At 71.5% G+C, this 57,434-nt stretch carries 48 protein-coding genes (1 of these 48 running past the window's edge); 23 read left to right on the top strand and 25 right to left on the bottom strand.

All coding sequences use genetic code 11. The features are described from left to right. Window positions 1–318, top strand: partial view of a hypothetical protein gene (locus Y09_RS17375; RefSeq protein WP_148639698.1) — the end only. The gene continues 669 nt to the left of window position 1, outside the view; the window shows 318 of its 987 coding nt (coding positions 670–987); its start codon lies off the left edge, out of view; the stop codon is at window positions 316–318. 1,140 nt (window positions 319–1,458) lie between these two features. On the opposite strand, the gene Y09_RS17600 is transcribed toward Y09_RS17375, so the two are convergent. From Y09_RS17600 to Y09_RS15800, 5 genes are all read right to left on the bottom strand, one after another. Then, window positions 1,459–1,740, bottom strand: a complete 282-nt coding sequence (locus tag Y09_RS17600) for a hypothetical protein (RefSeq protein WP_053918829.1) — start codon at window positions 1,738–1,740, stop codon at window positions 1,459–1,461. A gap of 84 nt (window positions 1,741–1,824) precedes the next feature. Next, complete coding sequence (locus Y09_RS15815; protein WP_082358925.1) at window positions 1,825–3,579, bottom strand: TniQ family protein; 1,755 nt, start codon at window positions 3,577–3,579, stop codon at window positions 1,825–1,827. Next, window positions 3,548–4,624 (bottom strand): TniB family NTP-binding protein, encoded by a 1,077-nt coding sequence (locus Y09_RS15810; RefSeq protein ID WP_053918827.1) that lies wholly within the window; start codon window positions 4,622–4,624, stop codon window positions 3,548–3,550. Before Y09_RS15810 ends, Y09_RS15815 begins: the two co-directional genes overlap by 32 nt. Then, complete coding sequence (locus Y09_RS15805; RefSeq protein WP_234695769.1) at window positions 4,621–6,531, bottom strand: transposase; 1,911 nt, start codon at window positions 6,529–6,531, stop codon at window positions 4,621–4,623. The genes Y09_RS15810 and Y09_RS15805 overlap by 4 nt, the downstream gene beginning before the upstream one ends. 65 nt (window positions 6,532–6,596) lie before the next feature. Further along, window positions 6,597–7,334 (bottom strand): TnsA-like heteromeric transposase endonuclease subunit, encoded by a 738-nt coding sequence (locus tag Y09_RS15800; RefSeq protein ID WP_053918826.1) that lies wholly within the window; start codon window positions 7,332–7,334, stop codon window positions 6,597–6,599. Window positions 7,335–7,635: 301 nt separating this feature from the next. Between Y09_RS15800 and dnaK the strand changes: the two genes are divergently transcribed. The 4 genes from dnaK (at window position 7,636) to Y09_RS15780 (ending at window position 11,898) form a co-directional block, all read left to right on the top strand. Continuing rightward, window positions 7,636–9,495, top strand: coding sequence for a molecular chaperone DnaK (gene dnaK / locus Y09_RS15795; RefSeq protein WP_053918825.1), 1,860 nt, complete (start codon window positions 7,636–7,638; stop codon window positions 9,493–9,495). Continuing rightward, entirely contained in the window at window positions 9,495–10,172 is a 678-nt protein-coding gene (locus Y09_RS15790; protein WP_053918824.1) for a nucleotide exchange factor GrpE, read from the top strand. The genes dnaK and Y09_RS15790 overlap by 1 nt, the downstream gene beginning before the upstream one ends. A gap of 162 nt (window positions 10,173–10,334) precedes the next feature. After that, the gene (locus Y09_RS15785) at window positions 10,335–11,342 is read left to right on the top strand and encodes a DnaJ C-terminal domain-containing protein (RefSeq protein WP_053918823.1); all 1,008 of its coding nucleotides are present in this window, start codon (window positions 10,335–10,337) and stop codon (window positions 11,340–11,342) included. 115 nt (window positions 11,343–11,457) lie between these two features. Next, entirely contained in the window at window positions 11,458–11,898 is a 441-nt protein-coding gene (locus tag Y09_RS15780) for a heat shock protein transcriptional repressor HspR (RefSeq protein WP_053918822.1), read from the top strand. A 96-nt stretch (window positions 11,899–11,994) separates the two neighbouring features. Here the strand turns inward: Y09_RS15780 and Y09_RS15775 are convergent, their stop codons facing one another. The 11 genes from Y09_RS15775 to Y09_RS15725 form a co-directional block, all read right to left on the bottom strand. After that, entirely contained in the window at window positions 11,995–13,179 is a 1,185-nt protein-coding gene (locus Y09_RS15775) for a glycosyltransferase (protein WP_053918821.1), read from the bottom strand. A gap of 13 nt (window positions 13,180–13,192) precedes the next feature. Further along, window positions 13,193–13,969: a TVP38/TMEM64 family protein gene (locus Y09_RS15770; RefSeq protein ID WP_053918820.1), complete on the bottom strand. Its 777-nt coding sequence runs from the start codon at window positions 13,967–13,969 to the stop codon at window positions 13,193–13,195. Next, complete coding sequence (locus tag Y09_RS15765) at window positions 13,966–15,204, bottom strand: glycosyltransferase (RefSeq protein ID WP_053918819.1); 1,239 nt, start codon at window positions 15,202–15,204, stop codon at window positions 13,966–13,968. The genes Y09_RS15770 and Y09_RS15765 overlap by 4 nt, the downstream gene beginning before the upstream one ends. Before the next feature lie 207 nt (window positions 15,205–15,411). Next, a complete protein-coding gene (locus Y09_RS15760; RefSeq protein WP_053918818.1) occupies window positions 15,412–15,918 on the bottom strand; it encodes a YbhB/YbcL family Raf kinase inhibitor-like protein in 507 nt (168 codons plus the stop codon). A gap of 61 nt (window positions 15,919–15,979) precedes the next feature. Further along, window positions 15,980–17,254 (bottom strand): carboxylate--amine ligase, encoded by a 1,275-nt coding sequence (locus tag Y09_RS15755; RefSeq protein ID WP_053918817.1) that lies wholly within the window; start codon window positions 17,252–17,254, stop codon window positions 15,980–15,982. 75 nt (window positions 17,255–17,329) lie between these two features. Next, window positions 17,330–18,589: a carboxylate--amine ligase gene (locus Y09_RS15750; protein ID WP_053918816.1), complete on the bottom strand. Its 1,260-nt coding sequence runs from the start codon at window positions 18,587–18,589 to the stop codon at window positions 17,330–17,332. Window positions 18,590–18,721: 132 nt separating this feature from the next. Then, on the bottom strand, window positions 18,722–20,422 hold the full coding sequence (locus tag Y09_RS15745) for an alpha-amylase family glycosyl hydrolase (protein ID WP_053918815.1): 1,701 nt from the start codon (window positions 20,420–20,422) through the stop codon (window positions 18,722–18,724). Between the two features lie 73 nt (window positions 20,423–20,495). Then, window positions 20,496–22,523 carry a glycoside hydrolase family 13 protein gene (locus Y09_RS15740; RefSeq protein WP_053918814.1) on the bottom strand — a complete coding sequence of 676 codons (2,028 nt, stop codon included), beginning with the start codon at window positions 22,521–22,523 and terminating at the stop codon, window positions 20,496–20,498. A gap of 13 nt (window positions 22,524–22,536) precedes the next feature. Further along, window positions 22,537–23,439 (bottom strand): sugar ABC transporter permease, encoded by a 903-nt coding sequence (locus Y09_RS15735; RefSeq protein ID WP_053918813.1) that lies wholly within the window; start codon window positions 23,437–23,439, stop codon window positions 22,537–22,539. 14 nt (window positions 23,440–23,453) lie between these two features. Further along, window positions 23,454–25,034, bottom strand: coding sequence for an ABC transporter permease subunit (locus Y09_RS15730; protein ID WP_053918812.1), 1,581 nt, complete (start codon window positions 25,032–25,034; stop codon window positions 23,454–23,456). Between the two features lie 135 nt (window positions 25,035–25,169). Then, window positions 25,170–26,450 carry an extracellular solute-binding protein gene (locus Y09_RS15725; RefSeq protein WP_053918811.1) on the bottom strand — a complete coding sequence of 427 codons (1,281 nt, stop codon included), beginning with the start codon at window positions 26,448–26,450 and terminating at the stop codon, window positions 25,170–25,172. Window positions 26,451–26,610: 160 nt separating this feature from the next. On the opposite strand from Y09_RS15725, the gene Y09_RS15720 reads away from it, so the two are divergent. After that, the gene (locus Y09_RS15720) at window positions 26,611–27,612 is read left to right on the top strand and encodes a LacI family DNA-binding transcriptional regulator (RefSeq protein ID WP_053918810.1); all 1,002 of its coding nucleotides are present in this window, start codon (window positions 26,611–26,613) and stop codon (window positions 27,610–27,612) included. A gap of 708 nt (window positions 27,613–28,320) precedes the next feature. Then, on the top strand, window positions 28,321–29,415 hold the full coding sequence (gene trpS, locus Y09_RS15715) for a tryptophan--tRNA ligase (protein ID WP_053918809.1): 1,095 nt from the start codon (window positions 28,321–28,323) through the stop codon (window positions 29,413–29,415). 99 nt (window positions 29,416–29,514) lie between these two features. Here trpS and Y09_RS15710 read toward each other — a convergent pair whose 3' ends face one another. Further along, the gene (locus Y09_RS15710) at window positions 29,515–31,095 is read right to left on the bottom strand and encodes a DUF5129 domain-containing protein (protein WP_053918808.1); all 1,581 of its coding nucleotides are present in this window, start codon (window positions 31,093–31,095) and stop codon (window positions 29,515–29,517) included. Between the two features lie 242 nt (window positions 31,096–31,337). Between Y09_RS15710 and cysK the strand changes: the two genes are divergently transcribed. Both cysK and epsC read left to right on the top strand, forming a co-directional pair. Further along, the gene (gene cysK / locus Y09_RS15705; protein WP_053918807.1) at window positions 31,338–32,267 is read left to right on the top strand and encodes a cysteine synthase A; all 930 of its coding nucleotides are present in this window, start codon (window positions 31,338–31,340) and stop codon (window positions 32,265–32,267) included. Window positions 32,268–32,278: 11 nt separating this feature from the next. Continuing rightward, window positions 32,279–32,860, top strand: coding sequence for a serine O-acetyltransferase EpsC (epsC, locus tag Y09_RS15700; RefSeq protein ID WP_148639696.1), 582 nt, complete (start codon window positions 32,279–32,281; stop codon window positions 32,858–32,860). Window positions 32,861–32,927: 67 nt separating this feature from the next. Here epsC and Y09_RS15695 read toward each other — a convergent pair whose 3' ends face one another. Next, window positions 32,928–33,707, bottom strand: coding sequence for a Sir2 family NAD-dependent protein deacetylase (locus Y09_RS15695; RefSeq protein WP_053918806.1), 780 nt, complete (start codon window positions 33,705–33,707; stop codon window positions 32,928–32,930). Further along, a complete protein-coding gene (locus Y09_RS15690) occupies window positions 33,704–34,543 on the bottom strand; it encodes an aldo/keto reductase (protein WP_053918805.1) in 840 nt (279 codons plus the stop codon). The genes Y09_RS15695 and Y09_RS15690 overlap by 4 nt, the downstream gene beginning before the upstream one ends. Window positions 34,544–34,654: 111 nt before the next feature. On the opposite strand from Y09_RS15690, the gene Y09_RS15685 reads away from it, so the two are divergent. Then, a complete protein-coding gene (locus Y09_RS15685) occupies window positions 34,655–35,917 on the top strand; it encodes an arginine deiminase (RefSeq protein ID WP_053918804.1) in 1,263 nt (420 codons plus the stop codon). A gap of 43 nt (window positions 35,918–35,960) precedes the next feature. Here Y09_RS15685 and Y09_RS15680 read toward each other — a convergent pair whose 3' ends face one another. Beyond that, window positions 35,961–36,533, bottom strand: a complete 573-nt coding sequence (locus Y09_RS15680) for a GNAT family N-acetyltransferase (RefSeq protein ID WP_224765233.1) — start codon at window positions 36,531–36,533, stop codon at window positions 35,961–35,963. A 218-nt stretch (window positions 36,534–36,751) separates the two neighbouring features. Here Y09_RS15680 and gcvT point away from each other — a divergent pair, with 218 nt between their 5' ends. The 8 genes from gcvT to Y09_RS15640 all read left to right on the top strand — a co-directional run bounded on the left by gcvT (window position 36,752) and on the right by Y09_RS15640 (window position 46,602). Next, a complete protein-coding gene (gene gcvT / locus Y09_RS15675) occupies window positions 36,752–37,885 on the top strand; it encodes a glycine cleavage system aminomethyltransferase GcvT (RefSeq protein ID WP_053918802.1) in 1,134 nt (377 codons plus the stop codon). A gap of 43 nt (window positions 37,886–37,928) precedes the next feature. Further along, window positions 37,929–38,300, top strand: coding sequence for a glycine cleavage system protein GcvH (gene gcvH, locus Y09_RS15670; RefSeq protein ID WP_053918801.1), 372 nt, complete (start codon window positions 37,929–37,931; stop codon window positions 38,298–38,300). A gap of 86 nt (window positions 38,301–38,386) precedes the next feature. After that, the gene (gene gcvP, locus Y09_RS15665; protein ID WP_053918800.1) at window positions 38,387–41,320 is read left to right on the top strand and encodes an aminomethyl-transferring glycine dehydrogenase; all 2,934 of its coding nucleotides are present in this window, start codon (window positions 38,387–38,389) and stop codon (window positions 41,318–41,320) included. A 120-nt stretch (window positions 41,321–41,440) separates the two neighbouring features. Continuing rightward, window positions 41,441–42,652: a cobalamin-independent methionine synthase II family protein gene (locus Y09_RS15660; RefSeq protein WP_053918799.1), complete on the top strand. Its 1,212-nt coding sequence runs from the start codon at window positions 41,441–41,443 to the stop codon at window positions 42,650–42,652. Between the two features lie 155 nt (window positions 42,653–42,807). Then, window positions 42,808–43,950 carry a glycosyltransferase family 1 protein gene (locus Y09_RS15655; RefSeq protein ID WP_053918798.1) on the top strand — a complete coding sequence of 381 codons (1,143 nt, stop codon included), beginning with the start codon at window positions 42,808–42,810 and terminating at the stop codon, window positions 43,948–43,950. Between the two features lie 114 nt (window positions 43,951–44,064). Continuing rightward, the gene (locus tag Y09_RS15650; protein ID WP_053918797.1) at window positions 44,065–44,808 is read left to right on the top strand and encodes a gamma-glutamyl-gamma-aminobutyrate hydrolase family protein; all 744 of its coding nucleotides are present in this window, start codon (window positions 44,065–44,067) and stop codon (window positions 44,806–44,808) included. An 88-nt stretch (window positions 44,809–44,896) separates the two neighbouring features. Further along, entirely contained in the window at window positions 44,897–45,136 is a 240-nt protein-coding gene (locus Y09_RS15645) for a hypothetical protein (RefSeq protein ID WP_053918796.1), read from the top strand. Between the two features lie 155 nt (window positions 45,137–45,291). Next, window positions 45,292–46,602: an MFS transporter gene (locus Y09_RS15640; RefSeq protein ID WP_053918795.1), complete on the top strand. Its 1,311-nt coding sequence runs from the start codon at window positions 45,292–45,294 to the stop codon at window positions 46,600–46,602. Between the two features lie 89 nt (window positions 46,603–46,691). Here Y09_RS15640 and Y09_RS15635 read toward each other — a convergent pair whose 3' ends face one another. Further along, window positions 46,692–47,327 (bottom strand): L-threonylcarbamoyladenylate synthase, encoded by a 636-nt coding sequence (locus Y09_RS15635; RefSeq protein WP_010551004.1) that lies wholly within the window; start codon window positions 47,325–47,327, stop codon window positions 46,692–46,694. Window positions 47,328–47,406: 79 nt separating this feature from the next. After that, window positions 47,407–47,772 (bottom strand): DUF952 domain-containing protein, encoded by a 366-nt coding sequence (locus Y09_RS15630; protein WP_010551005.1) that lies wholly within the window; start codon window positions 47,770–47,772, stop codon window positions 47,407–47,409. A 24-nt stretch (window positions 47,773–47,796) separates the two neighbouring features. Here Y09_RS15630 and Y09_RS15625 point away from each other — a divergent pair, with 24 nt between their 5' ends. The 4 genes from Y09_RS15625 to Y09_RS15610 are packed head-to-tail and all read left to right on the top strand — an operon-like array spanning window position 47,797 to window position 50,625. Beyond that, window positions 47,797–48,126, top strand: a complete 330-nt coding sequence (locus tag Y09_RS15625; protein ID WP_053918891.1) for a GNAT family N-acetyltransferase — start codon at window positions 47,797–47,799, stop codon at window positions 48,124–48,126. Window positions 48,127–48,137: 11 nt separating this feature from the next. Then, window positions 48,138–48,647 (top strand): low molecular weight protein-tyrosine-phosphatase, encoded by a 510-nt coding sequence (locus tag Y09_RS15620; RefSeq protein ID WP_053918794.1) that lies wholly within the window; start codon window positions 48,138–48,140, stop codon window positions 48,645–48,647. Beyond that, window positions 48,644–50,188, top strand: a complete 1,545-nt coding sequence (locus tag Y09_RS15615) for an amidase (protein ID WP_053918793.1) — start codon at window positions 48,644–48,646, stop codon at window positions 50,186–50,188. The genes Y09_RS15620 and Y09_RS15615 overlap by 4 nt, the downstream gene beginning before the upstream one ends. Then, complete coding sequence (locus Y09_RS15610; protein WP_053918890.1) at window positions 50,185–50,625, top strand: RNA-binding S4 domain-containing protein; 441 nt, start codon at window positions 50,185–50,187, stop codon at window positions 50,623–50,625. The genes Y09_RS15615 and Y09_RS15610 overlap by 4 nt, the downstream gene beginning before the upstream one ends. Window positions 50,626–50,715: 90 nt before the next feature. Here the strand turns inward: Y09_RS15610 and Y09_RS15605 are convergent, their stop codons facing one another. Further along, window positions 50,716–52,113 (bottom strand): PrsW family intramembrane metalloprotease, encoded by a 1,398-nt coding sequence (locus tag Y09_RS15605; RefSeq protein ID WP_053918792.1) that lies wholly within the window; start codon window positions 52,111–52,113, stop codon window positions 50,716–50,718. 286 nt (window positions 52,114–52,399) lie between these two features. On the opposite strand from Y09_RS15605, the gene clpB reads away from it, so the two are divergent. Further along, complete coding sequence (gene clpB, locus Y09_RS15600; protein ID WP_053918791.1) at window positions 52,400–55,042, top strand: ATP-dependent chaperone ClpB; 2,643 nt, start codon at window positions 52,400–52,402, stop codon at window positions 55,040–55,042. 92 nt (window positions 55,043–55,134) lie between these two features. On the opposite strand, the gene Y09_RS15595 is transcribed toward clpB, so the two are convergent. Next, on the bottom strand, window positions 55,135–56,010 hold the full coding sequence (locus tag Y09_RS15595) for a hypothetical protein (protein WP_053918790.1): 876 nt from the start codon (window positions 56,008–56,010) through the stop codon (window positions 55,135–55,137). A 101-nt stretch (window positions 56,011–56,111) separates the two neighbouring features. Next, window positions 56,112–57,326 carry a hypothetical protein gene (locus Y09_RS15590; protein ID WP_053918789.1) on the bottom strand — a complete coding sequence of 405 codons (1,215 nt, stop codon included), beginning with the start codon at window positions 57,324–57,326 and terminating at the stop codon, window positions 56,112–56,114. Window positions 57,327–57,434: the final 108 nt, after the last annotated feature.

The following is a 57,434-nucleotide window of genomic DNA, read 5'->3' as shown; positions in this document are numbered from 1 at the left end:
GAGATTGGAGCCATGCAGGCGTACCTAGGAAGGGGAAGCCTTTCTCGACGGGTCGAAGTCCGTGCGTCTACTGGGCTACATGACCGCGTTCTCGTGGCGGACGACGGCGACGTTCTCACAGTCGGCACGTCATTGAACGGCGTCGGTAAAACAACGACGGTCGTGTCCCCTATGCCGTCTCCGGCAAGGGAGTCTCTGAGGGACGAGTACGAGCATCTTTGGGTGGAGGCGACCCTCGTGGGGCCACAGCCTGAGGACGAGGATGCGGATGCCGACGATGGGGAGTCAGCCGACGACGCGTCAGGGAAATCGGAATAGGGCAACTCGCGGATCGCTGGTGAGCGAACACATCGCACCTGAGCTCACGATTCTGATGTAGAGAATTCGCGCGCCCACACTGCGGCGTCCGGAATGATTGTGAGGTCAAGCGGAATCGGGGGTGGCCCGCCGGGGACAGGGGTGGCGACGATGGCGGTCCACTCGCCGGCTTCACGATCTACGCCGGGAATTGAACCGATGCATGCGAACTCGTCGCGCATACTGAGGTGGGAGTCGATGCATAATTCCGTTCCTAACGGAACGCTTGCGACCACCCCGGCGATTGCACGCAACTTGTTTGTCCACGCTTCCGGGCTCGCATAAGGCTGACTGAGGTGAGAGATTTCAGGCGCCTCGTCACCGGTTGCGGGATCCCCAGGCGCCCCGATGGCGCCCCAGACAAGGGCCGCGGCAAGCACATCACCGTCGTGCGAGATTACGGCTCTCGAATGCGTGTGGTCCCACGTACTCGCACTGGAGGGGTCGTGATCGTCCGCGAGTTGGTCGAGGAGGACGGGGCGTGATGCCGCCGGGGACCAAGATTCGTGTTGGGTGATGTAGTGATCAACTTCCAGCGTGTGGAGAGTGGCGGGCGGTAGTTGCGATGCGGGAACGACTTGTGCGTCGCCGACAGTCGATGCAAGCACTGACTCGGCCCAAGTACGGAGTTCAGCATCGACTGAGTATCGCCACGGGGGCATGAGCTGTACAAGGACGCTGTCGAATCGAGCGAGAAGTGCCCGGAGCGCCAGATTCTTCGGCTCCAGCTTTGATCGAAGTGGAAGCGTCGAGGACGCAATCTGCACCCGAAGTAGTTCTCTTTCTGCCTCCGTTCCGTGAAGCTCAGGTGCTACCTCGAACACAAGTGTTCGCGAATCAGGGTGGGAGGCGTTGTCGATGCCGCGGCAATGCCCCAGCACCTCCGTTCCGTCGTCGACCCCGCCGGCAGCCGCGCTGCTGTTGGCCTGGCGCACTGCGACGAATGACCTGCGGTTGCCGCCCTCGCGCCAACGATCAGGCAGGAGATCTGGGAACGCGCCACGGCTACCCGCGGTATCCGACTCGGTTGCAGGACGAATAGCTATCGAAGGCATGGTCCGCACAATATTCGTTGGACGGAGCTGATGCACCATCTTCTGACTAAATCCTGGTGGGCATCCTGGGACTGTCGAGTTCGAAGAGGTGCCCCGCGGGGAAGCAATCGCGATAGCGGTCCCGGAAGGGCAGCGCGGGCAGGGTCGAGCGGTCGGGGACGGGGGCCGCGCTATTGAGGTCGTTGTAGAGGGTGGCGGTGGGGCCGGCCCAGTGGTCGGCGGTGCTCGCATCGAGAGCACCTGGCTGGCCGGTGCACCGGGTGAGAGCGGTCTGCGCGGCGGCAGCACGGGTGCCGTCACGAGGCTGCTGGTCGAGAAGGGCCAGCACGCTGTTGGCGAAGATGTAGGGGAACGGGTCGACGCTGATTATCGCCCCGGCCGAAGGGGTGGGCTGAAAGGTGAAGTCTCCGCTTCAAGGTGGCTGCCAGCTCAGTGGCCTGCCGAGGCGTAAGAGGCTGGAGCGGTCGAGGATCTGAAACGCCGCAGCGAAGAGCTCCGCCTGCTCGTCGTCGAGCTCATGGCGTTGCTGTCTCCAGTGGGCGTGCTGGTCAGCGGGGATGGCAAGCACGTGCGGGGCGAAGAGGGCGTCACCGCCGGTGAACAGCTCCCAGAAGCGCCGCTGGACTGCAAGCTCGGGCCTTCGCTGGTCGGAGTCGGCCATTGCGAGGGCCCGGTCGAGCAGAAGCAGGTCGTCGGCGAGGATGCGGCGGTGGCGGTAGTTCGGCCACGGCGGGTGCGCCTTGAGATGCTCGAGGAGCTCGTCGAGGTGGGTCAGCAGGGCCGGCCAGGTGCCGTGGGCGCGTCTGGTGCGGATGCGTCGGGCAAGAGCCATGTGGAAGGCGCGGGGGAGGCCGAGGTCGAGGGTGAGGTGGGACCACGGGCGGGTGGTTCCGAGGTGGGCGAGTAGCAGGGAAATCTCGGCGCGGGTGATCGGATCGGAGTCGTCGAGGCCGGGCAGCGTGCCGAGCCAAATCGCCTGGGGGATGCGCGCGAGGGTCAGCGGGTGTCCGGGCGAAGCGTGTTCGGGCAGCAGCAGGTGAGCCACCGCGGCGCGGGGTGTCTTCGGTGGCAGCGGGTATCGGGGGTGGGTGGCGCCGGTGCGAAAGACGAGTTGGCTGGTCGCGGTCAGGTGCTCGCGGTGGCGGCCGAGTTGTAGCGCCCCGAGCAGTGGATTCTTCGCCGAGCTCGTCGCCGCCTTCAGTGTGACGGGGGCTTGGCGGTCGGTGGGCAGCACCAGTTCCTGGAGACGTTTCCCGGCCCGAATCGGGTCGGTGACCTCGAGGACGATGAGGGTGTCGGCCAGTCCGGCGGCGATCTCGGCGGTGGGTACGGACAGGTCGTGGAAGCTGCTGCCGTGATCGTGGAGTGCGGCGGCGAGGAGTTCGACCATGGCGTCGAACCCGATCCGGCGAGTGATCGTGATCCCGCAGAGCTCGATGGGTTCGTCGGGGTCGCGGGCGAGCTCGAGCAGCAGCCGTTGCGCTCGAGCCTGCACCCGGTTGGCCGCCGTGGGCGGAATGGTGCGTAAATCGTGGCCGCACCAGGGCCGCACGCGCCGCCCGGTCCCGGGTGGGGAGGGGGTGCGGGCGGTGCAGCGCCAGAGCTCGAGCGGTTCGCTCAGCCAGGCGGGGCTGGCGTAGGGCACAGCCTGGCAGGCGGGGCAGCGGTCGAGCAGCAGCAGGTCATGGTTGGGGCAGACGGCCAGCAGCGGGTTCGTCCAATCCTTGTCCCAGGTGGGTGTCTCGACGGCGAGACAGGTCGGACAGAAGCGACTGGATTTTCCGGTGGTCGAGGTGTCGGGGTGCTGGTAGACGCGGGCGTAGGAGTCCAGGGCGTGTCCGAGCGGGGTGGGGTCTCGCAGCAGTCGGCGTTCGTCGGCGGACAGGCCGAGCCGGGTGGTGAAGGCGTTCCTGGGGGAGGTGATCCGGGTGGTGGCGGCGCGGGTGGAGGAGATCTGTCGGGTGGCGCCGCCGGCGCGCAGGACGTTGCGGGGGCTGATCTGGTAGCGCACAGCGGCACGGCGCAGCCACGAGACCGCGGATTCTCCCGGGAGCGGGGTGATGTGGATGGGCGGAGTGTCGAGGTCGTAGCCGCCGGGGATTAACCGCGGGTGCGGCCGCGAGTCTGGGGGTGGGTCAGGCGGTGCCGGCGCTGAGTTCGGCTGCATTGTCGATCGTGACCTGGGTGATGAGCTCGCGGGTGATGGTCTCGGTGCCGGTGGCGATGGCCAGGTAGCAGACCCGGTCCAGCAGGTTCGTCAGCGAGCCGATGCAGCCCTGGGTGCGCTTGGCCAGCAGTTTCGCGTGGTCGGTCAGCATTCCGGGGTGGGCGTCGGCGAGGATCACGTGTGATTCCAGGGCGGCCAACAGCGCGCTCCAGGCCCGGGCCCCGGAGGTGGTGGCGTGGGTGAACGGTGCGACCTCGCAGCGGGTCGCGCGGCGGGAGGTCTGGGCGTAGACGGCGTCTTCGCCGAGTAGTCCTTCGTCGAAGAACTTCTTCTCTCGTAGCCGCACCCCGACGTACATGAAGGTCACGGGCATCTCGTTCGCGAGGCCCTTGAGATGGTTGGAGACCTCGTGGCCGTGGCGGTGTTTGAAGTCGATGAAGTGCAGGTCATCGATGATGATCAGCTGGGTGCGGCAGGCCTGGACGCAGTCGACCGCCAGTGACCCGAGTTCGGCGCGGGTGGAGCGGGTCGCTGCCGGGTGCCCGTAGAACCGCAGCAGCTTCTGGTTCAGTCCCTTGAGCGTGGTGCCGGCGCTGAGTGGCAGGTAGACCACCGGCAGGCGCTGGTGACCCTCCGGGGTGCGCGGGCCGAACCGGCGCAGGATCTTGCGGTGGAGGTCGCGGGCGTAGCGGGTGGCGATGGTGGTCTTGCCCAGTGCCGGGGCGGCATCGATCACTACCGCCCCGCGCAGTCGGTCACTGTCGCGCCGGTTGGAGGCCATCACCTGATCCATCACGCCGTAGGCACGGGCGAGCTGAGCGGTATGCACAGTCGTAGGGTTCGCGTTCCAGACGGCGCGGGCGTCGTTGTAGTCCTCCCGCTCCGCGATGCTGAGCCGGCCGATCTCAACTTGGGACAGTCGCTCCAGGGGCGTGCGTGGCGCGGCATGGACGAACGCGTCCCAGCCCTGCTTGGTCGCCAGGTTGTACCGGGCCGGCTCGTTCTCCCGCAGCCACACCGCCCACCGATTCCCGGGCCCGATCATTCGTCGAACACCTCGAACGCGCCCTGGTCGGGATGCTCGGCCCAGAACTGCTCGAATACGTCGAGATCGTCCGTGACCTGGGCCTTGTTTCGGCGGTGCTCGAGATGGGCAACCAGATCGATCACTCCCGACGGGTCGTCGGCAGCCGGCGCGGCGCGGTCTGTGCCGGACACGGTGGCGAGGCGGCGGGCGAGGTTCTTCTCGCGACGGTTGGTGACAGAGCCTTTGCTGTAGCGGTCCAGCAAGTCGTCGAGCGCGGCGCCGGCATCGACGTGTCGGTTGGTCTTTTGGCTGAGCTTTCGGGTGTAGGCGGCGGCTTCGGAGCTGAGCGGTGCGTCCAGGCCTGGGGCGTGTTCCCACTCCAGGTCGTGCCAGGTCCGGGTGTCGGGGTCCTGGAAGTAGACGGTGCGCACGTCGTCGCGGTCGATCATGATCGGCCACTTGCTCGCGTGCGCGCCTCCGTAGGGTGAGCGGGTGCCGCGGTGGAGGTTGAGTCCGGGCCCGTCGTAGCGGCGGCCGTCGATCTCGACGCCGTAGTGCTGTATCGAGCGCCAGGCGACGTCGAGGAACTCCATCCGCAGATCATCGCTGGCCGGCAGTCGCAGTAGCCCGGCGGTGGCCATGCCGCGGGCGAACATCTCCGCCGGGGACAGCTCCACGTTCGGCAGCAGCGGATCGCACAGGCCCTGGTGCGGGGTGTGGTGGTAGATCCCCACCCATTCGCGGAGGATCGCCTCGAGCTCGGGTACGTAGTAGAACGCCTGGTCCTCGATGCTCTTGCCGCGGGAGTAGATGTCCGGGCCCTTGTAGGCGGCCAGGTGCTCGAGCAGCTGCTGGCGGATGGTGCGGAAGAACCGCTCGATGGTGGGTTTGTCCGTCGGCTTGTGGGGGATCGCGGGCTGGATGTTGATCCCCAGTCGATGGCACACCGCTCTGGTGCGCTGGGAGAGATAGACCTTCCCGTGATCGACCACGATCGTGTCCGGCAGTGCGCCGGTCTCCTGCGCCAGCAAGGTCTCCGGGACCCCGACGTACGGCGCCGGGACCTCTTCGCTGGACGGCGGGCCCCAGGTCTGTGGGGTGACCACCTGGAACATTACCGCCGCGACGTCCTGCGCGGTGGTAGAGATCGGACGCAGGACCAGCCCCAGGATGCACCGTGAGTACAGGTCCATCGCCACTGTCAGCTCGGTATTGATCCACCGACCTGTGACCGGCTCCATCGCGAACACGTCCAATGGAGTGGTGTCGAGGACGACGAACTGACCCGGCCGATCGGCTCGCAGGCGGCCGAGCACCCCCTGGGGCCGCTCAGCCACCGAGCGCCGCTGCTTCGCTGCGCCGAAGGTGTACCGACCCTTGTCCAACTCGCGAAGGCGTTCGTAGGCGACCGTCTGCGACGGGATAGGAGCACCGGGGTGACGCTCGAGGTAGAGCGCGTTCGTCCTGCGAAGCACGGTGCGCATGGTGGGGTTCGAACGGTTCGTGAAGGAGTCGAGTACCTCGCGGCAGGTCTGGTCCCATTCCGGGGCGACCGCGCGACGGGATGGCTGGAACAAGCGGTAATCGGCCAGCCCAGCCAGGCCTCGCTCGGCGTACCGGCTCGCGCGACGCCTGGCGGAACGCGCCGAGATCGCCAGTTTCACCGCTGCCTCCTCGTAGCGGTGTTCCAGCGGCACGTCACTGACGGTCAGGATGAGCGCGCTGTAGACCGCGGCTTCGGACTCGATACGAGCTCGTTGAGCGCCGGTCAAACTGGCGAGGATGACCGCGTCAAGTTCGGCATGCGGGCTGTCATCATGGAAGGACTCGTCCAGCGGTCGAGCAACGCCCACCAGCGCCGGCGCGTGAACGCGTACGTAGCGGTCGGCCGACTGCAACAGCACTGTGGACCCATCGATCTGCACGACAGTCCAGGCCGCGCCCTCGTACCAGAGGCGTGCCCCTACCGATGTATCCAGGCTCTCCGTAGTCACACCATCACCCCAGCCGTGCGTCTAAGGATCGTCTCGGCGTTCGCGGGACGATGCAGATCGATCGCGACTTCGCCGGACCACACCAGTGCGAAAACCGCCACGCGCCACATGCTCTCGTCGCAGGTCACAGGCCAGCGGGCAAGAACCTTGCCCAGAGTGGTCTCTGCCCCATCCAGTCTTGCCCTCGCTTCCGTCAGGCACTCGTCGGGCACTCGTCTGGGCCGTCGACCGACGGCGAGAAGCTTGATGTTTCGCAGCACGATGGGGTCGCCGCCGGTGAAGACCTCGTAACGCCAACCCTTTTCGCGACAGAGTCGACGCGTCCACTCGAACTGGGCTCGGACCCGCGGCTTCTCGAGGAACGCAGCGGGCTTCACGTCGACGACCGTCGGTGTGCCGTCATCATTGATCAGCAGCAGGTCAGGCACGTGCTTACGGAGGTCACCATCGTCGCGGCCCGTGACCTGGAATGGCTGCGTACAGATGCTGGTCACGGCCGGGTTGAAGTCCGCCAGCCATAGCCGATCCAGCTCCAGCAAGCTCTCGTAGACCAGAGTCCGATCATTGGTCGCAGCCCAGAACAGGCCCGGGTAGCTCCGCTGGCCCCGGTAGGTCGGTGGCACGCGCACGGGTAGGCCCTCAACAATCAGATCGGCACGTGCTTCCTCCCACGTCGTCGCGACCTCGTCGCCGGCGACGGTGCAGTACCGGAGGAACACCTCGCGTCCGCCCACAGGTCCATCGTGCCCGTCTGACAGATGCGCCGGAAATCTGACACGCGCTGGCCAAGAAACCCGGAACTGGCCAACTTGTCCCGGAACCTACAGATGTGGCCTCCGTCACGACCTGCTGCACCGGGAATGAACCTGATCGGAGCGGAGTTGAGTCGGGTGCACTCAAGAACGGAGCTGCTGAGATTGACATCGTCGATCTCGGGTTCTCTACTTGAGTCCGTACAGCTCAAGTCTTGCCGTCGGCCGCTGGTCGGCAGCGAAGATCCCGTGCGGCGCATCCGTCGCAGAAAGGCAGGCACCAATGTCCCGTGTCGTCGGAATCGATCTCGGCACCACCAACTCCGCCGTCGCCGTCCTCGAGGGCGGTCAGCCCACCGTCATCGCGAACGCCGAGGGCTCCCGCACCACCCCGTCGGTCGTCGCCTTCTCCAAGCAGGGCGAGGTGCTCGTCGGCGAGGTCGCCAAGCGTCAGGCCGTCACCAACGTCGACCGCACCATCTCCTCCGTCAAGCGCCACATGGGCACCGACTGGACCCAGGAGATCGACGGCAAGAAGTACACCCCGCAGGAGATCTCGGCCCGCATCCTCGGCAAGCTCAAGAAGGACGCCGAGTCCTACCTGGGTGAGTCCGTGACCGACGCGGTGATCACCGTCCCGGCCTACTTCTCGGACTCCGAGCGTCAGGCCACCAAGGACGCCGGCACGATCGCGGGTCTGAACGTCCTGCGCATCATCAACGAGCCCACCGCCGCGGCCCTCGCCTACGGCCTCGAGAAGGGCAACGACGACGAGCAGATCCTGGTCTTCGACCTCGGCGGCGGCACCTTCGATGTCTCCCTGCTCGAGGTGAGCAAGGACGAGGAGGGCTCGACCATCCAGGTCCAGGCCACCGCCGGCGACAACCGCCTCGGCGGCGACGACTGGGACCAGAAGATCGTCGACTGGCTGATCTCGCAGGTGAAGAACAAGGCGGGCGTGGACCTGGGCAAGGACCGCATCGCCCTGCAGCGCCTCAAGGAGGCCGCCGAGCAGGCGAAGAAGGAGCTGAGCTCCTCCACCTCCACCACCATCTCCCTGCAGTACCTCTCCATGACCGAGAACGGCCCGCTGCACCTGGACGAGAAGCTGAGCCGCGCGCAGTTCGAGGACATGACCTCCGATCTGCTCGAGCGCACGAAGGCCCCCTTCCACCAGGTCATCAAGGACGCCGGGATCAAGGTCTCCGACATCGACCACGTGGTCCTCGTGGGCGGCTCGACCCGCATGCCCGCGGTGACCGAGGTCGTCAAGGAGCTCACCGGTGGCAAGGAGCCCAACAAGTCCGTGAACCCGGACGAGGTCGTCGCCGTCGGCGCCGCTCTCCAGGCCGCGGTCATCAAGGGCGAGCGCAAGGACGTCCTGCTCATGGACGTCACCCCGCTCTCCCTGGGCATCGAGACCAAGGGCGGCGTGATGACCAAGCTCATCGAGCGCAACGCGGCCATCCCGACCAAGACCTCCGAGGTCTTCTCCACCGCCGAGGACAACCAGCCCTCCGTCGCGATCCAGGTCTTCCAGGGCGAGCGCCAGTTCACCCGGGACAACAAGATGCTCGGCACCTTCGAGCTGACCGGCATCGCCCCGGCCCCGCGCGGCATGCCGCAGATCGAGGTCACCTTCGACATCGACTCCAACGGCATCGTGCACGTGACCGCGAAGGACCGCGGCACCGGCAACGAGCAGTCCATCCAGATCACCGGCGGCTCCGCCCTGTCCGACGAGGACATCGACCGCATGGTGAAGGACGCCGAGGCCCACGCCGCCGAGGACGAGGAGCGCCGCAAGAACGCCGACGCCCGCAACACCCTCGAGCAGCTCGTCTACCAGGGCGAGAAGCTGCTGAAGGACAACGAGGAGAAGATCTCCGACGGCGACAGGACGAAGGCCGAGGACGCGATCAAGGAGGCGAAGGACGAGCTGGCCAAGGAGGACGCCTCCACCGAGGACCTCGAGGCCAAGCGCGACGCGCTGAACGAGGCGCTCCAGGCCGTCGGCACCGCGATCTACTCCCAGGCCCAGGAGGGCGCCGAGGGCGCTGCCGGGGGCACCGAGGCGCCGTCGTCCGATGACGACGACGTGGTCGACGCCGAGATCGTGGACGAGGACGAGGAGAAGAAGTGATGACCGAGAACCAGAGCCACCCCGACGACGCTCAGCGCCCTGAGGGCGAGCCGCGGTTCTCCTTCACCGACAAGCGGAAGGTGAACCCGGAGGACGGCTCGGTCCGTCCCTCCGGGGACGCCCCCGCCTCCGAGGGACAGGACGCCCAGGAGCCGGTCGACCCGATCGACGCCGAGGCGGCGACGCTCTTCGAGCAGGCCGCCTCGGGCCAGGGCGGGGCCTCCGCCCCGGCCGACGCCGGACGGGTCGCCGAGCTCGAGGGCCAGGTCACCGCGCTCACCGAGCAGCTCAAGCGCGAGCAGGCCGAGTACGTCAACTCGCGCCGCCGGATCGAGGCCTCCGCCGAGGCGAGCAAGGAGGCGGCCATGGGCCGCGTCCTGGCCGCCCTGATCCCCGTGCTCGACGACGTGGAGCTGGGCCGCCAGCACGGCGACATCGCCGAGGGAACGCCCTTCCACTCGATCGCGCAGAAGCTGGATGAGATCCTCGGCTCCCACGGCCTGAAGCGCTTCGGCGCGGTGGGCGAGGAGTTCGACCCGAACCTCCACGAGGCCCTCATGCACGAGGACGCCGACGACGTCGAGACCGCCACGATCTCGCTCGTCATGCAGCCGGGCTATGCGATGAACGATCGCGTGCTGCGCCCCGCCCGTGTCGGCACGCGCGGACCCGCCTGAGAGCAGGCGCCTCCAGCACGCCGGGGCGGGGCCCGTCGGTCCCGCCGACGGGCCCCGCCCCGGCTCATTCCCCACGAACACCACGAACCCCACGAACACCACGAACCCCACGAACACCACGAACGACGCAGAAGCACCTGAGGCTCCCGGAAGGAGACGCTGATGTCCGGACAGGACTGGCTCGACAAGGACTTCTACGCGGTCCTCGGCGTCTCCAAGGACGCCGACGCGCAGGAGATCAAGAAGGCCTATCGCAAGAAGGCCCGGCAGTACCACCCCGACCGCCACCCCGACGACCCCGCGGCGGAGGAGACCTTCAAGGAGATCGGCGAGGCCTACTCGGTCCTCAACGATCCCGAGCAGCGCGAGCAGTACGACGCGATCCGCGCCATGGGCGCCGGCGGCGCCCGCTTCTCCGCCGGGCAGGGCGGCCCCGGGGCCGCCGGCTTCGAGGACATCTTCTCCTCCATGTTCGGCGGCGGCCAAGGCGCCCCAGGCGGCTACGCCGCAGGCGGCGGAGGCGGCGCGAACCCCGACCTCGACGACCTGCTGAAGATGTTCGGCGGACAGGCCGGCGGCGGCTTCGGCGGCGGGGGACCGGCCGGCTTCCAGCCCGGCCCCTCCAAGGGCCAGGACATCACGGCCCGCACGAGGATCAGCTTCCGCGACGCGGCGCTGGGCACCGAGATCCGGCTGAACGTCGACGGGAGGACCGTCACCGCCCGCATCCCCGCGGGCGTCCACGACGGGCAGAAGATCCGCCTGCGCGGCAAGGGCCGGCCCGGCCCCGGCGGCGGCCCGGCAGGAGACCTGCTGCTCACGCTGGACGTCGAGGAGCACCCCGTGTGGAGCGCCGACGGCGCGAACCTGAAGATCACGGTGCCCGTCTCCTTCGACGAGGCCGCGCTCGGCACCACCCTGTCCGTCCCGCTGCTGGACGGTGGCGCCGTGTCGGTGAAGGTCCCCGCGGGCACCCCGTCCGGCCGTACCCTGCGCGTGCGCGGCAAGGGCCTGAAGACCTCCAAGCGCACCGGCGACCTTCACGTCACCGTCCAGGTCGCAGTCCCCTCGCACGTCGAGGGGAAGGCGAAGAAGGCCGTGGAGGACCTCCGCGAGGCGCTCAAGGGCGAGGACCCGCGCGCCGGGCTCGCCGCGGCCGCCGCCGGCTGACCGGAGCCGAACGGGCCGGACGGAGGTCTCCGGCCGGTCCGTTCGGAGATCGGCGCCGCCCGCCGCCGCGCCCGTCCCGACCCGTCCATCTCCGCATCCCGGAAGGAGCTGTCCGATGGCCCCCTCGTCCCGTCTCGACGAGCGCGCGCCGGTCTTCGCCATCTCGGTCGCTGCCGAGCTCTCCGGCATGCACCCCCAGACCCTGCGCCAGTACGACCGGCTCGGCCTGGTCGTCCCGCAGCGCACCCGCGGCCGGGGACGCCGCTACAGCCCGCGCGACGTGATGCGGCTGCGGGAGATCCAGGCGCTGTCCCAGGACGAGGGGATCAACCTCGCCGGCATCAACCGGATCCTCGAGCTGCAGGACGAGGTCCAGACCCTCCAGGACCAGCTGCAGCGCGTGCGCGAGACCCTCGAGTCGATGAGCCCCGCGCAGCGCCGCGTGTTCACCGCCGACCGCGACGGGGAGATCAGCGCCCTGCGCCGCGGCGAGCGGCCCCGCCGCAGCTCCGGCAGCGGCGCGCTCGTCGTCTGGCGGCCCGGCCACCGGCGCTGACCTCGGGCCGCCGGCACCGAGCCTCCCTCGCCCGCGCCGAGCGAGCGGCCGACGACGCCGGGCCTCGGCCGGGACCCGCGCCCGGGCGGCCCGGCCTCAGCCGTCCCTCCCGGCAGCAGGCCGGTGCGGCTGCGCCCCGACCTCCTCGTACAGCGCCCCGAGCGTCCGCGCGATCTGCTGGATGTCCACGCCCTCGGCCGCCTCGCGTCCCGCCCGGCGGAGGTCGGCGAGCTCCCCGTCCAGCAGCGCAGTGAGCTTCTCCGCCACGCGCCCCGGGAAGCCGGGGCCGTCGCCCGCGACCTGGTGCGTGAGCACCCCGTCGGGCATCCCGTCGCGGTAGATCGGGATCGCGCGCACCAGCGCGGGCACCTCGCAGGCCAGCGCCTCCCACAGCACGATCCCCTCGGTCTCCTCCTTGGTGAGGAAGCAGAAGGCGTCCGCCCCGCAGTACGCCTCGCGCACCTGCTCCGCCTGCACGTAGCCGGGGAAGAGCGCGTTCGGCGGGGCGGAGGCCAGCGCCCGCTCGACGTCACGGGTGAGCATGCGGGGATCGGTGCGGCCGTACCAGACGAAGGTCACCTCCGGCAGCAGTCTCGCCACCTCCACCCAGTCGAGGATCCCCTTGCGCACCAGCTGCATCCCGACGCTGACCACCACGCGCGCCTCCGGACCGAGGCCCAGCTGCTCGCGCAGCCGCCTCCGCGCTCCCGGATCGGGGCGGAAGAAGGTCGTGTCCACGCCGTTGGAGAGCACCCGCACCGGGGCGCGCAGGCCGTACTCCGGCCGGGAGATGAGCCCGCGCGAGTACTCGCTCGGGGTGACCACGAGGTCGCCGCGGCGGTACAGGTGCGCGATCCAGCGACGGAACAGCGGCGCGACGCGGTTCGCCCCGGGGAAGGAGTCGCGGAAGTCCTCCTCGGTGGAGTGCGCCCACATCAGTACCGGCCGACGCCTCAGCCGCGCCCAGTGCGCGAGCAGCGGCGTGTCCGGGAACGGGGTGTTCAGATGCACCACGTCGAAGGGGCGCAGGGGGTTGGTGACCACCTCGTGGCCGAGTGCCCGCACGGCGGTCTCCTGATGGCGGATCGCGGCGCCGATCCCGGACTCCTTCGCCAGCGAGGCGAGGCCGTGCGGCAGCAGCACGCGCAGCGGCTCGTCGCCGCGCACCCCGCGGCGGGGAGGGCGTCCGGGCAGGACGGTGCGGGCGATGCGGTCCAGTCGGCGGCCGGCCGCCTCGAGGGGCCGACGGCGGCGCCTCGCGGCGCGGGAGCTCATGAGCATCGGGGAGTACTCCTCACCAGGGAAGGAAGCGCAGCAGCAGCGCGCTCACGCCGAGGCCGTAGGCGATCAGCGCCCACGGCTTGCACAGCAGGATGATCGCGACGTAGGTGCGCCACGTCATGCGGGTGGTGCCCGCGATGTAGCACAGCAGGTCGTCGGGCGCGACGGGCAGCGCGATGGCGAGCGCGAAGGCGCGGGTGAAGTGCGCGCTGCGCGTCCAGCCCAGGAGCTTCTCCACCGTGCGCGGACGGAACATCCGCTCGATGAGGCCCAGGCCCACGTGCCGCGCGATCAGGAAGTTCAGCAGGGAGCCCGAGCACACGGCGAGGTAGTTCAGCACGGTCCCCTCGACGGCGCCGAAGAGCACCGGCCCCGCGATCACCAGCAGGCCGCCGGGGACGATGGGGAAGACGACCGAGGCGGCGGAGACCACGAAGAAGGCGAGCGGACCCCAGGCGCCGAGCGAGTCGATGAACGCCTGCAGGTTCGTCAGCGAGCGCAGCACCCCGGCGTCGAGCCCCCAGACCACCAGCGCGATGGAGAGGCCGAGGCCGAGCAGCGGGGAGAGCCGCGCGGCGATCCGCAGCGGGTCCCGTCGGATCCCCGCCTCCCCGCCGCCGGTCCCGGAGATCCGGTCAGCGCCGGGGCGGGCCGGGGCGGCCGGGGCCTGCACCGCACCCGGGCGGGAGACGGGTGCGGGGACCGGCCGGACGGCGACGCGGCGGGCAGGGGTCGCCGGGCGCGTCGGCGCGGTGCGGACCGCCGGGATCGTCCCGGTCGTGGTGCTCATGCGGTCACGACCGGGCGCGAGATGATCCGGGCGGGCCTGCGGCGCAGGCTCTGGCGGTACACCTCGAGCACGTGCCGACCGAAGTCCTGCGCCCCGCAGGTCGCCTGCGCGTGCTCACGGGCCGCGGCCGCCATCTCCTCGCGCCGGCGCGGACCGTCCAGCAGCGTGGACAGGTGGGCGGAGAACTGCTCGGCGTCCTCGTACTGCCAGCCCGTGCGCCCCTCGACGACCACGCTCGCCAGCGACGGGTCGCGGCGGCACAGCAGCGGCAGCCCGCAGGCGAGCGCCTCGATGAAGGTCAGGCCCTGGGTCTCGCTGAGGGAGGCGCTGACGAACAGCTCGCCGATCCGGTACCAGCGCTGCACCTCGGCGGGATCCGCGACGCCCGCGAAGCGGACCCGGTCGGCGATCCCGAGCGCCCGGGCGTGCGCCTCGAGCTCGGGGCGGTAGGGTCCGTCCCCGACGAGCACGAGCACCGTGTCCGCCCGGTCCGCGGCCGCGACCATGTCGAGGACCTCCTCGAGGTTCTTCTCCTTGGCCAGGCGCGAGACGGAGACGAGAACCCGCTGCTCGGGGGAGATGCCGAGCCCGCGGCGCAGCGCCCGGACGTCCTCGTGCTCGGCCTCGCTCGCGGCGGGGCGGAAGCGCTCGAGGTCCAGGCCCGTCGGCACGACGTGCACGGGGGAGCGGACCCCGTAGCCGGTGAGGATCCGCTGGACCTTCGCGGTGGGGACCACGACGGCGTCCGTCCCCGCCAGGACCCGGCGGGAGAAGGTCTCCACGACCTTCCGGCCGACGGAGCGGCTGGGGGAGTAGTAGTGCGTGTAGTCCTCGTAGATCGTGTGGTACGTGTGCACCAGCGGCACGGCGAGGGTGCGGGCGATGCGGCGCGCCCACACATGGGTCGAGAACTCGCACTGGGAGTGGACGACGTCCGGTCGCCAGCGCAGGATCTCGCGCAGCACGCGGCGGCTGGCGGGCATGCCGATACGTGCGCGGTCGTAGACCATCGAGGCGGAGACCGAGCCGATGCGGTAGACGCCCTGCTCGCTGCGGGTGCGGATGCCCTGGGACAGCGTCAGCACCCGCACGTCGCAGCCGAGGGCGAGCAGTTCGCGGCGCAGGGTCTGGACCGAGGCGACCACCCCGTTGACCACCGGCTCCCACCAGTCCGTGGTGAGGAGCACTCGCAGGGGACGGGTCGGCTCGGCGTCCTGATAGGGGCTCGGGCGCATCCTGGTCACGTTCACCCCTCGAGGTTCGCACGTGGTCGCGCCGAGCGCCTCCGCCGAGCGGAGGAGAGGGGTCAGACCGTGGTCTGATCCTGCCTCCGACGCCTGGTCGTGCCTGGTCCTCGTGCTCATGCTCCGAGCCTATGACCGGTGCCCAGGGGCCAGAACCGGGCGCGCCCGACGCGTCGCGGAGAGTTTCCCCCTAGTGCGTCAGCCCGTCACCTGGTAACGGGCCGTGAGCGACGTGGACGCCAGCTGCTGGGTGAAGATCGCGAAGCGCGCCTGGACGTTGGCGGCCCCGTGCTCGACGCCGAGGGTCTCCGCCGGCAGGGCGTGGATCGAGAACTGGTAGCGGTGCGGGGCGCCGGCGGGCGGCTCCGGCCCGTCGTAGCCGACGTTCCCGAAGTCGTTCACGGCCTGGCGGATCGGCGAGCCGGCGTCCTCGCGGGCCACGCCCTGCGGCAGCGACGTGGCGGCGGCGGGGATGTCCCAGGCGACCCAGTGCCAGAACCCGGAGCCCGTCGGGGCGTCCGGGTCGTAGCAGGTGATCGCGAAGGACCGCGTCCCCTCGGGAGCGTCGCTCCATGCGAGATCGGGGGAGAGGTTCTGCCCGCCGAGGGCCTCGACGAGCTGCGGCGGGGCGACCACCGTCCCGTCCGGCGTGGCGGAGGAGGTCAGGCTGAAGGTCTCGTCGGATTCGGTGACGTTCTCGCTCATGCCGATCAGCCTAGGCAGGGCGCGCGGAGAAGTCGACCGGGCCGCGCCGGTCTCCCGTTCCTCAGAAGCCGTCGGCCGACGGGCGGGGGTAGTGCTGGAGGAACTTCTTGACCTGGTTCATCTTCGCGGCGAGCACGTAGAAGCGGCGCCTCGCGCCCTCGACCCCGTAGGCGAGCGGGTGCACGGTGCGGCGCTTCCCGATCTCCCGCACCCGGGTGCGCAGGTCCGGGTCGATGATGTAGCGGCGCAGCAGCGGCCACGGCACGATCGAGTAGAGGATCTCCTCGCGCGGCACCAGCCGCTCCATCTCGCGCTGCTCGACGAGATCCGCCACCACGGGCAGCGCGACGTTCGCCCCGGCCGCGGTCATGTAGTAGTTGTTCCGGCCGATGCGAGGGTTGACCTCGAAGAACTTCCCGACCCCGTCGCGGGGGTCGATCTTCACGTCGAAGTTGGCGTAGCCGCGGTACCCGGAGTGGTGCAGGAAGCGCACCGACTGCTCGAACACCTCCGGCAGGTCGGTCGTGAACATCGCCGCCGGGTTCCCCAGCGCGCCCGGGGTGTGCTCCTCGAGCAGCACCTGCGCCCCGCCGAGCAGGGTGACCCGGCCCTGGGTGTCGACATAGGCGGTCACCGACAGCATCGAGGTGTCGTCGCCGGGGATCATCTCCTGGACCACGAAGCGGTCCTGGTAGCCGGCCGCCGTGAGGCGGCCGACGAGGTCGAGCAGCTGCGCGCGGTCCGCGATCTCGAAGACCTTCCGCTTGCCGGGGAAGGAGACGGCGTTGTACGCGGAGGAGCGGGAGGCCTTGGCGACCACGGGCCAGCCGAGGTCCAGCTCCGGCACCTCCGGCGCCGTGCCGCCCTCGAAGTCGAGCACGACGGTGCGCGGGGTGGCCACGCCGATCTCGGAGCACATCTGGGAGAAGGTCGCCTTGTCCGCGACGGCCTCGAGCACGTCGTCGTCCAACAGCGGCAGGTGGAAGAGCTCGCCGAGCTCGTCCCGGTGCGCGGCCAGCAGCGCGACCAGGAAGTCCGCGTTCGCCAGCAGCACCGGGCGGGTGCCACCGGGGCGGGCGGCCTTCTCGCGCCCCACCTGCAGCAGCGCCGCGACCATGTCATCCTCGGAGGCGGCCATGCCGAGCTCCACGGTGGTCAGGATCGAGGAGTCCGCGACGGGGCCGGCGACCTTCCGGGTCACGACCGTCGAGGTGATCCCGTACTTCTCGTGGAAGGCGCGGGCCAGGGCGTAGATGCCGATGTCGCCGCCGAGCAGCACCAGGTCCACCTCGGGGGTCGACACGGCGGTGTAGGGGCGGGGCGGGGTGTCGGGCATCAGAGGGGTCCTTGTCGGTCGTGCGCGGTGCGGGAGAGGTCGTGCGGGGGAGCGAGGAGCGCCGGGGCGGGACGCTCAGAAGCCGGTGTCGGTGGGGCGCGGGTACACGGCGCGGTACTTGCGCACGAAGTTCAGGCCGGAGACGACCGAGTAGGAGCGCATCCACAGGCCCTCAGGACGGTACCGGAAGGGGTTGCGCAGCCCGCGCCGCGCCACACCTCGGACGTGCTCGCGCAGGGCGGGATCGCGCACATAGGAGAGCACGAGCCGCAGCGGCAGGATCGTGTAGAGGATCGGCCGGGTGACGCGCACCTGGGCGATGTCGCGTCCGTGCACCCGGTCCTCGACCACGTGCCGCGCCACCGGCTCGCCCGCGGCGGTGACGTAGTAGTTGTTCCGGCCGATGCGGGGGTTGATCTCGAAGAAGCACTCCCGGCCGGTGCGCGGGTCGACCTTCACGTCGAAGTTCGCGAAGCCCACGTAGTCCACATGGTCCAGGAAGCGCTCCGCGGCGGCGGTGAGGCTCGGGAAGTCGCCGGTGACCATCGCGGCGGGCCGGCCGAGCGCCTCGGGGGTGTGCTCGCCCAGCAGCACCTGCGCCGCGCACAGCAGCGTCACCCTCCCGCGGCTGGAGCGGTAGGCGGTGATCGAGCGCTGCGCGGTGTCGTCCCCCTCGATCAGCTCCTGGAACAGGAAGCGCCCGGTGAAGCCGGCCTCCCGCAGGGACCGCACGAGGGCCCGCTGCTCCTCGGCGGACTCGAGGAAGAACACCTTCTTCTTCCCGGGGAAGTCGACGTGGTGGTACTCGGCGGTGTTCGCGGCCTTGCCGACCACGGGATAGGACCAGGGCAGCTCCTCGTGCCCGTTCCAGTCCGGCTCCCCGGCCCGGGAGAAGTCGACGATGACGGTGGGGACCGTGTCGATGCCGAGCTCATCGCAGATCTCCGCGAACTCGGCCTTGTCCGCCAGGCGCGACAGCAGCTGGGCGTCGACCTGCGCGAGCAGGTAGTGCGGCTCCAGATCGGCGCGGAAGCGATCGATCAGCTCGATGAGGGAGTCCGCGTTGGTCAGCAGCAGCGCCGGCCGGCCGGCCGGGCGCTGGGCGGCCAGGTCGATCAGCGCATCGCGCAGGTCCTCGTCGCTCGCGTCGGCGCCGAGGGTGACGAGGTCCGTCGTGACCGTGCGCTCGTTCATCGCCACCGGGGTGCGCACCACGGTGGTGCAGCGCATCCCGTACTGGGCGTGGAAGGCGATGGTGAGGTTCAGTGAGTTCAGGCCGGCGCCGAGGACGACGACGTCGAACCCGGGATCGACCGGGGCGGAGGGCGAGCGCATGAGCGCGATCCTAGCGGGGAGGCGGGCTCCCGCCGCGCAGGGACGGGCCCTGCGCGGCCGGACGTGAGCACCGCGACTCACCGGCGATCCGCCGGCGGCGCCAGTGCTGCTCCTCCCCGGCGCAGCGGCGGCTCAGCGCCGACGCAGCCACACGGCGGCGTCGGCCGGGAGCCGGCCGGGCACGGGCTCGGCGGAGCCGACCAGCACCTCCGCGTCCGCGAGGTCGAGGCCGTCCGGTCCGGCGGGCAGGGGCAGCTCCTGCTCCGAGGTGTTCACCAGCACCACCACCTCGCCGCGCACCAGGCCCAGCAGGCCCTCGGGCAGGTCCTCGAGGAACTCCACCGGGGCGTCCGAGCGGCCCAGGCCGTGCTCCCTGCGCAGCGCGATCGCGGCGCGGTACATCTCCAGCGTCGACCCGGGCACGCCCTCCTGCGCATCCGCCGCCAGCGCCCCGAACTCCTCCGGCTGCGGCAGCCAGCTCTCGCCGGTGGGGGAGAAGCCGTACGCCGGGGCGTCCGCCCGCCAGGGCAGTGGCACGCGGCAGCCGTCGCGGCCGGGCACCCCGGCCCGAAGATGGGCGGGGTCCTCGCGCAGCGCGTCGGGGATCTCCGCGACCTCCGGCAGGCCCAGCTCCTCGCCCTGGTACAGGTAGGCGGCGCCCGGCAGGGACAGCATCAGCAGCGTCGCCGCGCGGGCGCGGGCCAGGCCCAGCGCCGCGTCCGGCGTCTCCTCGCGGCCCAGCCCCTCGCCGAAGCGGTAGCCGGGCGGGAAGCCGTAGCGGGTGGCGTGCCGGATCACGTCGTGGTTGGACAGCACCCAGGTGGTGGGCGCGCCCACGGCATCGGCCAGGGCCAGCGGCTTCTCGATCGCCGCCCGCATCGTCTCCACGCCCCAGGTGGCCTGGAGGAACCCGAAGTTGAAGGACTGGTGCGCCTCTTCGGGGCCGATGTACAGCGGCAGCCGGTGCTCGGGGATCCAGGCCTCCAGCACCATCATCCGCTCACCCTCGTAGGAGTCCAGGATCGGCCGCCACTCGCGGTAGATCTCCAGCACCCCGTCGTTGTCGAAGTAGATCGGCACCTCTCCCTCGGGGATGTCCAGCAGCCCCTCGGCGTTGACGGCGGCGTCCGGCAGCCCCTCGGGCTTGACCATCCCGTGGGCGACATCCACGCGGAACCCGTCGGCCCCGCGATCCAGCCAGAACCGCAGCACATCCCGGAACAGGGCGTGCACGCGCGGGTTCTTCCAGTTCCAGTCCGGCTGGGAGGTGTCGAAGATGTGCAGGTACCACTGCCCGGGATTGCCGTCGGCCTCGGTGACGCGTGTCCAGGCCTCGCCGTGGAAGATCGAGGTCCAGTTGTTCGGCGGCAGCTCGCCGTGCTCCCCCCGGCCGTCGGCGAACACGTACATGTCCCGCTCGGGGGAGCCGGGCCCGGCCGCCAGCGCCTGCTGGAACAGTTCGTGCTCGCTCGAGGAGTGGTTGGGGACGATGTCCACGACCACCTTCAGGCCCATCGCATGGGCGGAGGCGATGAGCTCGTCGGCATCGGCGAGGGAGCCGAAGCGCGGGTCCACGTCGCAGTAGTCGGCCACGTCGTAGCCGCCGTCGCGCTGCGGGGAGGTGTAGAAGGGCGAGAGCCAGAGGGCGTCCACGCCGAGCTCGCGCAGGTAGGGCAGGCGGGAGGCGACGCCGGGCAGGTCGCCCATGCCGTCGCCGTCCGCATCGGCGAAGGAGCGGGGATACACCTGGTAGACCACGGCGTCGCGCCACCATTCGGGGGCGCCGGCCTCCGGCTGCGCGGTCGCGGGGGCGGGCGAGGTGGTGGTGGTCATGGTGTCCTTCCGATGGGGGCGGTGCGGGGCGCCGGGCCGACGGGGAGTGCCGGCCCGGAGGATTCGTGGAGTCTCAGCCAGAGGTCGGTTCCGTGGTCGTTTCAGCAGCCAGCACGGTGGCGCCGGCCGCGGTGGCTCGCAGGTGCAGCAGCGGTCCGTCCGCGGCGGCGGTGGCACCGCCGACGGCCGCCAGGGGATGGGCACCGGTCACGCCGGGCAGGGACCGCAGGTCCAAGGCGACGGGATCGTGGGCGTCCCGGGCCAGGTGCACGATGATGTCTCCGTCCGGGTGGGTGCGCACGAGCACAAGGGCGTCGTCCCCGGTGTGCAGCCAGCGCAGGCCGCCGCGGCGCAGGGCCGGGTGCTCGCGGCGCAGGCCCAGCAGGGTGCGGGTGGCCTCCAGCACCTCGGCATCGACCGGAAGATCGGCGTCCCCGGGATCACCCGCCTGCTCTGAGAGGGCGTCGATGGCGGCCCAGGGCATCGGGGTGCGGGCGTGCTCCCCGGTGAGGCCCTCGGCGCCGAGCTCGTCCCCGGCGAAGACGGTGGGCACCCCGGGAAGGGCCGCCAGGGCGGCGACGGCGGTGAGCTGGCGGCCGCGCTCGCCGACCACGGTGCGGGTGCGGGACGTGTCGTGGCTGGAGAGCTGGTTCTGGGAGTGGAGGCGGGAGGGCCAGGGCATCTGCGCGTTGTAGTCGCGCAGGCTGCGGGAGACGGCACCGCCGGGCAGCCGCGGCGTCGTCATGGGCAGTCCCAGCCAGTTCAGGGCGCTGCCGGGCTCGGCCAGCCAGGCCCACAGGGGCCGGGTGAAGCCGGTGTAGTTCATGGTGCCGTGCCAGCCGTCGCCGTCCAGGTCCCCGGTGGCGTCGTGGCCGTGCTCGGCGACCAGCCAGGTGTCCCGGCCGGTGCGGGCGCGGACTCGGCGCAGGGTGCCGCGCATCTCGCGGGCCACCTCGCGGGTGAGGTCCACAGCACCGTGGCGGCCGGTCATGTTGGCCACGTCGATGCGCCAGCCGTCGGCGAGCACGGGCTCGTCGAGGAATCGCGCGGTCACGGAGCCCTCGCCGCGTGTGAGGCGGGCGCGCAGGGCGGTGCTGCGCTGGTCGAGCTTGGGCAGGCTCGGCACGTCCAGCCAGCTCACGTAGCGGTCCGGGTGCTCGGTGAACAGGTAGTACCCGGCCTCTTCGCTCCCGGCATCGGCCTGGGCGGCGCGGAACCACTCGTGGGTGTCCCCGGTGTGGTTGGTGGTCAGGTCCAGCACCAGGCGCATATCGCGCGCGTGCAGCGCCTTCGAGAGCCGCACCAGGGCCTCCTCGCCGCCGAGCAGCGGATCGACCGCCTCGAAGGTGGAGGCGTCGTAGCGGTGCACGGAGCCGGCGGGGAAGATCGGGGTGAGGTAGACGGTGTCAGCGCCGAGGGAGGCGATGTGGTCCAGGCGCTCGATGATCCCGTCGAGGTCGCCGCCGTAGTACTGGGCGCCGGTGAGGTCGCCGCGCACCGCGGGCTCCTCGTCCCAGCGCATCGGCACCGCCCAGGCGGGCAGGTCCTCCGGGACGGGGCGGCCCTCGGCGTCCTCGGGGATGCGGGAGCTGCGGGCGAAGCGGTCGGGGAAGACCTGGTAGACGATCGCGTCGTCCACCCAGTCCGGAGCCGGCTCGTGCGCGACCAGGCGGAAGTCGGTGGCGTCGGAGACGTCCCAGGGCACCAGGCCGGCGGCGGTGAGCCAGGCGTAGGTGGGGACCGGGGCGCCGGAGGCGGTGCGGGCACCGGGCTCGGCGAGCACGGCGACGCGGTAGGGCACGACCGGGTTCGCGACGGTCAGGGTCGCTTCCCACCAGGTGCCGGTGCCGTCGGACGCGGGACGCGGGGTGAGGTCCCCGGTGAGGATCTCCCCGTCCACCACGGACCGCAGGGCCAGGGTACGGGCCGGATAGGCGGCAGGCACCCAGACCCGCAGCGTGGCCTCCTGGCCGAGGCCCGCCCGCGGACCCGGCACGAAGGACGGGCCGGAGTCGTGGTGGGGCTGCTCGGTCAGGGGCACGCCGCTGGGCTCGATCGCGGGATCGACCGGCTGCGGGGCGGGGGAGGGGAGATCGCTCATCGGGAGGGTCCGTTCAGCCCTTCACGGCGCCGGCGGTGGAGCCGCCGACGATGTAGCGCTGCAGGAACTGGTACAGGATGATCACCGGCACCATGATCATCACCGAGCCGGCGGCGAAGACGCCCAGGTTGTTGGAGCGGTCGCCCTCGAGCATCCCGTACAGGCCCACGGCCAGGGTCTTGGTGTCGTTGCTGGTCAGGAAGATCGAGCCCAGCAGGAACTCGGAGAGCACACCCACCAGGGCCAGCAGGATGGTGGTGGCAAGGATCGGGGTGAGGGTGGGCAGCAGGATCTTGGTGAACACCTGCCAGTGGGAGCAGCCGTCGATGATGGCGGCCTCGTCCAGCTCCTTGGGCACGGTGTCGAAGAAGCCCTTGATCAGCCACACCTGGCCGAGCGAGCCGCCCAGCAGCACGATGATGTAGCCCGGCAGCGAGTCCAGACCCAGGAAGGGGATCGCCTTGCCCAGCCCGGAGACCATCGAGTAGACCGCGATCATCGCCAGGAACGCCGGGAACATCATCACCAGCAGCAGCGAGAGCAGGCCGATGCGGCGACCGGCGAATCGCAGGCGGCTGAAGGCGTAGGCGGCCAGGGTGGAGAGGAACACCTGCACCAGGGCGACGGTGCCGCACACGATGACCGTGTTCGCGTACCAGCGCAGGAAGGGCCCGCGATCGCCCGCGATCAGGGACTCGTAGTGCACCAGGGAGAAGGCCTTGGGGATCAGGCCGGAGCTGGAGACGGTGCCCAGCGGGTTCACCGAGGCGGAGACGATGAACAGGATGGGGAACACCGCGAAGGCGACGGCGAGGATGCCGACGACGTGGCGCCACCCGACCTCGGCCATCCAGCGGCCGAAGGGCATCCGCCGCTGCGCGGTGACGGAGGTCTGCTGCGAAGTCTGCGTGCTCATGATCGGGCCGCCTCTCAGTTGACGTCTTCGAGGACGCTGGTGAACCGGAACTGGATCGCCGCGAGCACGCCGGTCAGCGCGAACAGGGCGACGGAGACGGCGGAGGCGAAGCCGAAGTCGGCCCCCGAGCCGCCGAAGGCGATGCGGTAGATCATCGAGATCAGGATGTCGGTGCCGCCGCGGGTGTACTCGCCCGGCAGGAACGGACCGCCCTCGGTGAGCAGCTCGATCGCGTTGAAGTTGTTGAAGTTGAAGGCGAAGGAAGCCACCAGCAGCGGGGCCACGGCCACCAGCAGCAGCGGGGTCACCACCTTCACCGTGGTCTGGAAGCGGCTGGCGCCGTCGATGCGGGCCGCCTCCATCACGTCACCGGGGATCGCTTGCAGGGCGCCGGTGGAGACGATGAACATGTAGGGGAAGCCCATCCACAGGTTCGTCAGCAGCACCGCGATCTTGGCCATCGTCGGATCGCCCAGCCAGTTCACGTTGATGCCGAGGGTGGTGTTGATCAGGCCGAAGTCCTGGTTGTAGAAGTTCGACCACACCAGCAGGGCGATGAAGCCCGGCACCGCGTATGGCATCAGCAGGATCGAGCGGTACAGGCGGCGGCCCTTCAGCCGCTCGTCGTTGAGGATCAGCGCCAGGGCGAAGCCGACCACGAAGGTCAGCGCCACCGAGCCGAGGGCGAAGACCAGGGTCCAGGCGAAGGCGGCGAGGAACTGGCCGGCGATGTTGGAGTCGGTGAACAGGCGCTGGTAGTTGGACCAGCCCACGTTCTGCAGCCAGGACTGGCTGAAGGCGCGCTCGCCGTTCTCGTTCACGAAGTACTCGGAGTCGCCCACGGTGCCGACCGTGTAGACCGCGCCCGTCTGGGTGTCGGTGATGGTGTCGGCGGCCTCGTCGTAGGTCAGCAGGGTGGTGCCCACGTAGGCCTGATTGGCGCCCTGCACCCGCACCGCGGAGTTCTCGTCGACGGGGACGGCGACCTCCTGCAGCGCGTTGTAGGCGTCGTTGACCTCGCGCGCCTCGAGGATCGTGTAGCCGGAGGCCTCGGTGACGTAGTCGTTCTCGACGGTGACGTCGGCGGAGGGCACCGGGGCCAGCTCGGTCTCCTCGTCGCCGGAGTAGACGGTGCCGGTGGCGGGGTCCACCAGGAACAGGGTGAAGGGGCCCCCCACGGGGTCGCCCTGGGTGGCGACCGACATGTTGTACCAGGTGGAGTCGTCGGTCTGGACCACCGAGTTGGCGATGATCGAGTTCACCGCCTGCTCCTTGCTGCCGCGGGTGCCGTCGCCGTAGTTGGTGAAGGAGTAGCCCACCGTGAGGATGATCGGGGTGATCAGGAAGACCGCGAGGAAGAAGGTGCCGGGGAAGAGGTACTTCCCGGGGATGAAGCGCTTCGTGGAGTAGATGACGAAGATCGCGATCGCGGCCAGGACCATCACGGCCAGCCACATCCACTGCTGCTGCTGGATCATCAGCGGCACGGTGAAGGCGGTGACGGCGAGGACGGCGCCGAGGACGATGATGCGCACCAGGACCGCGGGGATCGAGGTGCTGCGCTCGCGGTGCACGGGCGGCAGGGGGCTGGACATGGCGACGGTGCCTTTCACGGGGTGGCGGGGGTGACCGGGCAGGCCGGTCGGACGGGGTGCGACGCCGTGATGTCGCACCCCGTCCGGGGGAGCCTGGGGAGCGGGCGTGCTGCCCGCTCCGTGACGGAGGGAGGGTCAGCCGATCTGGCTGGAGATCTGCTCGCCGGCGGAGGTCATGGTCGACTCGGCGTCCGCGCCGCCGACCAGGTTGGCCTCGGCCTGACCGAGCGGTTCCCAGATGGCGGCCATCTCGGGGATGGCGGGCATCGGGGAGGCGTCCTCGGCGTACTCGGCCACGCGCACGACCTCGGGGTACTCGCCCGAGAGCTTCTCCTGCAGCTCGAGGTTCACCGGGGGCAGCTCGTTGCCGGGGAACATCGCCTCGGCGATGTCGGGGGAGGAGACCACGTCGGTGGCGAACTGCTGGGCGAAGGCCTGATGGGCGCCGCTGGAGGCGACGAAGAAGGCGTTGACGCCGGCGAAGGGGACCGCCGGGTCCATGCCCTCGAAGCCGGGGACCTGGCTCATGGTGAAGTCGACCTCGGCGGTGCGGATGTCGGCCAGGGCCCAGGGGCCCGAGATCAGGTAGGCGGCGTTGCCGTCGGTGAACAGCGAGATCGCGTTGTCGTTGCTGATGGAGGTCTTCAGCACGCCCTGCTCGCCGAGCTCCACGATCTTCTCGGCCGCGGAGATCGAGCCCTCCTGGCCCACGCCCACGTCGGAGGGGTCGAGGTTGCCCTCGGAGTCCTCGCCGAAGAGGTAGCCGCCGCCGGAGGTGTAGAAGGGCTGCATGTGGTAGGCGTCGCCCTCCTCGCCGACCGGCAGGGACAGCACGTTCTCGGCGCCGCCGGCCTCGCCGGCCTCGACCAGCTCCTCCACGGTGGAGGGCTCGGGCACGTCGGTGAGCTCGTTGTTCGCGTAGAGCACCAGGGTCTCCACGGCGTAGGGGGCGCCGTAGGTCTGACCGTTGTAGGTCACGGCCTCCAGGGCGACCGGGGCGATCGCGTCGGAGGCGCCGGAGGGCAGCTGCACCGGGGAGATGGCGCTGTTCTGCACCAGGTTCCCGATCCAGTCGTGGGCGGCCACGATCATGTCGGGGCCGTTGCCGGCCTGGTTGGCGGTGATGAAGTTGCCCTGCAGGTCGTCGGCGACGATCTGCACCGCGACGGTGAGGTTGTTGGCCTCGGCCCATTCCTGCGCCGGGCCCTCGAGGGCGCCGGCCTTGACCTCGTCGGTCCAGATCACGAGGTCGGCATCGGCGCGCTCGGGCGCTGCGCCCTCGGAGGAGCCGCCCGCGTCCGAGCCGCCGGAGGAGCTGTCGGAACCGGAGTCGCTGCTGCCGCCGCAGGCGGCGAGGACACCGGTGGTGGCGGCGATGCCGCTCAGGGCGAGGAAGTTCTTGCGACGGATCTGCACGTCTTCTCCTTCGAATCGTGGTGCACCTGGCCGTCGGTGGCCGTGCGGATTGGGAAAAAATATAGATCCTGCCGCCGTCCTGTGCAAGAATTAGCAAGAACTTGCAGGCTACGATTCGGACACGGCGTGATGACGCCCGTGACCGGGGAGGATGGGTGTGATGGCGCGACTCATCGACATCGCCGAGGCCGCCGGTGTGAGCGAGGCCACGGTCTCCCGGGTGCTCAACGGGCGATCCGGGGTCAACGAGGCCACCCGGCGTTCCGTGATCGAGACGGCCCGCAGGCTGGGGCGGGAGGTCGGCACCGCCGCCACCCGCACCGGGCCGCTGGTCGGGGTGCTGGTGCCCGACCTCGACAACCAGGTCTTCACCTCCTGGGCCGAGCGCATCGAGGCCGAGCTCTTCGCGCGCGGGGCCGACTGCCTGGTGGCCATGCGTGCCCGGACCGCTGAACGCGAGCGAGAGATCTTGCAGCGTTTCCTGTCGATCGGGGTGGACGGCATCATCGTCATCTCCGGGCATCACGCACAGGAGGGTGGCCCCATCGACCACTACCGCGAGGTGACCGATACCGGGAGGCCCCTGGTGCTTGTCAACGGCGTGCGCCCGGACCTGGACGCCGCCTACCTGTCCACCGACGACGAGCACGCCGTGCGCGCCACCCTGCGGCACCTCGAGGACCTCGGCCACCACCGCATCGGCCTCGCGGTGGGGGACGAGCGCACCTGGCCGGTGCGCGAGAAGGTGCGGGTCTTCGAGGAGGCCTCCGCCGGCAGCGACCGCGAGGAGCGCCCTGTCTCCTACACCGACTTCTCCTTCGCCGGGGGCTACGAGGCCGCCCGCGACCTGGTCGCCCGCGGCGCCACCGCGATCATGTGCGGGTCCGACGTGATGGCCGCCGGCGCCCTGGAGGCCGTGCGCGCGATGGGCCTGACGATCCCGGGGGACGTCTCCGTGGTCGGCTACGACGACGTGTTCTGGTCTGCGCTGACGAACCCGCCGCTGACCACCATGCGCCAGGCCGTGCCCGCCATGGCTCGCGCGGCCGTGCGCGCCGCGCTCAGTGGCGGCGAGGAGTCCCGTCGCCCCTCCCGCACCTTGGTGGTGGTGCGGCCCCAGCTCGTCGTCCGCGGCTCCACCGGCTCCGCCCCCGAAGCCTGACCCGGGCCGCGGACCGGGGGCTTCCTCGCTCCGGTCGGACGCCGCGAGCGACCCCGGCAACGCCGCACGGCACGGTATTCATCACCTGACTTCCATCCCTGGAAGGGAGCCGAGGGAAACCGGCTCCTCCGTCCGGATGTGCGATCATTTCGGGTCGCACTGACCTCGGTGGACGTGCTCACTGAACATGTTCACCACGGTCGGGGAGGTCCGATGCCTGGAACACGGCACGCACAGCGCGCAGGGACGAGTCGGCGGGTGATCGCCGCACGACGCTGCCGTCCCGGAGGTCGCGGGGTACGAGCCGGAGACCACCGGGTATGGTGCGCTGGACGTCGCGGACGCCATGCTCGGGCTGGTCGATCCCTTCCTGGGATCCCGTTCGCGCACCCCGAGCTGTCGCGGTCCTATGTCGCGATCCTCGTGACGGGCCGCTATCCCTCCACCCTGTTCTCCGAGCTCACCAATCGGCTCACCGCTGACTTCCGGGCTGTGCTGCCGTCCTGTCCGGGTCGTCTACTCCCTCGCAGCCGCCGCCTCCCACCTGCGGGCGCGCTTCCTCGGTCCCGCCTTCTGGGTGAGCTGTCAGGGGATGCTGCTCCACTCCACCGCCGTGCTGGTGCTCTCCCTGGCCTGGTGAGGCACCCGACGATCCGGCCGTCGTCGGTCGCGTCGGAGGGGCGCGCGGGCGCCGATAGCATGGTGGGCATGACCGATACCGTTGCCGATGTGACCCCCGAAATCGCCCCCTCCAGCTACGACGCCGCCCAGCGGCGCAGCGACGCGATCTGGCGAAAGATCGAGAGCGACCCCAGCGGCCTGCGCATGCTCACCGGTGACCGGCCCACCGGCGCCCTGCACATCGGCCACTACTTCGGCTCCCTGCGCAACCGCGTCCGCCTGCAGCAGGCCGGCGTGGAGACCTGGGTGATCGTCGCCGACTACCAGGTGATCACCGACCGCGAGATCCTCGGCGACATCCAGGGCTCCGTGCGCGAGCTGCTCACCGACTACCTCGCCGTCGGCATCGACCCCGAGCGCGCCACGATCTTCACCCACTCGGCGGTGCCCGCCCTGAACCAGCTCATGCTGCCCTTCCTCTCGCTGGTCACCCAGCCGGAGCTGGAGCGGAACCCCACCGTCAAGGCCGAGCTGGCCGCCGCCGGGAAGTCCGCGATGGGCGGGCTCATGCTCACCTATCCCGTGCACCAGGCCGCAGACATCCTCTTCTGCCACGGCAACCTCGTGCCCGTCGGCAAGGACCAGCTGCCCCACATCGAGCAGACCCGCGTCATCGCCCGGCGCTTCAACGAGCGCTACGCGGGCGGGGAGGAGTACTTCCCCGAGCCCGATGCGCTGCTCTCCGAGTCGCCGACGATCCTGGGGCTGGACGGCGAGAGCAAGATGAGCAAGTCGCTGGGCAACACCGTCATGCTGCGGATGGACGAGGCCGAGACGCTCAAGAAGATCAAGAAGGCCAAGACCGACGCCGACCGGCAGATCACCTACGACCCCGAGAACCGCCCCGAGGTCGCGAACCTGCTCACGATCGCCGCGCAGTCCACCGGCCGCACCCCCGAGGACATCGCCGAGGAGATCGGCGACCGCGGCGCGGGCACCCTGAAGAGCTTCACCGCCGAGGCCCTGAACGCCCACCTCGCCCCGCTGCGCGCCCGCCGCGCCGAGCTCGAGCAGGATCCCGGCTACCTGATGCAGGTGCTGCGCACCGGCAACGAGCGCGCGAACGCCGCGGCCGACGAGACCCTCCAGCGCGTGCGCGAGTTCATGGGAATGGTCTACTGACCGCTCCCGCCGACGGGACGGGCCCGTGACCTGCGCAGGCAGGCCACGGGCCCGCCCTCGTCCGCGGCCCGCGCCAGGGCGGGCGCGCCCGGTGCCGGCTCAGAAGCGGCTCGAGCTGCCCGCGCCGGAGAACCCGCCGCCGCTGCTCGGGGAAAAGCCGGAGACGCTCGAGGTCGACGAGCTCGAGGTCGTGGGATTGCGGTGCTCCGACAGCGCCTGGCCCGAGGAGCCGTGCCAGGAGGAGTACCAGGCCACGGGGCTCAGCCGCCAGAAGTCCTCGGAGCCCTCGCCCGCGACGGGGCTTCTCCCGTCGCGTCCCTCGAGCTCCGCGCGCAGGGCGCGCAGCGAGCGGTAGCGTCGTCCGCGGCCCTCCGCCTCCTCCTGCAGCAGGGCTCGCTCCTCGTCGTCCTCCGCCTGGGCGTCGATCCGCGCCCGGGTCAGGGCTGCGACCGCGGCGGAGAGCTCCCGGGTGAGGGTGTCGAGCTCCTCGAGGGCGGAGTCGGGGTCGATCTCGTCGGCCTCCAGCCGCGCCGTCAGGGCGGTGATCTCCTGCTCGGTGTGCTCGCCCAGGTCCAGCAGCCGGTCGGCGAGCACCTGCTCCGTCCCGGACATCGCCCCGCGCTCTCCGCGCACCGTCCCGAGGCTCTTCAGGGAGTCGCGCAGGGGCAGCAGCTCCAGCTCCCAGCTGCCGCGCCAGCCGCCCATGCGGTGCAGCAGGTCCGCGGCGGCGAGGATCCGGTCGTCGGCAGCGTCCAGGGTCTCGACCTCGTCCTCCCAGCGGCGCACCAGGTCCCGGTCCCGGCCGCGCAGCCCCCAGGAGCGGGAGCGCTCCTCGGCCGCGGGAACCTGCTCCCGCAGCTGCTCCGCCTCGGCGAACGTCTTCGTGTACCGCTCGTGATCCCGCACGACGGCCTGCGCATACGGGGAGGAGTCAGGCAGGGTGCGCCCTGCCGCATCGGTGAGGGCGCGGCGGGCGAGCACCTCGTCGTGGCGGATGCGCGTGCGATCCGCCCTCTCGCGGGCGCCGCGCCGCAGCCCCAGCAGGATCAGCACCCAGCCGCCGGCGAGGACGAGCGCCGCGCCGGCGAGGATCTGCACGGCGGGGCGCTGCCACCAGGGGCGCAGCAGCAGCGCGGCGTACTCCTCGGCGCCGGCCTCGACCGACCGGTCCCAGTCCCCGTCCCGGGCGGGGTCGCGCATGGCGTCCTGGACATCGGCGAACTGCTCCTCCGTGAGCTTCACGTCCTCCCCGCCGTAGCTGCCGAGGAAACGGTTCTCGGGGTCCAGGGCGAGGATCACCGTCCCGTCGGCCCAGTGCGACCCGTCGGCGGAGAGCAGCGAGGGGTCGGAGCTGCGGGCGTGGTCGAGCACCGCGTCGTTCAGAGCCCTGTCATCCGCCGGGTCCAGGTCGTGCTCGGTGACGTCCAGGACGAGCACGATCAGGCGCACCTCGGTGCGGAAGTCGATCTCCGCGAGGCGGTGCTCGAGGATCTCCGGGTCCACGGAGCGGGTGGTGTCGGTGACCTCGACGGAGGCCGGCGGCTCGGCGCGCGCGGGCGCGGGGGCGAGCGCCGCCGGCAGGAGGACGGCCAGGAGCGCGAGCAGCAGCAGGACGGCCCTCGAGGGACGGCGGGTGCGGGGTGCGTCGAGAGCGGCGGAGTACGGACGCGACGTGGACATGAGGCGACCGTAACGGCTCGGCCGGCGGGAAGGGGGACGGCCTCCGCCGGTGTCGCGCCCCTCCTCCCGTCGACCCCCGGAAGAACCCCCGGAAGTCTCCGCGGCCGCTCCCGTCAGCCGCTCCCGTCGGCGTCCCGTGGGTCGCCCGTCGAACTCCCGGACCCTTCACGCCTCGCCCCGTTATGATCGGCACAAGAAACCCTTGGCCCCGCACCGTGCGGGGCCCGACGAGGAGGTACCCCATGCCCGTCTACGAGAACGTCTCCGATCTGGTCGGTCGCACCCCGCTGGTGAAGCTCAACCGCCTGGGCGACGACGTCCGCGCGACCGTCCTGGCCAAGCTCGAGTTCTACAACCCCGCCAACTCCGTCAAGGACCGCATCGGCGTGGCCATGATCGACGCCGCGGAGCAGTCCGGCGAGCTGAAGCCCGGCGGGACCATCGTCGAGGCGACCTCCGGCAACACCGGCATCGCGCTGGCCATGATCGGAGGCTCCCGCGGATACAAGGTCATCCTCACCATGCCCGAGTCGATGTCCAAGGAGCGGAGGATGCTGCTGCGCGCCTACGGCGCCGAGCTGGTCCTCACCGAGGCCGCCAAGGGCATGAAGGGCGCGGTCGAGAAGGCCGAGGAGATCGCGGCGGAGACCGGCGCCGTGCAGGTCAAGCAGTTCGACAACCCGGCGAACCTCGACATCCACCGCCGCACCACCGCCGAGGAGATCTGGGCGGACACCGAGGGCGAGGTCGACGCGGTCGTCGCCGGAATCGGCACCGGCGGCACCATCTCCGGCATCGGCCAGGTGCTCAAGGAGCGCAAGGGCGAGGTGAAGGTCTTCGCCGTCGAGCCCGAGGAGTCCGCGATCCTCAACGGCGGCCAGCCCGGCCCCCACAAGATCCAGGGCATCGGCGCGAACTTCGTGCCCTCGATCCTGGACCGCGAGGTCTATGACGAGGTCCTCGACATCGACGCCGAGACGGCGATGGAGCGCGCCCGCTCCGTGGCCCGCGGCGAGGGCCTGCTGGTGGGCATCTCCTCCGGCGCTGCGATCGAGGCCGCCGCCCGCGTCGGCGCGCGCGAGGAGTTCGCCGGGAGGACCATCGTGGTGATCGTGCCCTCCTTCGGCGAGCGCTACCTGTCCACTCCGCTGTTCGCGCAGTACGCGGACTGAGGAAGGACGTCATGGCCGCCCTGGACCGGGTGATGGGCGTCGTCGCGAGCGTCCGGGAGGACCTCGCGGCGGCGCACCGCCGCGACCCTGCGGCGACCGACGACCTCGCGATCCTGCTGACCTCCCCGGGGCTGCACGCGATCTGGACCCACCGCGTGGCGCACCGGCTCTGGGCGCGCGGGGCGAAGCTGCCCGCCCTCGTCCTCGCCCAGGGAGCGCGCTCGGTGACCGGCATCGAGATCCATCCCGGCGCCACGATCGGCCGCCGCTTCTTCATCGACCACGGCATGGGCGTCGTGATCGGCGAGACCGCTGAGGTGGGCGACGACGTGATGCTCTACCACGGCGTGACCCTCGGCGGCCGGTCGATGGAGCGGGTCAAGCGCCATCCCACGGTCGGCGACGGCGTGGTGATCGGGGCCGGTGCCCGGGTGCTCGGTCCGATCACCCTCGGGGAGGGCGCCCAGGTCGGGGCCAATGCCGTGGTCGTCAAGGACGTCCCGGCCCGGGCGACCGCCGTCGGCATCCCGGCGACGGTCCGCGCCGGCGCGGCGCATCCCGAGGAGCACACCGACCCGGCGATCTGGATCTGATCCGGTGCCGACGACCCGCGGGGCCTCTGGCCTCGCGGGTCGAGCGCGCCCGCCGGGACCGCTGCGCTCAGCCCCCGAAGGGATCGAGGAACGAGGTCCCGCCGACGCGGTGGAGGCGGCGCTCCCACGCAGGCAGCACCTCGTGCGCGTCCTCGGCCAGGACGTGGTCGAACAGCTCCGAGGAGCCGTGCGGCGGGGCGATGTCCACCAGCACAGTCGTCGCCCCGTGCTCCCGGGCCAGCGGCGCGAGCTGCGCCGCGGGGAAGACGACCCCGCTGGTGCCGACGACGACGAAGAGATCCGCACGCCGCGCGAGGCGCAGGGCGAGCTCGAGCTCCGCGGAGGGCAGCTGCTCGTCGAAGAGCACCACGTCGGGGCGGGTCGGCTCCCCGCAGCGCGGACAGTGACCGGGCACGCCGTGGCCTTCGGGGGAGGATCCCTCGCCCGGCGCGAGCACCGCTCGCCAGTCGCAGCGCCGCCCCAGGCACACCGCGTGCAGGGCGCTGCCGTGGAGCTCGGCGACGACCTCGCTGCCCGCGGCCTGGTGCAGCCCATCGACGTTCTGGGTGATCACCGGCGCGCCGAGGCGGGCGATCGCCCGGTGCCCCGGAGTGGGGCCGTGCGCGAGCGCGATCGAGGCCATGCGCCCCCACACGGCCCACAGCTGCGGCAGGGAGCCCGGCAGCAGGGAGGCGTGCATCGCCTGCTCGGTCTCGGGCTCGAGCGCCCACAGGCCCTCCGGGCCGCGGAAGGTGCCCAGTCCCGTGCGGGCGCTGAGCCCGGAGCCCGTGAGGAAGACGACCTCACGGTGCTCCGGTCCCGGGACGAAGGGAGCGGCCGTGCTCACCACTCCTCGTGCTCGCGGGAGTCCCAGGCGGCGTCCTCCCCGAGGTCGAGGGTGGCCAGCAGCGCACGGTCCTCGTCGTCCAGGGAGATCCCCTCGAGCGTCGCGTTGGTGCGCTGACGGGTCGGGTCCTGCGACTTCGGGATCACGACGATGTCCTGGTCCACGGCCCAGCGCAGCGAGATCTGCGAGGTGCTCACGCCGTGCTTCTCGGCGACGCGGCGCAGCGCGAACTGCTCGCCGAGGCCCTCGCGGCCGCCGAGCGGGCCCCAGGCCTGGGTGACGATGCCGTGCTCGCGATGGAAGGCGACGGCTTCCCGCCGCTGCAGGGCCGGGGAGAGCTGGATCTGGTTCACCTCGGGCGCGACGCCGGTCTCGTCGATCAGCTGCTGCAGCTGCTCGGGGCGGAAGTTCGAGACGCCGATGTGCTCAGTCAGGCCCTCCTCCTTCAGCTCGACGAGGGTGCGCCAGGTGTCCAGGGCGAGACCGCGCGACGGGTTCGGCCAGTGGATGAGGGTCAGGGCCACGCGGGGCAGGCCAAGGCGGCGCAGCGAGCCGACCAGACCCTCGCGGGCCTCCGCCCGGCCCTGGTCGCCGCCGGCGATCTTCGTGGTGATTAGCGCCTCGTCGGGGTCCAGGCCGCTGTCGCGCAGGCCCTGGCCGACGGCGGCCTCGTTGCCGTACTGGGCGGCGGTGTCGACGAGCCGGTAGCCGGCGCGCAGCGCCGCCGCGACCGCGTCGGCGCCGCGCGTGCCCTTCATGCCGGAGGTGCCGAAGCCGATCAGCGGGAAGACGGTGCCGTCGGCGAGGGCGGTGGTGGGGATGGACAGCTCGGACACGGATCCTCCTGGATGACGGGAACGGGTGCTCCCAGCGTATCGATCCTCCCGCCCGGATGCTCTGCTAGCGTCCGGCACGACGAGGACGTCGACCCGCGAGGAGAGCGCAGCATGAGCAGCACCGGCACGGCCCCGACCCCGGAGGCGGCCCCCGCCGCGGGCGCCCACGGGGTGCACGACGAGATCTCGCCGCTGCGCACCGTCCTCGTCCACAGACCCGGCCGCGAGCTCGAGCGGCTCACCCCGGACACCCGCGAGGAGCTGCTCTTCGACGAGGTGCTGTGGCGGGACCGCGCCGAGGCGCAGCACGACGAGTTCACCCGCCTCCTGGGCGACCAGGGGGTCGAGGTCCTCCAGCTGCGGGACCTGCTCGTCGACATCGTGCGCGACGCGGGGCTGCGGGAGCACCTGCTCGCCCGCGCCCTCGACCCCGCCGTGCTCGGCGACATCGCCGTCCAGGACCTGCGCGGAGGGCTCGCCGACCTCGAGGCCGAGGCGCTCGTGGACGTGCTGATCGGCGGGATCACCGTCGGCGAGCTGAGGTCGCTCGGGGCGGAGCCGCGCTCGATCGCGCTGCAGCGGGTGGGGGAGGAGCACCTCGTGCTCGACCCGCTGCCCAACCACCTGTTCACCCGCGACACCTCCGCTTGGATCGGCGACGTGGTCTCGGTCGGCGCCATGCGACGCTCGGCCCGGCGGCGGGAGAGCCTCCACCTGGAGATGGTCTACCGCCACCATCCGCGCTTCGCCGGGCCCGGCGGTCCGCGCCGCCTGCTCGGCCGCGACGGCGCCGGGGCGGCGAGCGTCGAGGGCGGCGACGTGATGATGCTGTCCCCGCGCACGGTCGCGATCGGGATGTCGGAGCGCACCAGCGCCGTCGGCGTCGAGCGCCTGGCCGCCGCCCTCCTCGCCGACGACGCGGTGGACCGGGTGATCGCGATCGCGCTGCCCCACCGCCGCGCGATGATGCACCTGGACACCGTCACGACCGTCGTCGACGAGGAATCGATGCTCCGCTTCGGGCCCCTGCCGGCGCTGGAGACCTTCGAGATCGAGCGGCTCGGCGACCGGCTGGTCTCCCGGGCGCGGTCGGCCGACGAGATGGACGCCGTGCTCGCCCGCGGGCTCGGGGTCCCCTCCCTGCGGGTGCTCACCCCGCCGCTGGACGCCTACGCCGCCGCGCGCGAGCAGTGGGACGACGGGTGCAACGTGCTCGCCCTCGCACCGGGGAGGGTCATCGCCTACGAGCGGGCCGCGGAGACCAACGACTATCTGCGCGCCCAAGGGATGGAGGTGCTCGAGTTCGCGGGCGACGAGCTGGGGCGCGGTCGGGGCGGTCCGCGCTGCATGAGCTGCCCCGTCGCACGCGGCTGATCGCCGACGCACCTGATCGTCGACGCGGCTGAGCGCGACGCCCTCAGCGGCGCGTCGGGGGCGGCGGGTCCTCAGCGGTCTGCAGGGTCGTCTCCTGGGCGGGCAGCGGCTCGCGCAGCGAGCGCTCCAGCAGCAGCTGCTGGGTGCCGAACTCCTCGAGCCCCTTGCGCACCGTGAACCCGAGCTTGCGCAGCAGGGCCACGCTGCGCTTGTTGCGGGTCTGGCTGATCGCGATGACGACCTCGTCCTCGAGCTCGCGGCGCGCCCAGTCCAGCAGCGCGATACAGGATTCCGCGGCGTAGCCCAGACCGGTCCACTCGGGCAGCAGCGCGTAGGACAGCTCCAGCTCCCCGCGGTCGTAGTCCAGCGTGATCGAGCCGATCATCGTGTCGTCCTCGGCCAGGGCGAGCACCCAGCGCCCCCAGGTGATGCCCAGCGGCGAGAGCTCGAGCGCCTGACGGGAGGCGTAGTCCACCGCGCCGCCGAGGTACTCGCGGGTGACCGGGTCGGTCATCAGCCGGATCAGCGCAGTGCGGTCGGCGTCGCCCGGCGGCCGGATCACGAGTCGGGGACTGCGGATCCGGACGGGCCACTCGGCGGTGCCTTCCTTCGTCACGACCACCACGGTACAAGCACCGGGCCCGTCGCGCCCGCCGGGGTCCCGCGTCGCCGTGGCGACGGGGCGCGACGAGGACCGCGAGGCGTGTCCGGGTTCGGTATGGTGACTCTGCGGCACATCGGAGTGCCGCCGAGCGTCGGTGCCCGGTCCCGCACCGGGGCTCGCGAGTCGGTCAGGACGGACATTCACGCAGTCCCCGGACGAGTAGGAGCACCATGGTCGACCAGGACCTTCGCAGCACGGCACTGGAGGCGGTCCACGAGTCGCTCGGAGCGACGTTCACGGACTTCGCGGGCTGGCGGATGCCGGTCCGCTACGACTCGGACCTCGCCGAGCACAGGGCGGTGCGCCAGAGCGCAGGCCTCTTCGACCTCAGCCACATGGGCGAGATCCACCTGCGCGGGCCGCAGGCGGGCGAGGCCCTCGACCACGCCATGGCCGGCAAGCTCTCCGCCGTGACCATCGGCCGGGCGAAGTACACCCTGCTCCTGACCGAGCAGGGCGGGGTGATCGACGACGTGATCGTCTACCGCCTCGCCGAGGACCACTTCCTCGTCGTCGCCAACGCCTCCAACGCCGTCGTCGACGGCGAGGAGATCCGTGCCCGCGCCAAGGGCTTCGACGTCGAGGTCGACGATGCCTCGGACCGCACCTCCCTGATCGCGGTGCAGGGCCCCGCCGGCGAGCAGATCCTGCTGGACCTCCTGGCCGCCGAGGACTCCGGCGTCGAGGGCGTCACCGCCGAGGACATCACCTCGATGAAGTACTACCGCTTCGCCGAGGGCACCTACCGCGGCGGCGACCTGCTCGTGGCACGCACCGGCTACACCGGCGAGGACGGCTTCGAGCTGTACGTCGGCGACGACTCCGCCGAGGAGCTCTGGAAGGCACTCACCGCCGTCGGCGGGGACTGGATCGTGCCCTGCGGCCTCGCCTGCCGCGACACCCTCCGCCTCGAGGCCGGCATGCCGCTGTACGGCAACGAGCTGAGCCGGGACCTGCTGCCCGCCCAAGCGGGCATGGGCCGCATCGTCGCGCTCTCCTCCAAGGGCGACTTCGTCGGCCGGGAAGCCACCGAGGCGGCGCAGACCGAGGGCCTGCCCGTCCTGGTGGGCCTCGCGGCCGAGGGCCGCCGGGCCGCCCGCGCCGGCTCCGCCGTCCGCGACGGGGCGGGGAACGAGATCGGCGCCGTCACCTCCGGCGTGCTCTCGCCGACCCTCGGCCATCCCATCGCGCTGGCCTACATCGACCCCTCCCACCGCGAGGTCGGCACCGAGCTGGTGGTCGACGTGCGCGGCAAGGACCTGCCGGTCCGCGTCGTCGAGACGCCCTTCTACCGCCGCGGCTGAGCGGCTCCGAGTTCCCCGACCGTCCCCAGGAAGGACCACAGCAATGTCCGCAGAACTCCTCTACAGCAAGGACCACGAGTGGGTCCGCGTCGAGTCCGACGGCGTCGCCGTCATCGGCGTGACCGACTTCGCCGCCGAGCAGCTCGGCGACGTCGTCTACGTCGACCTGCCCGAGGCCGGCTCGGAGATCACCTCCGGCACCGAGATGGGCGAGATCGAGTCGACCAAGTCCGTCTCCGACCTCTTCTCGCCGATCAGCGGCACCGTCTCCGAGACCAACCAGGCCGTCGTCGACGAGCCCGAGCTCGTGAACTCCTCGCCCTTCGAGGAGGGATGGCTGATCAAGGCCACCTTCGAGGCGCTGCCCGACGACCTGCTCAGCGCCGAGGAGTACAAGGCCCGCACCCAGTCCTGAGCATGCAGGGGCGGCCCGGTGCCGGGTCGCCCCGCGCCCACGCCACGACCCCGCACCTCCACGTAGAACCTCAGGGACACGCCTTCATGACCGCAACGCCTGCGCTCGATCACGACTCCTTCGTCCGCCGCCATGTCGGCACCGACCCCGGCGCCCAGCGCCACATGCTCGAGGTCCTGGGCTACGAGTCCCTGGACGAGATGCTGCGGGCCGCGGTGCCCTCCACGATCCTGCTGGACGAGGAGGCGCTCGACGCGACCTCCGTCCCCGACGGGATCACCGAGCCCGCCGCGCTTCAGGAGCTCCGCGCCCTCGCGGACCGCAACACCGTGCACCGCTCACTGATCGGCCTCGGCTACCACGGCACCCACACCCCCGCCGTCATCCAGCGCAACGTGCTGGAGAACCCCGCCTGGTACACCGCCTACACCCCGTACCAGCCCGAGATCTCGCAGGGCCGGCTCGAGGCGCTGCTGACCTTCCAGACCATGGTCTGCGACCTCACCGGGATGGACGTCTCGGGCGCCTCCACCCTCGACGAGGCGACCTCCGCGGCGGAGGCGCTGATGCTCGCCCGCCGCGCCGCGAAGCGCAACGGGAACGTCTTCCTCGTCGACGCCGACGCGCTGCCGGCCACCAAGGCGGTGCTGCAGGGCCGCGCCGACGGGCTCGGCATCGAGCTGCGCGAGGTCGACTTCCGCATGGACGGCGCCCCCGAGGGCGACTACTTCGGCGCCCTGATCCAGTACCCCGGCGCCTCCGGCCGCCTCTGGGACCCGCGCGACGCCATCGCCGAGGTGAGGTCCACCAAGGCCGTCGCGATCGTCGCCGCGGACCTGCTCTCCCTGACCATGCTCGCCTCCCCGGGCTCGCTCGGCGCCGATGTCACCGTCGGCACCACCCAGCGCTTCGGCATCCCGCTCGGCTTCGGCGGCCCGCACGCCGGCTTCGTCGCCGTGCGCAAGGGCCTCGAGCGGCAGCTGCCCGGCCGCCTGGTCGGCATCTCCCGCGACGCGGACGGCAACCCCGCCTACCGCCTCTCCCTGCAGACCCGCGAGCAGCACATCCGCCGCGACAAGGCCACCAGCTCCATCACCACCGCGCAGGTGCTGCTGGCCGTGATGGCCGCGATGTACGCCGTCTACCACGGCCCCGAAGGGCTGACCCGGATCGGCCGCACGGTCGCCGACCGCACCGCCGCCCTCGCCGACCTCCTGCGCCGCAGCGGCTTCGAGCTGGTCGCGGAGTCCTTCTTCGACACCCTCGAGGTGCGGGCCACCGGCACCGCCTCCGACATCGCCGCCTCCCTGCGCGAGGCCGGGTTCCTGGTCCGCGTCCTCGGCGACGACGTGGTCCACCTGTCGCTGGACGAGACGATCACCGCCGCGGACCTGCAGGCGATCGCCGCGGCCTTCGCCCCGCACGCCCCGACCCCAGGCCAGGAGCTCGCCGAGGTCGGCTCCGGCGCCAACTGGGACGGCCTGGTGCGCGAGGACCCCTTCCTGCGCCACCCAGTGTTCTCCTCCTTCCGCTCCGAGACCGCGATGATGCGCTACCTGCGCCGCCTCTCCGACCGGGACTTCGCGCTGGACCGCGGCATGATCCCGCTGGGCTCGTGCACGATGAAGCTCAACGCCGCCACCGAGATGGCCGGCATCACCTGGGCCGAGTTCAACGGGATCCATCCCTTCGCCCCGGCCGAGGACGTGACGGGCTATCTCGACCTCATCACCCAGCTCGAGACCTGGCTGACGGACCTGACCGGCTACGACACGGTCTCCCTGCAGCCCAACGCCGGCTCGCAGGGCGAGTTCGCGGGCCTGCTGGCGATCCGCGCGTATCACGCCTCCCGCGGCGAGTCCTCCCGCGAGGTGTGCCTCGTGCCGAGCTCCGCCCACGGCACCAACGCCGCCAGCGCCGTGAACGCGGGCCTGCGCGTCGTGGTCGTCGCCTCGGACGCGAAGGGCAACATCGACCTCGACGATCTGGGGCAGAAGATCAAGGACCACGGCGACGAGCTCGCCGCCATCATGATCACCTACCCCTCCACGCACGGCGTGTACGAGGAGGAGGTGCGCACCGTGTGCGAGCTGGTGCACGACGCGGGCGGCCAGGTGTACGTGGACGGCGCGAACCTCAACGCGCTGCTGCAGGTGGCGCGCCCCGGCGAGTTCGGCGGCGACGTCTCACACCTGAACCTCCACAAGACCTTCTGCATCCCGCACGGCGGCGGCGGCCCGGGCGTCGGCCCGGTCGCGGCGAAGGCGCACCTGGCGCCGTTCCTGCCCGGCCACCCCGAGATCCAGCGCGAGTCGCACCCGGTCGCCGGGGCGGGGGAGCAGGTCCACGGCGGCGCGCCCGTCTCGCAGGCACCCTACGGCTCGCCCTCGATCCTGCCGATCACCTGGACGTACATCCGCCTGATGGGGCCGGACGGGCTGCGCCACGCGACCGCCTCGGCGGTGCTCGCGGCGAACTACATGGCCCGCCGCCTCTCCGAGTCCTACGAGATCCTTTACACCGGTGAGAACGGGCTGGTCGCCCACGAGTGCATCGTGGACCTGCGCCCCTTCACCGAGCGCACCGGGATCACCGTCGACGACGTCGCCAAGCGCCTCATCGACTACGGCTTCCACGCCCCGACCATGTCCTTCCCCGTCGCGGGGACGCTCATGGTCGAGCCCACCGAGTCCGAGGACCTCGCCGAGATCGACCGCTTCGTCGAGGCGATGCTGATGATCGCGAAGGAGGCCGACGAGGTGCTCGCCGGCACCTGGCCCGCCGAGGACAACCCGCTGGTGAACGCGCCGCACACGGCCTCGTCGATCGCGACGGGGGAGTGGACCCACCCCTACTCCCGCGAGATCGCCGTCTACCCCGGCTCCTGGACCGCGCCCGAGGACGACTCCGTCCACGACAGCGCCCAGATGCGGATCCAGTCGAAGTACTGGCCGCCGGTGCGTCGCATCGACCAGGCCTGGGGCGACCGCAACCTGGTGCCCACCTGGCCGCTGGACTGACCTCGGCCGATCCCGCCCCTCGCCCGCCCGGACCGCTCCCGCAGCCCGGGCGGGCGTGTTCGTGAACTGCTGTGACGGCCCGGCTCGTGTCCGGGCCGCCCCTGCTCCTAGGCTCTGCCCATGACCGAGATCCTCACCACCCACGCCGGCTCTCTGCCCCGCAGCCCGGAGCTCATCGCCGCCAACGCCGCCCGCCCCGTCGGCGAGGACGGACTGACCCCCGCGCCCACCGACGAGTTCCGCGAGGTGCTGCGCCAGGCCGTCCTCGACGTCGTCGCGAGGCAGCGCGAGATCGGGATCTCGATCCCCAACGACGGCGAGTACGGGCACCTGATGGGCTCGGCCGTGAACTACGGCTCCTGGTGGTCCTACATCTTCGACCGGGTCAGCGGCCTGGAGATCACGGGCAGCGACCACTTCTCCTCCGAGCCGGTGCGCTCCACCCCCGGGAACGTGCGCCTGACCACCTTCCCCGATCGCCGGGACTGGACGCTCTTCGCGGAGGCGTACCAGGACCCGACCTCGGGCATCACCGTCGGCTCCCAGCCCACCTTCCCCGCCGCGACCTCCGCGATCGCCTACTCCGACACCGGTCGCGAGCTGGTCGCGCAGGACGTGGCGAACTTCCGCGCCGCGCTCGACTCCGCCGGCTTCGCGAACGGCTACCTCGCCGCGCTGTCCCCGGGCTCCGGCTCCCGCATCAACGACGACCAATACGGCGACGAGGACGCCTTCCTCGACGCCTGGGTCGAGGTGATGCGCCCCGAGTACGAGGCGATCGCCGCCGCGGGTCTTACCGTGCAGATCGACGACCCGTCTATTGCCGAGAACTGGGACCAGATCAACCCCGAGCCCTCCGTCGCCGACTACGTCGAGTTCACCCGCAAGCGCGTCGACGCCGTCAACCGGGCGCTGGTGAACGTGCCGACCGAGCAGACCCGCTTCCACCTGTGCTGGGGCTCCTGGCACGGCCCGCACACCACCGACATCGAGTTCCGCCACATCGCGCCGCTGCTGCTCGAGATCGACGCGAAGTACTACTCCTTCGAGGCCGCCAACGTGCGCCACGAGCACGAGTGGACCGTATGGCAGGACCTCGAGCTGCCGGAGGACAAGGTGATCGTCCCCGGCATCGTCTCCCACGCCACCAACGTCGTCGAGCACCCCGAGCTGGTCGCCCAGCGACTGGAGCGCTTCGCGCGGATCGTCGGCCCCGAGCGCGTGATCGGCTCGACCGACTGCGGACTCGGCGGGCGCATCCACCCGCAGATCGCCTGGGCGAAGCTCGCCTCGCTCGTGGAGGGCGCGGCCCTCGCCTCCTCCCGGCTGTGAGGCCGGCGCGACGCTGAGCCCCGCGGGGTCCTGATCGGAGGCGGTCGGGACCCCGCCTCCGGGCCCTCGAGCGGGGGCGAGAGTTCACCGCCTGGTCGACGACACGTCACGCCCCGGTGGGGCCGCGGAGACCCGGGCGGCGGATCATCGGGGGCGTGAGGATCCTCGTCGTCGCCGAATCGTTCCTGCCGCACATGAACGGGGTCACCAACTCGGTGCTCCGCGTCGTCGACCACTTCGCCTCCTCGGGCGATGATCTCGGGATCATCGCCCCGAAGTGGCCCGGGGCCGACAAGCACCTGCGCACCTCCTGCGGACGCAGGGTCCGGGTGCGCCGCATCGCCTCCGCCCCCATGCCGGGCTACACCGAGGTGCGCATCGCCACCACCAGCGCCGCCACCCTGCGCCGTCGCATCGACGAGTTCGCGCCCGACGTCATCCACCTCGCCTCGCCGATGATCCTCGGCGGCCGCGCCGTGGTCGCGGCGCAGAAGGCCGGGGTGCCGACGGTCGCCGTGTATCAGACCGACATCCCCGGCTACACGGCCCGCTACGGCATGCCCTTCCTCGAGAACGCCTCCTGGCAGCTGCTGCGCGACGTGCACAACCGCGCCACCCTCAACCTCGCCCCGTCCACCGCGACCCGCGACCAGATGCTCGAGCACGGCATCGAGCGGGTCCATCTGTGGCGGCGCGGCGTGGACACCTCGCTGTTCTCCCCCTCGCTGCGCAGCGCGAAGCTCCGGGCCCGCTACGCCGAGCCGGAGGAGAAGCTCGTGGTCTACGTGGGCCGGCTCGCCCCCGAGAAGCAGGTCGCCGATCTGCGCGTGCTGCACGACATGCCCGGGGTGCGCCTGCTGGTCGTCGGCGACGGCCCCGAGCGGGACGCCCTGCGTCGCGACATGCCCCGGGCGCGCTTCGCCGGCTTCCGCTCCGGCACGGACCTCGCCGCGCACGTCGCCAGCGCCGACCTCTTCGTCCACCCCGGCGAGCTCGAGACCTTCGGGCAGACGATCCAGGAGGCCATGGCCTCCGGCCTGCCCGTCATCGCACCGCGCCGCGGGGGACCGGTGGATCTGGTCACCCCGAGCCGCACCGGCTGGCTGTACACCCCGGGGATGCTCGACGAGCTCCGCGACCGCGCCGCGGACCTGCTCTTCGACGACGCGAAGCGCGAGGCCTTCGGCACGGCGGCGCTGGAGTCCGTGCGCAAGCGCACCTGGCCGGTGCTCAGCGAGCAGCTGCGCGGCTACTACCGCCGGGCGATCGAGGAGCACGCCGGAGTGCCCGCTCGCTGAGCCGCCGTCACATTCCGCCACACAGCTCGCGGGGAGGGGCTGCCGCGGGGTGGACTGAGTCCTGTCGCCGATCGGCGGCACGTGACCCGGCTCCACTGCGGAAAGGACAACATCATGGCGCAGCGCACTCGTCGCCCGCTCATCGGCGTGACCGCGGGGACCCGCACCATGATGTCCGGCGCCTGGGAGGGTCACGACGCCGTCGTCGTCAACGAGCACTACGTCCGCGCACTGCGCGAGGCCGGCGCCCGGCCCGTGATCCTCTCCCCGCAGGACCCCTGGACCGAGGAGGAGCTCCCCGAGCTCGACGGCCTCGTCCTCACCGGCGGCACCGACCTCGACCCCGCGGCCTGGGGCGAGGACGCGCTCGGGACCGACATGACCCCGGACCCCGCCCGCGACGCCTTCGAGACCGCGCTCTACCGCACCGCCCGAGAGGTCGGCGTGCCCGTGCTCGGGATCTGCCGCGGCCTGCAGATCATCACGATCGCCGAGGGCGGCCGGCTGCACCGCCACCTGCCCGAGGACGTCCCCGCCCACCCGACCACCGGGCTCGCCCCCACTGCGGTCGACGTCGAGATCGACGCGGCCAGCGACCTCGCCCTCGCCCTCGGCACCTCGGCCCGGGTCACCGCCTTCCACCACCAGGGCGTGCGCGAGGTCCGCGGCGACCTGCGCATCGTCGCCCGGCACGCGAGCGGCCTCCCGCTCGCGGTCGAGGCCGCCTCGGGCACCGGCGTGATCGGGGTGCAGTGGCATCCCGAGATCGACGGCGAGGCCGGCGCCGCAGTGTTCGAGAGCCTGCTCACCGCGATCCGGCACCGGGACGTGGCCGCGAGCAGCCGCGCACTGGTCTAGGATGGTCCTGGTCGCCCGCGCCTGATGACGGGCGCCGTGGACGCCGCACCGCCGGTCGCGGACCGGCAGAGTCAGGAAAGAAGGCAGCATGAGCAACGAGCACGTCGCGGACACGAGCCGCGCGCGAGTGCACGAGGACGAGAACATGACCTCGAAGGGCAACAACGTCGTCCTGTCGGTGGTGCTGTTCCTCGTGCTGTTCGGCCTGTTCGCCGCCGGCCTCTATGTGATGGCGATGTTCACCGCCGCGACCTTCATCGCGGGCCTGGCCATGTGCCTGGTGGCGCTGTTCGTCACCTTCGACCTGGTGCCGCGCTTCCTCACCTGAGCCCCCGCTCCTCAGCCTCCACCGTGCCCGGCAGCCCTCGCGGCGGCCGGGCACGGTCGTGTCCGGGGACGCTCCTGCCCGGCCCGACCGCCAGGGAGAGCCCCCGCGAGGACCTGGCGTGACGCAGCCCCCGTCGTGACGGACAATGGTGCGTCGTGAACGCTCACTCCTCGTCGGCCGACGACGCCCTCCGCCCCGCCGTGCCGCGTGACGCGATGCTCGCGCGCCGGGCGGTCTCGCTGATCTTCTTCCTCAACGGCGCCTCCTTCTGCGCGATCCTGCCGCGGTATCCCGAGCTGGTGGAGTCGATCGGGCTGAGCAACACCGCCTTCGGCCTCGCGGTCGGGCTGGGGCCGCTCGGCGGACTGCTCGCGGGGCTGTTCGCCGCCCGGCTGATGTCCCGCTTCGGCTCGGCCCGCACCTCCGTGTCCTTCCAGCTGCTCGCCTCGACCTCTCACCTGGCGATCTACGTCTCCGGCTCCTGGCTGTGGCTGACGGCCGCGCTGCTGCTGGCCCAGGCCGCCGACGCGCTCACCGACATCTCCATGAACGCGCACGGCATGCGGGTCGAGCGCCGCTACCGGCGCTCCATCATGAACAGCTACCACGGCTGGTGGTCGCTCGGCGCGGTCCTCGGCGGGCTGCTCGGCGCGGCCTCCGCACAGGTCGGACTGCCGCTGTGGGCGCAGGGCGTGGCGGGCCTGATCGTCTTCGGCGCGCTCGTGCTCGGCTCCTACCGGTTCCTGCTCCCGGGCGACGACTCGACCGAGCGCGCGCCGACCGCCGCGACGGAAGGTGCCGGTGGGACGTCGAGCGACTCCCCGGCGGGTCCGTCGGCCGCCTCCGCCGCCGAGGTGCCGCCGGTCGCGCCCGCGGGACGGCGCATCGCGGGGATGGGCCTGCGCTCGCTGGGGCTCGTGGCGGCGCTGGGCATGGTGCTCGTGTTCGCGGGGTCGACCGAGGACGCCGGCAACACCTGGGGCGCGCTGTTCATGCGCTCCACCTTCGAGGCGACCCCGTTCCTGGCCGGCATGGCCTTCGTCGCCCTCCAGGGCGCCCAGACGATCGGCCGCTTCACCGGCGACGCGATCGTGGACCGGCTCGGCGACCGCGTCACCGCCCGCGTCGGCGCCCTCATCGCCCTGGTCGGGATGAGCATCGCCCTGCTGCTGCCCAGCCCGGCGACCGCGCTGCTCGGCTTCGCGGCGGCGGGCTGGGGGATCGCCACCCTGTTCCCGGCGGCCTTCCGCACGGCCGACAACCTCCCGGGCGTGCCCTCCGGCGTCGGCATCACGGTGGTGGGCTGGTTCGCACGGCTCGGCTTCTTCCTCACCCCGCCGCTCGTCGGCGCGCTCGCGGACGCGCTGACGCTGCGCTACGCGCTGTGGCTGGTGCCGATCTACGCGCTGGGAATCCTCGCGTTCTCCGGCGTCCTCTCCACCCGCCGGACCGCGGCGCAGGGCTGACGATCCCGGGGTCGGGGCGCGGCGAGACGGCGGGGAGCCGCGAGGAGGGGCCGGTGCGGGGTCGGACGGACGGGGCGGGAGCTCGCCGATCAGATCCGGTCGACGTTCCCCGCGCCCTCACGGGCGATCACGGGCTCGGACCCGGTGAGGTCCACGACGGTGGTCGGCTCGATCCCCACCTCGCCGGAGTCGATGATCACGTCGACCTGCTCGCCCAGCAGATCCTGCACCACCCAGCCCTCCGAGGGCGGGTCCTCCTGCCCGGGCAGCAGCAGCGTCGAGGACAGGATCGGCTCGCCGAGCGCCTCGACCAGCGCATGGGCCACCCGGTGATCGGGGATCCGCACCCCGACGGTGTGCTTCTTGGGATGGGCCATCTTGCGCGGCACCTCCCGGGTCGCGGGGAGGATGAAGGTGTACGGCCCCGGGGTCGCGTTCTTGACCAGGCGGAAGGTCGGGTTGGAGACCAGCACGTACTGCCCCAGCTGGGCGAAGTCCGCGCAGACGAGCGTGAAGTGGTGGTCCTTGCCGACCTGGCGGATGCGACGGATCCGCTCGAGGCCGTCCGCGTCCCCGAGACGGCAGCCCAGCGCGTAGCAGGAGTCCGTCGGATAGGCGATCAGGCCGCCCTCCTCGAGCGCGGCGACCGCCTGCTCGATCAGGCGGGGCTGCGGATCCTCCGGATGGATGTCGAGATACTTCGCGGAGCGACGTGATCTGGCCATGCCCGATGGTACGCCCGCACGGAGCGGGCGGGGCGGTCCCGCGCGGGCAGGGCGCGCGTCGGGGCGGGCACGGGCCGGGTCAGGCGACGACCACGAACTCCCGGCCGATCCACTTGGTGCGCCGCAGACGCACCACCGCGCTGACCGGGAGCGGCCCCATGATGTGCGGGTAGCCGCGGCCCTTCCCGTCGACGTCGGCCTCGATGTCCACGGCGATGCCGGCCGCCTCGACCCGGCCCACGTCGATCTCGAGGATCACGAGGTCCGAGGGGCGGTCGGGGTAGATGCGCTTGGCGACCTTCGAGACCTGCTCGGGCCAGGAGGCGTGGAGGAAGCCCTCCTCGGCGAGGTCCCTGCCGCGGGTCGCGCGGGTGTAGACGCCCTCCGGGACCGCCGCCTCCCAGGCGGCCGACTCGGTGATGTGCCAGATCAGGGGCGAGGGCATGAGCGGCAGTGTACCGTGACCGGCATGGATGAGACCTCCGCCGACCAGGGCGCGGTGCGCCTGGTCCACGACGACGATCGCGACCGCTTCGCCGCCCTCGAGGGCGAGACCGTCGTGGCCGTCCTCGCCTTCGAGGACGAGGACGAGGTGCGCGACCTGCGCTCGACCGTCGTCGCCCCGGACCGCTCGGGGCGCGGGATCGGCTCGGCGATCGTCCGCTTCGCCCTGGAGGACACTCGCGCCCGAGGGTTGAAGGTCCGCCCCACCTGCTGGTTCGTCCGCGGCTTCATCGAGCGTCATCCCGAGTACGCGGATCTGCTGGAGGACCCCGGGACGACCCCTTCGACCACCTGACAGGAGTGACGTTGACCTACTGCATCCTCACCGTCTGCACCGGCAACATCTGCCGCTCGCCCATGGCCGAGTACGCGCTGCGCGAGGCCGTCGAGGCGGAGGGCCTCGCCGGGGAGGTGGAGATCGCCTCCGCCGGCACCACCGGCTGGGAGAGCGGCAACCCGATCGATCCGCGCGCCGGGGCGCTGCTGCGCGAGCACGGGATCGACCCCTCCGGCCACCGGGCCCGACGGATGGATCCCGAGGAGCTGAGGAGCGCGGATCTCGTGCTCGCCCTGGACCACGACCACGTAGACCCGATCCGTTCGGTGCTCGGCGCCGACCGGGCCGCCGAGACGCTGCGCATGGTCCGCGTCTTCGCCCCCGAGCCCGTGGAGGACACCGGCATCCGCGATCCCTGGTACGGCGACGAGAGCGACTTCGAGCTCACCTGGGAGCAGATCAGCGAGGCCGTCGACGGGATCCTCGACCACGTGCGGGCCGGTCTCGAGCAGGGCGCCCAGGACGGGGTCAGGCGGTGACCGCCGCGACTCCGCAGCCCGAAGACCCGGCGGGCGCGGCCCAGGGGGCCGACGGGGGAGCGGGAGCGCCTCGGGGCGCCTCCGGGCCGACGGATGCGCCGCTCGGCGCCCTCTCCACCGCCGCGGCCCTGCGCTCCGGCGAGATCGATCCCGTCACCCTCGCCGAGGCTGCGCTCGACGGCGCCCGCACCGTCGGCGCCGAGGTCGGGGCCTTCGCCCACGTCCTCGAGGAGCTCACCCTCGCCCAGGCCCGCGAGGCGGGGGAGCACCTGGAGGCGGCCCGCACCGACGGCGCCCTCGAGGAGCTCTCCCGCAGCCACCCCCTGCTCGGGGTGCCGATGCCGATCAAGGACCTCACCCAGCTCGCCGGCGCCCCTTTCGAGGCCGGCAGCGCGGCGCTGCGCGGGAACATGGCCACGCGCACCGATGGGGTCGCGCAGCGTCTGCTCGACGGCGGCACCCTCACCGTCGGCAAGACCACGACCCCCGAGTTCGGGATGCCTTGCTACACCGAGCCCGCGACCGGCGCGCCGGCCCGCACCCCCTGGGACCTGCGCCGCACCGCCGGAGGATCCAGCGGCGGCGCCGCCGCCGCGGTCGCCAGCGGCATCGTGCCGATCGCCCACGGCTCCGACGGCGGCGGCTCGGTGCGGATCCCCGCCGCCTGCTGCGGGATCGTGGGGCTGAAGCCGTCCCGCGGCCTCGTCTCGCCCGGACCGTACGGCGGCGAGGGGATGGGGCTGGTCACCGACGGGGTCCTCGCCCGTGAGGTGCGCGATCTCGCGGCGGGCCTCGACCTGATCGCCGGGCCCCGCCCCGGCGACTTCATGCCGGCCCCCGCCCACGAGGGGAGCTATCTCGCACGGCTCGAGCAGGGCGCGGCGCCGCAGGGGCTGCGCATCGGCGTGCTGCGCGAGCCGCTGGCCGCGGACACCGAGGTGCACCCGGCCGCGCTCGCCGGCCTCGAGCGAGCCGTGCGCCTGCTGGAGGACCTCGGGCACAGCACGCAGGAGATCCCCGCCCCGTTCACCCCGGAGCAGTGGACCGCCTTCATGCCGCTGTGGACCGTCGGCGCGGCGAGCATCCCGCTCGAGCCCGTGCAGGAGGGGCAGCTGCTGGAGCTGACCCGCTGGCTGCGCGAGCAGGGCAGGGCATGCACGGGCGTCGACCTCGCCGCCGCGTTCAGCGGGGTGCAGGCCCTCGCCCGCGGCACCCTCGAGGACTTCGCCTCCTTCGACGTGGTGCTCACCCCGTCCCTCGCGGCCCCGCCCGCGTTCCCGGAGACGCTCCAACTCGCCGACGGCGCCGAGGACTTCGCCGCCCAGTGCGCCTTCACCCCGTGGACCAGCACCTGGAACATGCTCGGCACCGCCGCGCTCTCGGTGCCGCTGCACCGCGAAGCGGTGGACGGCGTGGAGCTGCCCTTCGGCGTCCAGCTCGGCGCCACGCGGCCCGGCGACGAGCCGCTCCTGCTCGCCCTCGCCGCCCAGCTCGAGGCGCATGACCCGTGGCCGCTCGTGCGGACGCCGCAGTCCGCATGAGCGACGGGGGAGCGGGTCAGGCCTCCGGGACCGGGAGCCCGTCGGGCCCGACGTCGGTGCGTCTGGACGTGTGGCTGTGGAGCGCCCGGCTGATGCCCACGCGCTCGGCCGCGACGGCCGCCTGCCGCGGCGGCCATGTGCGCCGCAACGGCGAGCCGGTCAAGGCCGCCCAGCGGATCTCCGTCGGCGACGAGCTGCGGGTGCGCTCCCCGGGCCGGGAGAAGATCGTGGTCGTCACGAAGATCCTCACCAAGCGCGTCGGCGCCCCCATCGCGCGCGAGGCCTACGAGGACCACAGCCCGGAGCCGGTCCCGCAGCTCGCCGCGGCGCCGCCCCGCCGCGAGCGGGGGACCGGCCGGCCCACGAAGCGCGAACGGCGCCAGTTCGAGCGCCTGCGCGGCCGCGACCACCACCCCTGGAGCGAGGACGAGCGCTGACCTGTGGTCCTTCACGGCACAGGCCCCGCCCCCGGTCACCGGGGGTGGGGCCTGTGCGCGAGGGCTGTGCCCTGATCGTGTCGGCGCTGCTCAGCGGGCGTGGGAGAGCAGCTCCTGGCGGTTGCTGGTCAGACGCTGCAGCAGGTTCCGCTCGATCTGGACGACCTTCGGGTTCGCGCCGTCGGCCAGGAGGCGCTGACGGATCGAGGCGAGGTCCGCGCTCTCGCGGATGAACCTCTTCATCACGGGCTTCGCGCCGATCTGGGCGGCCCAGCGCTTGCCCTCGCGGCGCCCCTTCCAGGTCGCGAGCATGTCGACCTCCTCATGGGTCAGCCAGCCCTGGTTCGCGTAGTCGCCCAGGCGCACGCGGGTCAGCCGGGACTCGTCCCAGATCAGCACGACGATGAACACCAGGAAGCAGCAGGAGAGGAGGAACTTCGCGCCGTACATGAGCACCGTCATCCCGAGGCCGCCGCCGAGGCCGGCGGTGAAGTTCCACGCCGCGTGCAGCAGCATGCCGGGGATCAGCGCGGGGATGAACACGAGGAAGCCCATGATCGTGCCCCACTTGCGGGCCACGAAGCCGACGATGACGCCGGTGCAGGCGGTGTAGATCGCGTGGCCGAAGATGTTGCCCAGCCCGCGCAGCAGGAACGGGAACAGCACGCCGTAGCCGCCCGCCTCCTCGAGGATCCGGGTGTAGTAGATGATGTTCTCGGTGAAGGCGAAGCCGCCGCCGATCAGGGAGCCGTAGATCAGCCCGTCCAGCGGGCCGTTGAAGTAGCGGCGCGCCAGCAGCATCAGCACGAGCAGGCCCGCGCCCTTGGTGGTCTCCTCCACCAGCGGTGCGCTGATCACGGGGCCGGCGAACGCGACGGCCGCCTCGCTGCCGGTGACCATGTAGACCAGCAGACTGTTGAGGGAGTTGATCCAGTAGCTGCCGAAGGCCGCGATCGCCGCGCCCCAGAACACCGCGATGAGCAGCAGCGGGAAGGGCTGCGGGTCCCATCGGTCGGCCAGGAACATCACCAGGCCGATCACCACCAGGGAGATCCCGGCGAGGAAGGCGGTCACCGGCCACCAGGCCGGGCTCGAGCTCGCGGTGAGCACGAACTCGAGGAAGAAGTAGCCCAGCACCAGCAGCAGGGCGAAGCCGAGCACGATCAGCGAGATCCACACCAGGATGCTCACCGCGGGCAGCTGCGTGGGGTTCTGAGAGACCTGCTGCACCCGACGGGTCTGGGTGGACCAGGCCGACTGCGGCTGGGCGTGGTCGGGGCGCTGGATCTGCGCCGGCGCGAAGCGCGCGGCGGTCAGGCCCGAGGCAGGACGCACCGAGGTGTCGTAGGCCCGGGGATTGCCGTAGTCGATGTAGCGCGGCTGCTGCTGGAAGGACGGTGCCCCGGGCGCGGACTGCGTCGCTCCCGGCCGCGGGCGACCGTTGGGCATGTACTGGCCGCCCTGCGGCGGGTACGGGGACTGGGACATGGAGGCCTCGGTCTCTGGAGGAGGTGCGGGGATGCAGGCGGGGCCGACGCCCCCGTCGGCGTCGGTTCCCCTGGACGGACGGTGCGCGGCTCCGGGTCGATGCTACAGGGGAGACGCGCCGCACACCCGGGCGCCGGGCCGCCTGTGGACGAGCTCGCGTCCCTGCGGCTCGACCACCGCGAAGTTGAGCGGAATAGACTCAACCCTGTCGACGTTGACCCCAACGAGCAGGGATGATCATCCCGAGACCACCGCCCGGAAGGGCCCGCACAGCAGAAGGAGCACCGTGGAGTTCAAGTTCACCACCCGCTCGCAGGAGGCCGTCACCGCGGCAGCGGAGAAGGCCGTCGAGCTCGGCAACCCCCAGATCAGCTCGATGCACCTGCTGTGGGCGCTCGCCGGGCAGGTCGACGGGATCGCCCGCGCCGCGCTCGAGGCCGTCGGCGTCGATCCCCTGGACGTGATCCGTCGCGCGGAGCAGGCGATCGACTCCCTGCCCCGCGTCTCCGGCGGGGGCGCGGAGTCCTCGCCCACCTTCGTCGGCACCGGCTACGACGCCCTCGAGGCGGCGCGCCACGAGGCCGACGCCGCCCACCGCACCTACCTGTCCACCGAGCATCTGCTGATCGGCATCGCACTCGGCAAGGACGCGGCCTCGAGGCTGCTCAGCAGCGTCGGCGCCACCCCACGAGCTCTCCGCGATGCCGTCCGCACACTCACCCCAGGAGATGACCGCATGAATCAGATGGACTCCCAGAACCCCGAGGGCACCTTCCAGAGCCTCGAGAAGTTCGGCATCGACCTCACCGAGCAGGCCCGCGAGGGACGCCTCGACCCGGTGATCGGACGCGACGCCGAGATCCGCCGCGTCGTGCAGGTGCTCAGCCGCCGCACGAAGAACAACCCCGTCCTGATCGGCGAGCCCGGCGTGGGCAAGACCGCCGTGGTCGAGGGTCTAGCCCAGCGCATCGTCGCCGGCGACGTCCCCGACTCCCTGCGCGGCAAGCGCCTGATCTCCCTGGACCTCTCCTCGATGGTCGCCGGCTCCAAGTACCGCGGCGAGTTCGAGGAGCGGATGAAGGCGGTCCTGGAAGAGATCCGCACCAGCAACGGCCAGATCATCACCTTCATCGACGAGCTGCACACCGTGGTCGGCGCGGGCGGCTCCGGCGACGGCTCGATGGACGCCGGCAACATGCTCAAGCCCATGCTCGCCCGCGGCGAGCTGCGCATGGTCGGCGCGACCACGCTGGACGAGTACCGCGAGAACATCGAGAAGGATCCCGCGCTCGAGCGCCGCTTCCAGCAGGTGCTGGTGGGGGAGCCGAGCGTCGAGGACACCGTGACGATCCTGCGCGGTCTGAAGGACAAGTACGAGGCGCACCACAAGGTCACCATCACCGACTCCGCACTGGTCGCCGCGGCCTCCCTCTCCGACCGGTTCATCGCCGGGCGCCAGCTGCCGGACAAGGCGATCGACCTGGTGGACGAGGCCGCCTCGCGCCAGCGCATGGAGCTGGACTCCTCCCCCGAGGAGCTGGACATCCTGCGGCGCCAGGTGGACCGGCTGAAGATGGAGGAGCTCGCGCTCGCCGGGAGCGACGACCCAGGCTCGCTGGCCCGCCTGGACTCCGTCCGCTCCCAGCTCGCCGACCGCACCGAGGCGATGCAGGAGCTCTCCGCCCGCTGGGAGCGCGAGAAGGCCGGGCTGAACCTGGTCGGCGATCTCAAGGCGCAGCTCGAGCAGCTGCGGATGCAGGCCGACCGAGCGCAGCGCGAGGGCGACCTCACTGCGGCCTCGAAGATCCTCTACGGCGACATCCCCTCGCTCAAGCAGCAGCTGCGCGAGGCCGAGGAGCAGGAGGGCCGCGCAGAGGGCGAGGACGAGCGGCCGATGGTCGCCGACCATGTCGGCCCCGATGACATCGCCGAGGTGGTCGCCGCCTGGACGGGCATCCCCGCCGGGCGTCTGATGCAGGGGGAGACGGAGAAGCTGCTGCAGATGGAGCAGCTGATCGGCAGGCGACTGATCGGGCAGGAGCGTGCGGTCTCCGAGGTCTCCGACGCGGTGCGACGGGCCCGGGCGGGGATCTCCGATCCGAACCGTCCCACCGGCTCGTTCCTGTTCCTGGGTCCGACGGGCGTGGGCAAGACCGAGCTGGCCAAGGCGCTGGCCGAGTTCCTCTTCGACGACGAGCGGGCGATGATCCGCATCGACATGTCGGAGTACTCCGAGAAGCACACCGTCGCACGGCTGGTCGGAGCGCCCCCGGGCTATGTCGGCTACGACGAGGGCGGCCAGCTCACCGAGGCGGTGCGGCGACGCCCCTATTCGGTGGTGCTGCTGGACGAGATCGAGAAGGCGCACCCTGACGTGTTCGACGTGCTGCTGCAGGTGCTCGACGACGGCCGGCTCACCGACGGGCAGGGACGGACCGTGGACTTCCGCTCCACGATCCTGATCCTCACCTCGAACCTCGGCGCCCATGCTCTGCAGGATGCGGCGCTGACCGAGCAGGAGAAGCACGACCGTGTGATGCAGGTGGTGCGCGCCTCCTTCAAGCCCGAGTTCCTCAACCGGCTCGACGACATCGTGCTGTTCGACGCGCTCTCCCGCGAGCAGCTCGGCAGCATCGTCACCCTGCAGATCCAGGAGGTCGCGGAGCGTCTGGCCGAACGGCGCATCAAGCTGCAGGTCGACGAGGCGGCCACGCGCTGGCTCGCCGAGGAGGGCTTCGACCCGATGTACGGGGCGCGGCCGCTCAAGCGCCTGGTGCAGAAGGAGATCGGGGACGGCCTCGCTCGCCTCATCCTGCGCGGTCAGGTGCAGGACGGCCAGACGGTCACGGTGACCACTGCGGCCGACGGCGACGGGCTCGTGCTCGGCACGTCTGTCGAGGACGACGTCCCTGCATCCAGAGAGGAATGACCTCGGCACCTCTCTGCGGGATCGAGGTCCCGGTGCGGGCTCAGCCCTGCACCGGGACCTCGTCGTGCTCGGTCAAGCGATCTCGGACTTCGTCAGTCCCGTGAGTTCCAGACGCCGCTGGCCTGGTTCAGGAAACCTGTCGGGCCGAAGGCCGAGAACGTCGTCCACCCGGCGACTCCGCCGCCCGAGGTGATCAGGTTGTCCATCGTGCCTTCGTCCTCGAAACCCAGCAGGTGCGAGATGTCGCTCCCGACCTTCTCGCCGTAGCGCGCGCCGAAGCTCTCCTCCTGGATCTGTCCCCACTTCTCAAAGGGGGAGGTGGCGTCCTCGCCGGGACCGGTGAACTCCTCGTTCGCCATGGATCCGAGAGCCGCGACCGGGTGGGGAGCAGCACCCCAGACGATCTCGAAGCCATCGCCGATCGCTAGGCCGGTCTCGCCCGCGGCGAGGTGCTGGTACATCTCTTCCATCTCGGGGTACACGTTGACTCCGGCGGCGACTCCCTTCGTCAGTCGCCGCGCCCAGGTGGGCAGCTCCCGAGAGTCGCCGACCTTGTCCGCGACCTTGTTGAAGATCTCCTTCGAGACCTCGCGGAACTTCTCCTCGGCATCCGAGGTCTCGTCGGAGCTGGACAGGCCACCGAAGATCCGGCGTATCCGGTCGAGAGGGGTCGGGCCGCCCGGTCCGGCATCGGCACCCGCACCGCCGCCGGACGACGCTTCATCCTGCTCCTCGGCCTCCTGCTCGAGTCGGGAACCACGCTCGGCGACGTCCGATGCGGTCACGTCGGCCTGCTGCACGAGGCACTCGAAGTCGGAGCGGAAGCGGTCGGCGTCCGGTCCCTGCCAGTCGACCGCGCTCACGACACCGGACAGGGTGGTCAGCAGCGTCTCGAGCGAGGTGGCGCCGCGCTCGAAGGCGGTGGCGGTCGCTCGCAACTGATCGGTGTCGGCACCCTGGAAGGTCATGGCGCAATATCATGCCGTGCTGCGTCGCAGCGGTCGATGGGGACTGCTCCCCATGCCGAGCCGGGGCGTCACGACGGAGATGCACGGCTCTGTCCCGCGTGTCAGCCCTGAGGGTCCCAGGGCATCGGCGCGTAGCGACGGCGTGCGTCGTACCAGGTCTCCCCGTCGGTGAGGGTCTCGCGGAAGTCCGTGAGACCCTCGACGTCCTCCCGTACCGTGGCCTCAGCGCTCTGCAGAGCGGCAGCCGCCTCCGGGCTGATCCCGCGGACCGCGTCGGCCCCCTCGCCGAGGAGATCCGCGCCCGTCTCCGCATAGGCCGGGATCGGCGAGATCGTGAGCAGATCCGCGGAGTTCTCCGCGCTGCGGTACAGCCCGCGCTCGCCGGCGCGCGCGGCCGCGGCGAGGTCGCCCTCGCCGACGGCGGCGGTCACCTCGGAACCGGTCTGCAGGACGTTCGCCCAGCTCCGATCCAGGACGCCCGCCAGCTGGCCTGCGGTGGAGCCCTCACCCAGCACCGGTTCGGTCACGGTGTGGGGAACTCGCGCCACGCGGGCCAGGGGCTCGAAGACCGTGCCGCCGGCCGCCTCGTCGAGGCGATCGTTGAGGTGCCCGAGCTCCTCGTGCAGGCCGAGCGCGGTCTGGACGTGACCGGCGACCGGGACGGAGCCGAGGGCGAGCTCACGGTCGCCACGCGCCTCGGCGACGATCTCCGGATCGAGTGCGAACTTCTCACCCTCGGGCAGAGGTCCCGACACTGCGGGCGGCGGAGGGGACGGCATGAAGGGCCCGCCAATCCACGGACCCCAGCCGCCGCCCGGCGTCGGGATCGAGGGCAGCGGATCCAGCGGCTCCGCCGGAGCCATCGGGCCTCCGGCCCACGGACCCCAGCCACCGGGCGGCGTCGGCAGGTCGCGCAGGCCGCGGAGTCCGGGCAGCGGGTCGAGCGGATCCGCCGGTGCCATCGGGCCGCCGATCCAGCGGCCGGGATCCTCGAAGATCCCCTCGCCGCCCCCGTCCCCGGGGAGCTCGGCCCGCACCGCCGCTCCGGGGTCGAGCTCAGAGGCCCGCTCCTGCTCCCACGCATGGCGTCTCAGCTCCAGCGCCTTCGCGCGCAGGTCGGCGCCGGCGGCGAGGCCGTGCTCGGCCATCGTCGCGGTGCGGTGACGGTGGGCGTCGGCGTCCGGACCGGTCCAGTCGACCGACTCGGCGGCTTCGCGCAGCAGCTCGATCAGCTGGATCAGGCGCAGCGCGCCCTCGCGCACCCGCTCGGCCAGATCGTCCAGGGTCTCGGTGTCGCATCCGCAGAAGGTGTCCATGGCGCGAGGCTAGGGATCGCTCGGTCCGCGCCGCCCGGGGCCGGGCCTCGATGTGGACGACGGCCGGGTGTGGAGGAACGGTCGCAGGCCCTCGGCCCTCGGCCCTCG

Origin of the sequence: Brachybacterium sp. SW0106-09 (assembly GCF_001293905.1) — a bacterium.
GTDB classification, from domain to species: Bacteria; Actinomycetota; Actinomycetes; order Actinomycetales; family Dermabacteraceae; genus Brachybacterium; species Brachybacterium conglomeratum.
This window is presented reverse-complemented; position numbering and strand designations above follow the sequence as displayed.

Excerpts from the sequence above, each read along its gene's own strand:
- Y09_RS15815 (WP_082358925.1), bottom strand. The coding sequence starts at position 3,579 with ATGCAGCCGAACTCAGCGCCGGCACCGCCTGACCCACCCCCAGACTCG.
- Y09_RS15810 (WP_053918827.1), bottom strand. The coding sequence starts at position 4,624 with ATGATCGGGCCCGGGAATCGGTGGGCGGTGTGGCTGCGGGAGAACGAG.
- dnaK (WP_053918825.1), top strand. The coding sequence starts at position 7,636 with ATGTCCCGTGTCGTCGGAATCGATCTCGGCACCACCAACTCCGCCGTC.
- Y09_RS15790 (WP_053918824.1), top strand. The coding sequence starts at position 9,495 with ATGACCGAGAACCAGAGCCACCCCGACGACGCTCAGCGCCCTGAGGGC.
- Y09_RS15785 (WP_053918823.1), top strand. The coding sequence starts at position 10,335 with ATGTCCGGACAGGACTGGCTCGACAAGGACTTCTACGCGGTCCTCGGC.
- Y09_RS15780 (WP_053918822.1), top strand. The coding sequence starts at position 11,458 with ATGGCCCCCTCGTCCCGTCTCGACGAGCGCGCGCCGGTCTTCGCCATC.
- Y09_RS15775 (WP_053918821.1), bottom strand. The coding sequence starts at position 13,179 with ATGCTCATGAGCTCCCGCGCCGCGAGGCGCCGCCGTCGGCCCCTCGAG.
- Y09_RS15770 (WP_053918820.1), bottom strand. The coding sequence starts at position 13,969 with ATGAGCACCACGACCGGGACGATCCCGGCGGTCCGCACCGCGCCGACG.
- Y09_RS15765 (WP_053918819.1), bottom strand. The coding sequence starts at position 15,204 with ATGCGCCCGAGCCCCTATCAGGACGCCGAGCCGACCCGTCCCCTGCGA.
- Y09_RS15760 (WP_053918818.1), bottom strand. The coding sequence starts at position 15,918 with ATGAGCGAGAACGTCACCGAATCCGACGAGACCTTCAGCCTGACCTCC.
- Y09_RS15755 (WP_053918817.1), bottom strand. The coding sequence starts at position 17,254 with ATGCCCGACACCCCGCCCCGCCCCTACACCGCCGTGTCGACCCCCGAG.
- Y09_RS15750 (WP_053918816.1), bottom strand. The coding sequence starts at position 18,589 with ATGCGCTCGCCCTCCGCCCCGGTCGATCCCGGGTTCGACGTCGTCGTC.
- Y09_RS15745 (WP_053918815.1), bottom strand. The coding sequence starts at position 20,422 with ATGACCACCACCACCTCGCCCGCCCCCGCGACCGCGCAGCCGGAGGCC.
- Y09_RS15740 (WP_053918814.1), bottom strand. The coding sequence starts at position 22,523 with ATGAGCGATCTCCCCTCCCCCGCCCCGCAGCCGGTCGATCCCGCGATC.
- Y09_RS15735 (WP_053918813.1), bottom strand. The coding sequence starts at position 23,439 with ATGAGCACGCAGACTTCGCAGCAGACCTCCGTCACCGCGCAGCGGCGG.
- Y09_RS15730 (WP_053918812.1), bottom strand. The coding sequence starts at position 25,034 with ATGTCCAGCCCCCTGCCGCCCGTGCACCGCGAGCGCAGCACCTCGATC.
- Y09_RS15720 (WP_053918810.1), top strand. The coding sequence starts at position 26,611 with ATGGCGCGACTCATCGACATCGCCGAGGCCGCCGGTGTGAGCGAGGCC.
- trpS (WP_053918809.1), top strand. The coding sequence starts at position 28,321 with ATGACCGATACCGTTGCCGATGTGACCCCCGAAATCGCCCCCTCCAGC.
- Y09_RS15710 (WP_053918808.1), bottom strand. The coding sequence starts at position 31,095 with ATGTCCACGTCGCGTCCGTACTCCGCCGCTCTCGACGCACCCCGCACC.
- cysK (WP_053918807.1), top strand. The coding sequence starts at position 31,338 with ATGCCCGTCTACGAGAACGTCTCCGATCTGGTCGGTCGCACCCCGCTG.
- epsC (WP_148639696.1), top strand. The coding sequence starts at position 32,279 with ATGGCCGCCCTGGACCGGGTGATGGGCGTCGTCGCGAGCGTCCGGGAG.
- Y09_RS15685 (WP_053918804.1), top strand. The coding sequence starts at position 34,655 with ATGAGCAGCACCGGCACGGCCCCGACCCCGGAGGCGGCCCCCGCCGCG.
- gcvT (WP_053918802.1), top strand. The coding sequence starts at position 36,752 with ATGGTCGACCAGGACCTTCGCAGCACGGCACTGGAGGCGGTCCACGAG.
- gcvH (WP_053918801.1), top strand. The coding sequence starts at position 37,929 with ATGTCCGCAGAACTCCTCTACAGCAAGGACCACGAGTGGGTCCGCGTC.
- gcvP (WP_053918800.1), top strand. The coding sequence starts at position 38,387 with ATGACCGCAACGCCTGCGCTCGATCACGACTCCTTCGTCCGCCGCCAT.
- Y09_RS15660 (WP_053918799.1), top strand. The coding sequence starts at position 41,441 with ATGACCGAGATCCTCACCACCCACGCCGGCTCTCTGCCCCGCAGCCCG.
- Y09_RS15650 (WP_053918797.1), top strand. The coding sequence starts at position 44,065 with ATGGCGCAGCGCACTCGTCGCCCGCTCATCGGCGTGACCGCGGGGACC.
- Y09_RS15645 (WP_053918796.1), top strand. The coding sequence starts at position 44,897 with ATGAGCAACGAGCACGTCGCGGACACGAGCCGCGCGCGAGTGCACGAG.
- Y09_RS15635 (WP_010551004.1), bottom strand. The coding sequence starts at position 47,327 with ATGGCCAGATCACGTCGCTCCGCGAAGTATCTCGACATCCATCCGGAG.
- Y09_RS15630 (WP_010551005.1), bottom strand. The coding sequence starts at position 47,772 with ATGCCCTCGCCCCTGATCTGGCACATCACCGAGTCGGCCGCCTGGGAG.
- Y09_RS15625 (WP_053918891.1), top strand. The coding sequence starts at position 47,797 with ATGGATGAGACCTCCGCCGACCAGGGCGCGGTGCGCCTGGTCCACGAC.
- Y09_RS15610 (WP_053918890.1), top strand. The coding sequence starts at position 50,185 with ATGAGCGACGGGGGAGCGGGTCAGGCCTCCGGGACCGGGAGCCCGTCG.
- Y09_RS15605 (WP_053918792.1), bottom strand. The coding sequence starts at position 52,113 with ATGTCCCAGTCCCCGTACCCGCCGCAGGGCGGCCAGTACATGCCCAAC.
- Y09_RS15595 (WP_053918790.1), bottom strand. The coding sequence starts at position 56,010 with ATGACCTTCCAGGGTGCCGACACCGATCAGTTGCGAGCGACCGCCACC.
- Y09_RS15590 (WP_053918789.1), bottom strand. The coding sequence starts at position 57,326 with ATGGACACCTTCTGCGGATGCGACACCGAGACCCTGGACGATCTGGCC.